At 38.5% G+C, this 55,772-nt stretch carries 74 protein-coding genes and 1 pseudogene; 73 read left to right on the plus strand and 2 right to left on the minus strand.

Annotated features, from left to right (window positions below; translation table 11 throughout):
* The first annotated feature begins 571 nt into the window (after positions 1–571).
* From AC4PM4_RS00005 to AC4PM4_RS00220, 44 genes and pseudogenes are all read left to right on the plus strand, one after another.
* Complete coding sequence (locus tag AC4PM4_RS00005; RefSeq protein ID WP_400344143.1) at positions 572–1,048, plus strand: GNAT family N-acetyltransferase; 477 nt, start codon at positions 572–574, stop codon at positions 1,046–1,048.
* A gap of 245 nt (positions 1,049–1,293) precedes the next feature.
* Positions 1,294–2,076 carry a nucleoside phosphorylase gene (locus AC4PM4_RS00010; RefSeq protein WP_491612364.1) on the plus strand — a complete coding sequence of 261 codons (783 nt, stop codon included), beginning with the start codon at positions 1,294–1,296 and terminating at the stop codon, positions 2,074–2,076.
* Positions 2,077–2,340: 264 nt separating this feature from the next.
* Positions 2,341–2,994, plus strand: coding sequence for a lysozyme inhibitor LprI family protein (locus AC4PM4_RS00015; RefSeq protein ID WP_274566454.1), 654 nt, complete (start codon positions 2,341–2,343; stop codon positions 2,992–2,994).
* Positions 2,995–3,234: 240 nt separating this feature from the next.
* Complete coding sequence (locus tag AC4PM4_RS00020; protein WP_491612366.1) at positions 3,235–3,663, plus strand: NUDIX hydrolase; 429 nt, start codon at positions 3,235–3,237, stop codon at positions 3,661–3,663.
* 222 nt (positions 3,664–3,885) lie between these two features.
* Entirely contained in the window at positions 3,886–4,479 is a 594-nt protein-coding gene (locus tag AC4PM4_RS00025) for a hypothetical protein (RefSeq protein WP_400344149.1), read from the plus strand.
* A gap of 947 nt (positions 4,480–5,426) precedes the next feature.
* Positions 5,427–6,362 carry an acetamidase/formamidase family protein gene (locus tag AC4PM4_RS00030; RefSeq protein WP_090949203.1) on the plus strand — a complete coding sequence of 312 codons (936 nt, stop codon included), beginning with the start codon at positions 5,427–5,429 and terminating at the stop codon, positions 6,360–6,362.
* A 167-nt stretch (positions 6,363–6,529) separates the two neighbouring features.
* A complete protein-coding gene (locus AC4PM4_RS00035) occupies positions 6,530–7,081 on the plus strand; it encodes a 2'-5' RNA ligase family protein (RefSeq protein ID WP_072732459.1) in 552 nt (183 codons plus the stop codon).
* 181 nt (positions 7,082–7,262) lie between these two features.
* Positions 7,263–7,829, plus strand: a complete 567-nt coding sequence (locus AC4PM4_RS00040; RefSeq protein ID WP_072732460.1) for a histidine phosphatase family protein — start codon at positions 7,263–7,265, stop codon at positions 7,827–7,829.
* Between the two features lie 295 nt (positions 7,830–8,124).
* Positions 8,125–8,454 (plus strand): hypothetical protein, encoded by a 330-nt coding sequence (locus tag AC4PM4_RS00045; protein WP_139295601.1) that lies wholly within the window; start codon positions 8,125–8,127, stop codon positions 8,452–8,454.
* A gap of 285 nt (positions 8,455–8,739) precedes the next feature.
* Positions 8,740–9,849 carry a DUF3626 domain-containing protein gene (locus AC4PM4_RS00050; RefSeq protein ID WP_491612367.1) on the plus strand — a complete coding sequence of 370 codons (1,110 nt, stop codon included), beginning with the start codon at positions 8,740–8,742 and terminating at the stop codon, positions 9,847–9,849.
* A gap of 5 nt (positions 9,850–9,854) precedes the next feature.
* Positions 9,855–10,121, plus strand: a complete 267-nt coding sequence (locus AC4PM4_RS00055; RefSeq protein ID WP_491612369.1) for a hypothetical protein — start codon at positions 9,855–9,857, stop codon at positions 10,119–10,121.
* Positions 10,122–10,185: 64 nt separating this feature from the next.
* Positions 10,186–10,701 carry a phosphotransferase-like protein gene (locus AC4PM4_RS00060; protein ID WP_072732462.1) on the plus strand — a complete coding sequence of 172 codons (516 nt, stop codon included), beginning with the start codon at positions 10,186–10,188 and terminating at the stop codon, positions 10,699–10,701.
* Between the two features lie 75 nt (positions 10,702–10,776).
* Positions 10,777–11,397, plus strand: a complete 621-nt coding sequence (locus AC4PM4_RS00065; RefSeq protein ID WP_072732463.1) for a zinc dependent phospholipase C family protein — start codon at positions 10,777–10,779, stop codon at positions 11,395–11,397.
* 240 nt (positions 11,398–11,637) lie between these two features.
* Positions 11,638–12,279: a DEAD/DEAH box helicase family protein gene (locus AC4PM4_RS00070; RefSeq protein ID WP_274566463.1), complete on the plus strand. Its 642-nt coding sequence runs from the start codon at positions 11,638–11,640 to the stop codon at positions 12,277–12,279.
* Between the two features lie 240 nt (positions 12,280–12,519).
* Positions 12,520–13,266, plus strand: coding sequence for a class I SAM-dependent methyltransferase (locus AC4PM4_RS00075; RefSeq protein ID WP_491612370.1), 747 nt, complete (start codon positions 12,520–12,522; stop codon positions 13,264–13,266).
* Positions 13,267–13,283: 17 nt separating this feature from the next.
* Complete coding sequence (locus AC4PM4_RS00080; protein WP_063563262.1) at positions 13,284–13,685, plus strand: GNAT family N-acetyltransferase; 402 nt, start codon at positions 13,284–13,286, stop codon at positions 13,683–13,685.
* Positions 13,686–13,738: 53 nt separating this feature from the next.
* The gene (locus AC4PM4_RS00085; RefSeq protein WP_491612372.1) at positions 13,739–14,284 is read left to right on the plus strand and encodes a GNAT family N-acetyltransferase; all 546 of its coding nucleotides are present in this window, start codon (positions 13,739–13,741) and stop codon (positions 14,282–14,284) included.
* A gap of 163 nt (positions 14,285–14,447) precedes the next feature.
* Positions 14,448–14,888, plus strand: a complete 441-nt coding sequence (locus AC4PM4_RS00090) for an HD domain-containing protein (RefSeq protein ID WP_491612373.1) — start codon at positions 14,448–14,450, stop codon at positions 14,886–14,888.
* Between the two features lie 113 nt (positions 14,889–15,001).
* The gene (locus AC4PM4_RS00095) at positions 15,002–15,475 is read left to right on the plus strand and encodes a hypothetical protein (protein ID WP_491612375.1); all 474 of its coding nucleotides are present in this window, start codon (positions 15,002–15,004) and stop codon (positions 15,473–15,475) included.
* An 81-nt stretch (positions 15,476–15,556) separates the two neighbouring features.
* Entirely contained in the window at positions 15,557–16,027 is a 471-nt protein-coding gene (locus AC4PM4_RS00100) for a DUF5662 family protein (RefSeq protein ID WP_143764715.1), read from the plus strand.
* Positions 16,028–16,053: 26 nt separating this feature from the next.
* Positions 16,054–17,049 carry a serine hydrolase domain-containing protein gene (locus AC4PM4_RS00105; protein WP_491612376.1) on the plus strand — a complete coding sequence of 332 codons (996 nt, stop codon included), beginning with the start codon at positions 16,054–16,056 and terminating at the stop codon, positions 17,047–17,049.
* Positions 17,050–17,205: 156 nt separating this feature from the next.
* Positions 17,206–17,730, plus strand: a complete 525-nt coding sequence (locus tag AC4PM4_RS00110; RefSeq protein ID WP_063563265.1) for a GNAT family N-acetyltransferase — start codon at positions 17,206–17,208, stop codon at positions 17,728–17,730.
* Positions 17,731–17,972: 242 nt separating this feature from the next.
* Positions 17,973–18,521, plus strand: coding sequence for a GNAT family N-acetyltransferase (locus tag AC4PM4_RS00115; RefSeq protein WP_491612377.1), 549 nt, complete (start codon positions 17,973–17,975; stop codon positions 18,519–18,521).
* A gap of 25 nt (positions 18,522–18,546) precedes the next feature.
* Complete coding sequence (locus AC4PM4_RS00120; RefSeq protein WP_491612379.1) at positions 18,547–19,065, plus strand: GNAT family N-acetyltransferase; 519 nt, start codon at positions 18,547–18,549, stop codon at positions 19,063–19,065.
* Complete coding sequence (locus AC4PM4_RS00125) at positions 19,066–19,590, plus strand: P-loop nucleotide/nucleoside kinase family protein (RefSeq protein ID WP_063563268.1); 525 nt, start codon at positions 19,066–19,068, stop codon at positions 19,588–19,590.
* Between the two features lie 104 nt (positions 19,591–19,694).
* Positions 19,695–20,534 carry an aminoglycoside phosphotransferase family protein gene (locus AC4PM4_RS00130; protein ID WP_063563269.1) on the plus strand — a complete coding sequence of 280 codons (840 nt, stop codon included), beginning with the start codon at positions 19,695–19,697 and terminating at the stop codon, positions 20,532–20,534.
* Between the two features lie 68 nt (positions 20,535–20,602).
* The gene (locus AC4PM4_RS00135; RefSeq protein ID WP_491612381.1) at positions 20,603–21,010 is read left to right on the plus strand and encodes an NUDIX hydrolase; all 408 of its coding nucleotides are present in this window, start codon (positions 20,603–20,605) and stop codon (positions 21,008–21,010) included.
* Positions 21,011–21,208: 198 nt separating this feature from the next.
* A complete protein-coding gene (locus AC4PM4_RS00140; protein ID WP_491612382.1) occupies positions 21,209–21,937 on the plus strand; it encodes an alpha/beta hydrolase family protein in 729 nt (242 codons plus the stop codon).
* Between the two features lie 237 nt (positions 21,938–22,174).
* Positions 22,175–22,684 (plus strand): DUF1572 family protein, encoded by a 510-nt coding sequence (locus tag AC4PM4_RS00145; protein WP_491612383.1) that lies wholly within the window; start codon positions 22,175–22,177, stop codon positions 22,682–22,684.
* 74 nt (positions 22,685–22,758) lie between these two features.
* Entirely contained in the window at positions 22,759–23,232 is a 474-nt protein-coding gene (locus AC4PM4_RS00150; RefSeq protein ID WP_063563273.1) for a GNAT family N-acetyltransferase, read from the plus strand.
* Positions 23,233–23,375: 143 nt separating this feature from the next.
* Positions 23,376–23,798: a GNAT family N-acetyltransferase gene (locus tag AC4PM4_RS00155; RefSeq protein ID WP_063563274.1), complete on the plus strand. Its 423-nt coding sequence runs from the start codon at positions 23,376–23,378 to the stop codon at positions 23,796–23,798.
* Between the two features lie 5 nt (positions 23,799–23,803).
* On the plus strand, positions 23,804–24,028 hold the full coding sequence (locus AC4PM4_RS00160; RefSeq protein ID WP_063563275.1) for a hypothetical protein: 225 nt from the start codon (positions 23,804–23,806) through the stop codon (positions 24,026–24,028).
* Between the two features lie 15 nt (positions 24,029–24,043).
* Complete coding sequence (locus AC4PM4_RS00165; RefSeq protein WP_491612384.1) at positions 24,044–24,466, plus strand: DUF1801 domain-containing protein; 423 nt, start codon at positions 24,044–24,046, stop codon at positions 24,464–24,466.
* Between the two features lie 33 nt (positions 24,467–24,499).
* Positions 24,500–24,988, plus strand: a complete 489-nt coding sequence (locus AC4PM4_RS00170) for a GNAT family N-acetyltransferase (RefSeq protein ID WP_491612385.1) — start codon at positions 24,500–24,502, stop codon at positions 24,986–24,988.
* Positions 24,883–25,785, plus strand: a complete 903-nt coding sequence (locus tag AC4PM4_RS00175; RefSeq protein WP_491613044.1) for a class I SAM-dependent methyltransferase — start codon at positions 24,883–24,885, stop codon at positions 25,783–25,785. Before AC4PM4_RS00170 ends, AC4PM4_RS00175 begins: the two co-directional genes overlap by 106 nt.
* 29 nt (positions 25,786–25,814) lie before the next feature.
* A complete protein-coding gene (locus AC4PM4_RS00180) occupies positions 25,815–26,252 on the plus strand; it encodes an NUDIX hydrolase (protein ID WP_491612387.1) in 438 nt (145 codons plus the stop codon).
* Between the two features lie 53 nt (positions 26,253–26,305).
* The gene (locus AC4PM4_RS00185; RefSeq protein ID WP_491612388.1) at positions 26,306–26,554 is read left to right on the plus strand and encodes a hypothetical protein; all 249 of its coding nucleotides are present in this window, start codon (positions 26,306–26,308) and stop codon (positions 26,552–26,554) included.
* A gap of 216 nt (positions 26,555–26,770) precedes the next feature.
* Positions 26,771–27,298: a GNAT family N-acetyltransferase gene (locus AC4PM4_RS00190; protein WP_491612390.1), complete on the plus strand. Its 528-nt coding sequence runs from the start codon at positions 26,771–26,773 to the stop codon at positions 27,296–27,298.
* A 29-nt stretch (positions 27,299–27,327) separates the two neighbouring features.
* A complete protein-coding gene (locus AC4PM4_RS00195; protein WP_491612391.1) occupies positions 27,328–28,212 on the plus strand; it encodes a hypothetical protein in 885 nt (294 codons plus the stop codon).
* 46 nt (positions 28,213–28,258) lie between these two features.
* A complete protein-coding gene (locus AC4PM4_RS00200; protein WP_090805568.1) occupies positions 28,259–29,065 on the plus strand; it encodes an N-acetyltransferase in 807 nt (268 codons plus the stop codon).
* A gap of 27 nt (positions 29,066–29,092) precedes the next feature.
* Entirely contained in the window at positions 29,093–29,371 is a 279-nt protein-coding gene (locus AC4PM4_RS00205; protein ID WP_063563283.1) for a hypothetical protein, read from the plus strand.
* Positions 29,372–29,383: 12 nt separating this feature from the next.
* Positions 29,384–30,181, plus strand: coding sequence for an aminoglycoside phosphotransferase family protein (locus AC4PM4_RS00210; RefSeq protein ID WP_400344187.1), 798 nt, complete (start codon positions 29,384–29,386; stop codon positions 30,179–30,181).
* An 82-nt stretch (positions 30,182–30,263) separates the two neighbouring features.
* Positions 30,264–30,731 (plus strand): hypothetical protein, encoded by a 468-nt coding sequence (locus AC4PM4_RS00215; RefSeq protein WP_090949245.1) that lies wholly within the window; start codon positions 30,264–30,266, stop codon positions 30,729–30,731.
* Positions 30,688–31,197, plus strand: a pseudogene (locus AC4PM4_RS00220) (GNAT family N-acetyltransferase). The gene AC4PM4_RS00215 and the pseudogene AC4PM4_RS00220 overlap by 44 nt, the downstream one beginning before the upstream one ends.
* 19 nt (positions 31,198–31,216) lie before the next feature.
* Here the strand turns inward: AC4PM4_RS00220 and AC4PM4_RS00225 are convergent.
* On the minus strand, positions 31,217–31,564 hold the full coding sequence (locus tag AC4PM4_RS00225) for a hypothetical protein (RefSeq protein ID WP_063563286.1): 348 nt from the start codon (positions 31,562–31,564) through the stop codon (positions 31,217–31,219).
* Between the two features lie 316 nt (positions 31,565–31,880).
* Between AC4PM4_RS00225 and AC4PM4_RS00230 the strand changes: the two genes are divergently transcribed.
* The 24 genes from AC4PM4_RS00230 (at position 31,881) to AC4PM4_RS00345 (ending at position 50,856) form a co-directional block, all read left to right on the plus strand.
* Positions 31,881–32,417 (plus strand): GNAT family N-acetyltransferase, encoded by a 537-nt coding sequence (locus AC4PM4_RS00230; RefSeq protein WP_072732476.1) that lies wholly within the window; start codon positions 31,881–31,883, stop codon positions 32,415–32,417.
* A 219-nt stretch (positions 32,418–32,636) separates the two neighbouring features.
* The gene (locus tag AC4PM4_RS00235) at positions 32,637–33,200 is read left to right on the plus strand and encodes a GNAT family N-acetyltransferase (protein ID WP_072732477.1); all 564 of its coding nucleotides are present in this window, start codon (positions 32,637–32,639) and stop codon (positions 33,198–33,200) included.
* Between the two features lie 53 nt (positions 33,201–33,253).
* A complete protein-coding gene (locus tag AC4PM4_RS00240) occupies positions 33,254–33,730 on the plus strand; it encodes a GNAT family N-acetyltransferase (RefSeq protein WP_064638954.1) in 477 nt (158 codons plus the stop codon).
* 169 nt (positions 33,731–33,899) lie between these two features.
* A complete protein-coding gene (cysK, locus tag AC4PM4_RS00245) occupies positions 33,900–34,835 on the plus strand; it encodes a cysteine synthase A (protein WP_400344194.1) in 936 nt (311 codons plus the stop codon).
* 190 nt (positions 34,836–35,025) lie between these two features.
* Positions 35,026–36,084: an alpha/beta hydrolase gene (locus AC4PM4_RS00250; protein ID WP_491612392.1), complete on the plus strand. Its 1,059-nt coding sequence runs from the start codon at positions 35,026–35,028 to the stop codon at positions 36,082–36,084.
* 79 nt (positions 36,085–36,163) lie between these two features.
* Positions 36,164–37,105 carry a GNAT family N-acetyltransferase gene (locus tag AC4PM4_RS00255; RefSeq protein WP_491612393.1) on the plus strand — a complete coding sequence of 314 codons (942 nt, stop codon included), beginning with the start codon at positions 36,164–36,166 and terminating at the stop codon, positions 37,103–37,105.
* A gap of 132 nt (positions 37,106–37,237) precedes the next feature.
* Entirely contained in the window at positions 37,238–37,363 is a 126-nt protein-coding gene (locus AC4PM4_RS00260; RefSeq protein WP_256337832.1) for a hypothetical protein, read from the plus strand.
* Between the two features lie 24 nt (positions 37,364–37,387).
* Positions 37,388–37,909 carry a DinB family protein gene (locus AC4PM4_RS00265; RefSeq protein WP_491612394.1) on the plus strand — a complete coding sequence of 174 codons (522 nt, stop codon included), beginning with the start codon at positions 37,388–37,390 and terminating at the stop codon, positions 37,907–37,909.
* Between the two features lie 140 nt (positions 37,910–38,049).
* Positions 38,050–38,496 carry a hypothetical protein gene (locus AC4PM4_RS00270; protein ID WP_269055572.1) on the plus strand — a complete coding sequence of 149 codons (447 nt, stop codon included), beginning with the start codon at positions 38,050–38,052 and terminating at the stop codon, positions 38,494–38,496.
* 157 nt (positions 38,497–38,653) lie between these two features.
* Positions 38,654–39,511, plus strand: coding sequence for an MBL fold metallo-hydrolase (locus AC4PM4_RS00275; protein ID WP_491612395.1), 858 nt, complete (start codon positions 38,654–38,656; stop codon positions 39,509–39,511).
* Positions 39,512–39,777: 266 nt separating this feature from the next.
* Positions 39,778–40,419, plus strand: coding sequence for a FusB/FusC family EF-G-binding protein (locus AC4PM4_RS00280; RefSeq protein ID WP_063563295.1), 642 nt, complete (start codon positions 39,778–39,780; stop codon positions 40,417–40,419).
* A gap of 147 nt (positions 40,420–40,566) precedes the next feature.
* On the plus strand, positions 40,567–41,070 hold the full coding sequence (locus AC4PM4_RS00285; RefSeq protein WP_491612396.1) for a DUF1648 domain-containing protein: 504 nt from the start codon (positions 40,567–40,569) through the stop codon (positions 41,068–41,070).
* A gap of 56 nt (positions 41,071–41,126) precedes the next feature.
* Positions 41,127–41,579, plus strand: coding sequence for a GNAT family N-acetyltransferase (locus AC4PM4_RS00290; protein WP_491612397.1), 453 nt, complete (start codon positions 41,127–41,129; stop codon positions 41,577–41,579).
* 53 nt (positions 41,580–41,632) lie between these two features.
* The gene (locus tag AC4PM4_RS00295) at positions 41,633–42,268 is read left to right on the plus strand and encodes a hypothetical protein (RefSeq protein ID WP_491612398.1); all 636 of its coding nucleotides are present in this window, start codon (positions 41,633–41,635) and stop codon (positions 42,266–42,268) included.
* 38 nt (positions 42,269–42,306) lie between these two features.
* Positions 42,307–42,801 carry a GNAT family N-acetyltransferase gene (locus tag AC4PM4_RS00300; RefSeq protein ID WP_063563299.1) on the plus strand — a complete coding sequence of 165 codons (495 nt, stop codon included), beginning with the start codon at positions 42,307–42,309 and terminating at the stop codon, positions 42,799–42,801.
* 56 nt (positions 42,802–42,857) lie between these two features.
* A complete protein-coding gene (locus AC4PM4_RS00305; RefSeq protein WP_465116161.1) occupies positions 42,858–43,370 on the plus strand; it encodes a DUF6886 family protein in 513 nt (170 codons plus the stop codon).
* A gap of 45 nt (positions 43,371–43,415) precedes the next feature.
* Positions 43,416–44,183, plus strand: a complete 768-nt coding sequence (locus tag AC4PM4_RS00310; protein WP_491613045.1) for an HAD family hydrolase — start codon at positions 43,416–43,418, stop codon at positions 44,181–44,183.
* A 171-nt stretch (positions 44,184–44,354) separates the two neighbouring features.
* Entirely contained in the window at positions 44,355–44,903 is a 549-nt protein-coding gene (locus AC4PM4_RS00315; RefSeq protein WP_491612400.1) for a glutathione peroxidase, read from the plus strand.
* 159 nt (positions 44,904–45,062) lie between these two features.
* Positions 45,063–45,923, plus strand: a complete 861-nt coding sequence (locus tag AC4PM4_RS00320; RefSeq protein ID WP_082935132.1) for an AraC family transcriptional regulator — start codon at positions 45,063–45,065, stop codon at positions 45,921–45,923.
* A gap of 55 nt (positions 45,924–45,978) precedes the next feature.
* Positions 45,979–46,749, plus strand: coding sequence for an acyl-[acyl-carrier-protein] thioesterase (locus tag AC4PM4_RS00325; protein WP_491612401.1), 771 nt, complete (start codon positions 45,979–45,981; stop codon positions 46,747–46,749).
* A gap of 180 nt (positions 46,750–46,929) precedes the next feature.
* On the plus strand, positions 46,930–47,175 hold the full coding sequence (locus AC4PM4_RS00330; RefSeq protein ID WP_063563304.1) for a YczO family protein: 246 nt from the start codon (positions 46,930–46,932) through the stop codon (positions 47,173–47,175).
* A gap of 171 nt (positions 47,176–47,346) precedes the next feature.
* On the plus strand, positions 47,347–47,949 hold the full coding sequence (locus AC4PM4_RS00335; protein ID WP_063563305.1) for a nitroreductase family protein: 603 nt from the start codon (positions 47,347–47,349) through the stop codon (positions 47,947–47,949).
* 148 nt (positions 47,950–48,097) lie between these two features.
* Complete coding sequence (locus AC4PM4_RS00340; RefSeq protein WP_491612402.1) at positions 48,098–49,729, plus strand: S-layer homology domain-containing protein; 1,632 nt, start codon at positions 48,098–48,100, stop codon at positions 49,727–49,729.
* A gap of 197 nt (positions 49,730–49,926) precedes the next feature.
* Entirely contained in the window at positions 49,927–50,856 is a 930-nt protein-coding gene (locus AC4PM4_RS00345) for an NAD(P)/FAD-dependent oxidoreductase (protein WP_274566502.1), read from the plus strand.
* Positions 50,857–50,990: 134 nt separating this feature from the next.
* Here AC4PM4_RS00345 and AC4PM4_RS00350 read toward each other — a convergent pair whose 3' ends face one another.
* Entirely contained in the window at positions 50,991–51,179 is a 189-nt protein-coding gene (locus tag AC4PM4_RS00350; protein ID WP_063563307.1) for a hypothetical protein, read from the minus strand.
* A 147-nt stretch (positions 51,180–51,326) separates the two neighbouring features.
* On the opposite strand from AC4PM4_RS00350, the gene AC4PM4_RS00355 reads away from it, so the two are divergent.
* From AC4PM4_RS00355 to cyoE, 5 genes are all read left to right on the plus strand, one after another.
* Complete coding sequence (locus tag AC4PM4_RS00355; RefSeq protein ID WP_491612403.1) at positions 51,327–52,754, plus strand: FAD-binding oxidoreductase; 1,428 nt, start codon at positions 51,327–51,329, stop codon at positions 52,752–52,754.
* Positions 52,751–53,305, plus strand: a complete 555-nt coding sequence (locus AC4PM4_RS00360; protein ID WP_491612404.1) for an MFS transporter — start codon at positions 52,751–52,753, stop codon at positions 53,303–53,305. The genes AC4PM4_RS00355 and AC4PM4_RS00360 overlap by 4 nt, the downstream gene beginning before the upstream one ends.
* A 116-nt stretch (positions 53,306–53,421) precedes the next feature.
* On the plus strand, positions 53,422–53,775 hold the full coding sequence (locus AC4PM4_RS00365) for a DUF3243 domain-containing protein (protein ID WP_072732493.1): 354 nt from the start codon (positions 53,422–53,424) through the stop codon (positions 53,773–53,775).
* A 234-nt stretch (positions 53,776–54,009) separates the two neighbouring features.
* The gene (locus AC4PM4_RS00370; protein ID WP_063563311.1) at positions 54,010–54,573 is read left to right on the plus strand and encodes a hypothetical protein; all 564 of its coding nucleotides are present in this window, start codon (positions 54,010–54,012) and stop codon (positions 54,571–54,573) included.
* 158 nt (positions 54,574–54,731) lie between these two features.
* Complete coding sequence (cyoE, locus tag AC4PM4_RS00375) at positions 54,732–55,589, plus strand: heme o synthase (protein WP_063563312.1); 858 nt, start codon at positions 54,732–54,734, stop codon at positions 55,587–55,589.
* Positions 55,590–55,772 lie beyond the last annotated feature (183 nt).

Raw genomic sequence — 55,772 nt, forward strand, 5'->3', positions numbered from 1 at the left:
AAGAGGGATTTCAGCCGACAACCCCTTCGGGGTTCATGAATACAGGAACGTTATAGGAAATAAGCAAACACATAAAGAAAATTTATTTTATCTAACATATTTTTTTGTGAGGAAGTGATTGAGTGAATAAAGACATTCTACTTGAATGGGATAGTAAGCATAGTGCAATGAAACGCACGAAAGAACATTACTGGAAGACCTATAGGAAGTGGCGTGGCTCGATTTTGGAAGCGTATTATTTAAAGATCGGATTATTAAAGTAAAGCATAATTTGAAGACTGCAAGAAGCGCTCTAAAACTAGGACTTGAACTATCAGACATTTTGAAAATCACAGAAATCCCACTCAAATATATAGAATTATTAAAAGAAAAATATAGTTGATATAAAGGGAATGGTACAAGAGGGATTGGTCATTCGAAGAAGCCGCTGACATCCAATAACATAATATTCACACTGCGGACATTTGTCCTTGGTCCGGCATGCGCCGGACACTCAGCATACGCTAAGTCGTGAATATAGGAACGTTATCAGAAATAACATGAATATATAAATTAGAGCGGAGAACATCAAATGAAATTTGAAATAATTCAAGCAAACAAAGAATGTAAGGAAGTTTTGGCGAATTTGATGCAGTTTTATATTTATGACTTTTCAGAATTTATAAAATGCGATGTAGAAGAAGATGGGCTATACGGAGCTTATCCATTAGAAGATTACTGGATAGAAAAGAATCATAGATTTCCGTATTTAATTAAACAAAATAATAAGTATGTGGGTTTTGTATTGGTAAGATTAATTGAAACGGCTGAACGTAATTACTATTCAATTGCTGAATTTTTTATATTAAAGAAATATAGACGAGAAGGGATTGGCAAAGCTGTAGCTGCTCGTATTTTTGATTTATATAAAGGACAATGGGAAGTCTATCAGATCGAAGGAAACAAATCGGCTCAGATATTCTGGAATAAAACCATTGATGAATATACAAAAGGGCAATTTAAAGAGCGGATAGAGAATGGAAGAAGAATACAGAATTTTATTAGTTGATTCAAGGGATCATGTTACATCTGATAACATTGCATCACACATCGGTCGCTACGCTCCCTTGGTCACCAAGAAGAGTTTCGTAGAAGCTGAATCAGGTTACACAGACACATCCAATCGGCTAAGTGGCAGAGCCACCCGGACCTACGGCCCTTAAGCCGATTGAACGTCCGTAATACGCGAAGGTTATATGTAATAGCCGCAAAGAAATAATAAAAAAATTTAAATTACTTTGGAGGTAAGTCGAGATGGAAAACAAAAAAAATGATAGTAAAGAATTCCCGATATTGGAATTTGATGAATCGCGAGTTGCAATAATAGAGGCAACTAATTTTATTAAGCCAAAAGAAGAATTTGAATACTGTGTCATAACATTTTTTCGAGATGTAATTGAAAAAATGAAAACGGAGGGAAAGTTGAAAGAAGTTGCATCTCTACATTGCGAGACTGTAGATTTGCCAATATATGAAACATATTATCAAGGAAAAAAAGTACATATTACTTTGGGGTATTTAGGAGCTGCAGGTTCAGCAGGATTCTTAGAAGAACTGATAGCCTATGGTTTTCAGAAATTTATAGTTTGTGGTGGTGCAGGTGTATTACAAAAAGACATTGCTGTTGGACATGTAATAGTACCAGTTTCGGCAGTGAGAGATGAAGGAGTATCATACCATTACATTAAGCCATCAAGAGAAGTTGAATGTAATCTAGAGGTGTTGAAATTCATAGAGGACGATTTTAATATACATAATATAAGGTATATTAAGGCCAAAACTTGGACGACAGATTCATTTTATAGAGAGACTAAAGAAAAGGTTGAGTTGCGGAAAGCAGAAGGGTGTATAACTGTAGAAATGGAAGCAGCAGCATTTATGGCTGTTTCACAATTTAGAAATGTAAAATTAGGTGTTATCTTGTATGGCGGTGATGATTTAAGTGGTGTCGAATGGGATAGTCGAAGTTGGAATAGCAGATCAGAAATAAGAGAAAACCTTGTTCAAATATCAATGCGGATATGCAGTTCTTTATAACTGAAATAGCTATAATCCATTTATTAATGCATTTATTAAAAGGGAAATGCTAAATAGACAACACCGTATTCACGCTGCGGCCCCTGATGGGTCTTTGGTCTGCAAGGCGCATTTCGGAGAAGTGGATTCAGCAGACAACCCTGCGAGGCTAAGTGGCTGAGCCACCCGGTCTTAGCGGACCTTAAGCCTCTCGGGTTCGTGAATACAACAACGTTATTCGCCATTACCGGTAAATATTAAAGATAATCTTTAAGGAGATAATTTATGAAAGGTAAGATACTCTTCTTATTTTTTATTACGATAATGTTTTCATCTTGTCAAAATATTAGTCAATCGACTACTTTGAATAGCGAAACTAAATCAATAATGAATTCTGAACTGCCTCCTGATGTAGAGAGTAAAGGTAATGGAACAGAATCGAAAGAAATAACTGAAGGTCGATCAGAGCCTTCTAACAATGAAGTGTTATCCATGAGAATTGGGAACTACGATTTGAAAGGAGAATTTTATGATGAAATGCTTCGAAATCCTATAGATCATGATTATGAAGTAGAATTTAATGAATTTCAAAATTCCAAAGAGATTATTACAACAATGGGATGGGGATCGTTGGAAAGCAAATATACAGAAATTTGGGATAAAGAGTTGAATCAAATATATAAAAAGCTTCTTTCTAAGTTGGATAGAGAACCAAGAGAAGCACTAATCGAATCGCAGAAAGAATGGTTACAGTATCACTTAAGGGAAACAACATTTGTAGAGAAGACATTTATTAATAATGGTTACCTTGGATCAAAAGGATCGGTAAGCCTAGGCACGGTTATACGGGAGAGAATTAGGGAAAGAACAATGCAATTATTTGAATATCGATATTTGCTAGATAGTGAAGTTGAGTTTTTATACCAAAGTAAAAAATAGAGTGGGAATCTTGATCAAAGGTTTCTAGGTGATGCTTAGGAGACAGTAACGGCGCATAACAATATATTCATGTTGCGGGGATATCACTCCTTGGCTGCCAGATGTATAATCATGGAAGAACACTCAGACAACAAACGAGCCAGCTTAAGAGAAGAGCTATCTAAGGCTGGGTCGTTTCGTGAATACAAGAGCGTTATGTGAAAGATATTCAGATCTAAATCAGAAGGGAAGTCAAACATAATGATCAGAGTCGATGTAGCTTATTCCTTAATTACTGACCCAACCAATTCCAAAATATTAATGGTAAGGAATGTAGATGATTCTAGTGACCGATGGTCACTTCCAGGCGGCGCTGTTGAAAGAGAAGAATCATTAGACCAAGCAGCAATAAGGGAAGCTAAAGAAGAAACTGGACTAGATATTAAAGTTCATGGAATAGTGGCAGTAAATGAATGTAAATTTCCGGAAAAAGAAGAACATGTAATATTTATAACATTTAAAGGTGAGGTAATCGGTGGGAATGAAGAAATAGTTAGACCTAATGAAATTTCTGAAATAGCTTGGATTGATATAGAGAGGGCTGAACAATTGATGCCTCACTATAAAGATGGAATAAGAAGATTAATAGATGGATATGAAATAACATATTTTAACGAAGGCAATAAGTAATTTTGTTAGTTGTTCGAAACGGCATATTCTCCATATAACAAAATATTCATCTGCGGGCCATTCGTCCCTTGATCTGTTCCAGGAGTGTTTTCGAGGAAGAAGAATCGGGCAGATACATCCATTCCCTTAAGATAAGAGCTATCTAAGGGGAATGGACGTCATTAATACAGAAACATTAGCTAGAATTCCAGCAATTATTTATTTAGAGGTGTAAATTCAGAGATGTCTTATACAAAACCTGTTATTAGAGAACCATATTATGATTGTCCAAAATGGTTTGACAATGATGTGCATCGTTCAGAGTTACTAACGCTTTCGGGCAAGTGCACATCTTCTGAAGTTGAACTCTTTTTAATACATTTATTTGGATATTGCAATATAAATATAGATCAATCAATGGAAGACACTTTCAATGAACTATTTGCAAATGACTCTGTAGCTATTTTGGGTGGTGTTGCTTTTTATGAAAGTGAAGAAAAATTTATTATGCCAAGTTGTTGCTGTGGTCTAGAACAATTTAGGGAGATTTATAATTCTATTCTTAATAGAGAGAGTCCTTGGCTTGGACATGATCCCTCACCGGGAATAACTTATAAGGGTAACATGGCCATCGTCTGGTCTGATGATCCAGATTCTAGTGATAGATCGGACGTTTTCCATATTGATTTTGAGTTTGAAGAAATTTTATCTTGTCTTGAGAAATCCAAATATGATTTGAAAGATTTCATTGATAAGCCACTTTTTGAATGGATTTATCGAAGAGATCGAGATACAGCTAAAAAAATGAAAGATAGAATGTATGAGTGGTTTCTTTAGGAAATGTGATTATTAGTATTTCTAAGAAGGCAGGAACATCAGCTAACATTATATTCATGCTGCGGCTCGGCTGTAGCCGAACCTTGATCCGTCAGAATGTTTTAACAGAGAAGCAGAATCAGGCGGATAACCCTGCGAACCTTAAGGCAGCTGAAGCTGCCTTAAGGTTCGCAGGGTTCATGAATACAGAAACGTTATCGGAAAATACGCAAATATATAATTTAATATCAAAGAAGGCTAAACCATCTGATAACACCATATTCAAGCTTCGGGGCATTTGCCCCTCGGTCCGGCAGAAGTTAGAGGAATATTCGGGGCTAGATTTTCAGTAGCAAGGAAGTGGAATCAGCCGGACACATCCAATCGATTAAGTGCGCTGATGTGTACCCGGCAGCTTTGCTGTCTAAAGTCGATAGGACGTCGTGAATACCCGAACCATATACGAAACACTTCGAAAGCGGGAATAACATAAAAACAAATAAGGCAATGAAGAATTTATTGGATGAGTTATCTCAATCAAATAAATTCATAAATTCGGATTTATTAAATCCCAATTTTATTGAATAGGATAATTGTATCTTGATTTTAAGTTCTACAATCGAAGGAGAAGATGTGGTAATTAGATTCTATCAATCTAGGGATAATGAACCTGAATGGATTAATCTAAACGATCTTGAAGGATATAAAGAAGAAGCAATTTTAGTAATTGAGATTCTGAATCTAATTCAATGATGAGAAGTGCTTCGTATAACAAAATATTAAAGCTTCGCGCCATTCGGCCTTTGGTCCGGCAGATGCTTTTCGGGGATATGAAAGCAGTCGGACAAATCTTCACCGACTAACTGCATCGCGGCCAGCTCCTGACGGAGACTTAAGTCGGTGACGTCGCGAATACGAAACGTTATACAAAATTGGCATAAAGATAATACCGCATTGGAGGCGATATTATGGTGGTACACAAAATTGAATTATCCCAAGAAATATTAATTGGTTCATTTACTAAAGAAGTAACTCCAATCATTTCAGTGTCATCTGGTGATTCCATATGTTTTGAAACATTAGACGCAGGTTGGGGTACTGGGAGAAGTAATAGTGAGAGAAGGAAACCATTTTCAAGAAAAGAAAAAATTGATGGAGGCCACGCCTTGGTGGGACCTATTTATATTGAAGGTGCTAAGAAAGGCATGACTTTAGAGATTGAGTTTAATGATATTATACCTGGGCAATATGGTTTTACTGCTGCAGGTCAATATCCTAATTGGCAAAACCAGAAGTTACATTTGACCGAATTTAAGGAAATTAGCCTTGATTGGAAACTCGATAATAAATCCATGGTGGGAGTATGTGAAATCAACGGCAACTCCTTCTCGGTTTCATTACGACCTTTCATGGGCGTTATTGGAATGCCTCCAGATGACATAGGAATTCACTCTACTTGGCCGCCACGATATTGTGGTGGAAATATTGATTGTAAAGAGCTTGTGAAAGGCAGCAAATTGTATCTTCCTATTTCTGTCGATGGGGGTTACCTTGCTATTGGAGATGGTCATGCTTTGCAAGGGGATGGAGAAATCAGTTGCCAGGCTATTGAATGTCCGATGGAAGTTGTTGATATAACTGTAAATTTGATTGAAGGCATAGATTTGTTAACCCCCCAAGCTAATACTCCCGCAGGGTGGATTACTTTTGGGTTTCATGAAGATCTTAATGAAGCAACCGTTCAAGCTTTAGATGGAATGCTTACCTTGATGGGTGAGTTGTATGGTTTAAATCGTGTTGAAGCTATTGCTTTAGGGAGTTCTGTTGTTGATCTACGTATAACGCAAATTGTAAATGGGGTTAAAGGGGTACATGCCTGTCTCCCACATGGAATTTTGAAGTGATTCGAATGTAGCTCAGTACCTGAAATAAAGAAAACACATATGAATATCTTTCATGATTTTAATGTTTAGTGGTCTCAACTCATCATTAAGGAGAACCAAGCAAAAATGTACGATTAGTCATACGATTTTCCAATGAATAAGAATACAAAAGAAAGGATGTGGTTCGTTTGTTTGCTGTAGAATTATTCTTCAACAAAGAATTCGATGAGTACGTCAGAAAAGTATGGATGCACTTTGACAAAAAGGGAATCAGTTATTTTATGAATAGATTCGAGAACTTAAGTCCTCATATAACACTTGCCGTATATACGGATATTTCCGATTTGAAAGGATTTAAAGAACAACTGGAAATCTATTTTGATAATGTTTCTCCTCTTCGTTTACGATTTGATATCGTAGCTACCTTTCCAACCTCGGGAACGATATTTTTAGCCCCAACCATGACGGACGAACTTCAACGTGTACACAAGGATTATTATAATAAGTTAGACAAATATAATAATCAAGCGAGTATATATTATAGTCCAAATCAATGGAATCCACATTGTACCCTGGGAACACAATTAAGTAGAGAAGCGATAGCTAAGGGAATTCATGATGTAGTAAAGGAATTTGAACCTATGGATGGGATCATAGAAAGAATGAGTTTAGTGAAGATTGAGCTGTCAGAAGTAGGGAACAGGAATATAACCATATTTGAACAATCTTTTGAAAGTTAATTCAAAGAGGTCAGTTACTGCGTATAATATTATATTCACGCTGCGGGTATTCGCCCTGGTTCCGAAAGGAGTCGGAGCATACGCTGGGTAGTAAAACACAAGGGAATGGACGTCGCGAATATATCAACTTTATGTGAAATCATAGTGTGATATTTAATGAAAGCATCTAAAGGAGGCTTGTATGAAGACAATTATCTATATGGTTAGGCATGGAGAATCACCATACAACGAAGGAAATGAAAGAACAAGAGGGCTTACCCCAAAAGGAAAGATCGATATTGAAAAAGTAACGAAGTTACTTATAGGTGAAGGAATAGACATGATTATATCAAGTCCTTACACTCGAGCAATTCTGAGTGTTGAAGGATTGGCCAAGCACTTAAAGTTAGAAATTAAAGCATTCGAAGATCTTAGAGAACGACATTTTGCATCTTATAATATTGAAAATGCAGAGTTAATGTCTAGTATCAGAGAGAGTTTTAATGATTTTGATTATACCTTGCCGGGTGGAGAGTCCAATGCTGATTGTCAGAAAAGAGCACTCTCAGTTCTAAAACCCTTACTAAAAGAGAACAGAGGGAAGAAAATAGCAATCGGGACTCATGGTCTTGTGATGACTTTGATGATGAATCATTTTGATTCAGCTTTTGGTTTGGAGTTTTTGAATCAATTAAAGAAACCAGATATTTATAAAATGCAATTCGAGGACTTAGAATTAAAGAAAGTAACAAGAATGTGGAATGATTAAATTTCCTAAGGTATAGAAAGAAAACTGTGATCTTACTTGAAAGAGTATTCACGCTGCCTTGGTCTTGCTGGAAGCAATTCGGTGAAGTGTGAGCAGGAAGACAACACTGAGAGGCAAACTGAGCAAGCGCAGCCGGATTTTTTGGTTCTTAGACTTCTCGGCGTCGTGAGTACAGGAACGTTAGATGAAAGCATCCAAATAAAATAAAAACATCTAAGAAGAGTAAAAAGAAAAAATGATAAAATCTATTAGTATTGATGCATGGAATGGGACCACATTTAAGGAAGAAGTCATTGTGAATCCTACATGGATGGACACTTTAAGTTTTTTAAGAAAACTCGATGGAGATAAATTTACATTAGTATTTTTTGAGGTATCAGACACCGATTCAGCATTAGTTGGGGGCGGACCTGAATATTTCATTGTGTCTATTACAATTGATGATACTATATATACTCTTATGAACGATAAACAGGATAACTGTGAAATTCCCCTGGTTGTTGGTGGTCAGTTAGGCAATTATTGTGATAACATTTGTATAGAATTAATTCCCATGCTTGAAGTAATACGGTATTTTTATGAAACCGGAAAACTACTCGAATTACATAAATGGAAACAAGAATAAAATTACTCTGAATGTAACTCGAAGAAATGAGTGACATCATCTAATGGGCAGCAGGGTTCGTGGTCCGGAAGAGCAGATTCACCGGACACTTTCAACCTGCTAATTGGCAAAGCCACCTGTCACTAATTGCCTAAAGCCACTTAAACATTGCGACTTAAAAAAACTGCGAACGCTTACATAAAGGCTATGAAATTATGCGTTACTGCAGGGAATGATGATGCTCCTAATAGCCTTGTTTTTAAAAGTAGGTTGAGGTCTCAATTTTAGAAAAGGATGGTGTTTCTTGTGTCGAACAACAGACAACTTACAAGATCTCAGAACGCAGCGATTGAATATATAAGTAATGACGCAAGATCCCAAAAAAGAGAAGCTCAAGCATCACTCAAAGAAATTTTTCATTTTTCGAATATTCCTTGGAATACCTATGAAGAAGCAGTTCATAAGATTAAATCCCATGCAAGGGTGGCTTTGCATTTTCATCCGGATCGTCCGGTTTTAGATATGAAAAGTGTAGCTCAATCTTTATTAGAGCAGGGGAACTATAAAAGTCAGTTCGAGACATTCATATCCAATGGGAGCGTATCTGCATACGTAGGTGGTGCAAGAGATCTTTGGGAGGAAAAACTATTTGGCGGAGCATATCAGTTAGAAGGTGCAACCAACTTTGAACGGCCAAAGTATGGTGCTCTTCATTTGTTGTTACATCCGGATGGACCGTCTCCACGATTCGGCTCTTGTTATTTTCTTTTAAAATCGAATGCTTCATATCGCTGTACGTTCACTTACGGTGGCTCTCAAGATGCTCCAAAGGAAAAGGGGACATATGAGGAATTAGACGATATTTTATCAGCGCTCTTTAGGGATGCTTTCTTTCGAGATTATGCTATTGGAGAAAAAGATCTTACTCCTAAAAAATTGATAGATCAGCTATTGTACAATCTGGAACGTCCGTTAGAGGATCCGTCAAAGCTGGCCCTACATCGGAATCTTAACCATTTTATCGAAACTCAAATTCATGGAGATATATATCTTGAAGATGATGTGGAAATTTTAGTGGCTGACCCATCGTTCAAAGGAACGGAAATAGGGAATTATTTAGAGCAAATCTGCATCAAATATTCCATTGAACTATTTTGGCATATGGGATTTGCGATGCGTGCAGAGGAAGTGCCCTCTGATTTTAGGGGTCCAACCATGCCATCATTAGCGAAGCGAATTGCAAGCAACGGTAATATTGACGCAAGTGTGATCGGGAATGCTGTCAACGATTTGAAGCACAATCCTGATCTCTGGTCTGACAGAGGTAATTACGAAGAAGTGCTTCAGGAATTAAAATACATGTGGCATATACTCGTTCGATATGGTAAATCGATTGATAAGCTGTATAAAGGATGATTCTAATGAAGAAATCATTATTTATAAAACTAACAAGTGCTGTATTATCAACGATTATTATGTCTTTTATGTGCGCAACGATATTCTTTCCAGATGAGTTAGGAAGTACATTTTTATTGGGGATAATAATGTTCATGCTGTTATATGGTATTGGAGGCATTCCATTTTCAGTAATTGCATCAGCGATAATAAAAACCTCAAGAGTTTCTTATAAATTCAACTTAATTGAACAGTTCATAAAAAAAATGAAATTAAAAGAGGTACAGTTTTAGAAATTTAGCAATTCGAAGAATCATAGATACTTTAAATATAACTCGCGCAAAGGAAGATGAGAAAATGGATAAAGGGAAAATTATATTTCTGAATGGGGTAACCAGTTCTGGTAAAACTTCAATCGTAGAAGCGATGCAAAATTACGATGAACCCTTTTTTTATGTTGTGGCCAATGATCTTTTTGAAAATACGATTGGTGATAAACATTTGCAAACAGACTACTGGAAGTATTTAAGTGAAGCCATCATTCTAATGTATCATACAGCAAAATTATTTTCCGATCATGGAAAGAATGTTTTAATCGATGGGGTACTTGTTGAAAGACCGGAATTAAAGCCACATTATGATAAAGTCCAAGATATATTTGATGGATATCCTTTGGATATCGTTGAGGTGTACTGCCCGTTAGATCTTTGTCGTAAGCGAAATATAGAACGTGGTGACAGAAGAGAGGATCAATCGGATGAGCAAAATAAAATAATGTCGCAACACATTCGCTATAGCTTTTCAGTCGATACGAGTTTGAATACGCCGGAAGAATGTGCAGAAATGATTATCACATCACTATTCAAGAAATAATGATTTGAAATATCAGTTTAAGGAATCAGAATCAGGTAAACAGACTTCAAACTTTCGTTAAGGGGAGGAAGAAGTATGGGTTCAAGAATAATGCATCTGATTGTGGCGAATAGAATTGCAGATTCCTTATCTATTGTAGATAAAACGCCTTTTTTACTTGGAAATATTGCACCGGACGCAGTTATAACAAAAGATTCATCACATTTTTTTGCTGGTGAAATTCAGGATTATTCAAGGAACGTAGACTATAAAGGATTCTTACATAAGTATCGATCACAGGTAGAAGACCTTTATGTTTTGGGTTATTTCACACATTTAATTGCGGATGATATATGGTTAAAAGGTTTTAATTTACCTTGGTTAAGGAACAGAATGGAAGCTAATGAGGAACTATATAATCAGTATCATAACGACTTTAGATTATTGAATGGGAAGTTGCTTGAACATTATGGATATAAAGAGGAATTAAGAAACAGGCTTAATCACATTCCAACAATACCGGATTTAGAGGAAGTTAAATCTACAGATGTCAAAAAGTTTGTGCCATATATATTTGACGATTTGGATTATGACAAAGAAATTTTGATAGAAGCCCTTAATGTTTTTACTTTTGAGCAGATCATTGGTTACTTAGAGACATCAGTCGATATGGGAATATTGAATATGAAGTATATAAAAGTAAAGTACAATTTGTAAATAATTCTATGAAGTCGCATGGTAGCTGCACGGTCTAAAGATAAGAGAGCAAGTCAATCCGCAATGTCATGTGGCTCTAACGGAGATTAATGGTAAATGAAGGAGTGAACTATAATTCGCCGAATACTATTTAGGTATAAATAAGAAATGGAGGATTATATTATGTGGTTTTGTTGTGTGTATAAAAAACCGATAAGAATCCGTAATCACCCTCAATATTAAAAATTGAGGAGGAATAAAATGAGAATAAATAACAATTATTTAAAAGAACAATTAAAGCATGTGTATTGGTTAAATGGTGGTTGTTGCGCGGGAAAGACAACGATGACAAAGAAATTTGTTGCAGAGTTAGGATTTCAAACATTGAGCGATAATGTCTTGAAGTATAGACCATTCACTAATTCGACTGAATATCCTGCTCTTCAATATCCCCATCCTGGTTTAAACTGGGAAGAGTGGTTTAATAGGCCTACTGATGTGTCTTTTCCATGGCTTTGTGAAATTGTTGTAGAAATGATGGAATTTTTCGTTATTGATTTATTAAAGATGCCAACGGATAAACCAATCATTATCGATTTAGGAATAATGCCTGAACACATTTTACCCTTTATTCCTAAAGAAAAAATGATGTGTCTTTATACATCTGATGATGAAATAGAAAAGCTATATTACTTTAGAGAAGACCATAAGATGATTTTGGATGTTATTAACCTTACATCAGATCCAGCGGAAACGATTAAACATGGCAACAAAACAATGGTGAAATTCTCCAATGAAATTAGAAATGCCTGCGTTAATAACAATATCAAAACACTTGAAAGAACACCTGACTTGGGTATAGAAGAACAATTCAGATTAGTTTGTGAGCATTTTGAATTATGATATGAGCATCCTTTGTTAATTTTATATGTAATACGGGTCAGGCTACCGATATAAGGTAGCCTGTTTAAATAACGGGACATGTTTGAATTATGAGATTAGAGAAGAACTTCGTAAATTAATTTATTGTCCCAACAATTAAAACATAATATTTGTTGGTCAAGGAATGCTGACTGCAAGATCGTGCTTACAAAGGGCATTAGTAAAACGAATGAGCAGCGAACAAAAGAGGGGGTTATCAGGATGAACAAACACCGTGTTTATGAAACAAACAGATCCTATTGGGATACAAAAGGAAATGACTTTTTAAGAGCAATCGTGCTTCCTTTTTATGGAGCATTTGTAACAGAGGAAAAATGCCAACTTTTTGGCGATGTCTGTGGAAAAAAGATGTTAGAAATAGGCTGTGGAGACGGCCAATCATTGCAATATCAGGGAGAGCGTAAGGCTGCTGAACTATGGGGGATGGATATATCAGAAAATCAAATTGAAAAGGCGAAGCAACATCTGACAACGTGTGGTCTTTCAGCAAAATTAATTTGTTCTCCTATGGAAGAAGAATCTAACATCCCTGTGGATTATTTTGATTTTGTTTATTCGATTTACGCCATAGGCTGGACAACAGACCTAGAAGGTACCTTTTGTCGGATCGCTTCATATTTAAAAAAAGATGGCATATTTATTTTTAGTTGGTCTCATTCAATTCACAAATGTGTTGTTGAAGAGAATAATAGATTGGTTTTTAAAAAGTCTTATTTTGATGAATCTTGGTATTCGGTCGCTCCTGATTTTGTTCAAGGCGAGCTAACTTTGTCTGATCGTAAACTATCAACCTATATAAATGCGTTAGCGAAAGCAGGGTTTGTTATTGAACAAATGATTGAAGAAACCGAACAGGAAATAATCCAATTGCATGATGAAAATAATGATCTCGTAAAAAGAGCGAAGATGTTTCCTGTAACCTTCGTTATCAAAGCAAGAAAACTTTGAGTCTATGGGGGTTACTCATGGTAACGTTAAAATTACATACAGAGAAACCGATTCTACAATCTGAACTAATGGGTCTTTATCAAGATGCTGGTTGGTGGCCTAACCGAGATGAGAATGGAATATTACAGCTACTTGTTAGTGGTGTTGCAGTAGGAGCTTGGAAAGATGATATATTAGTTGGTTTCTGTAGGTCTATTTCAGACGGAATATATCGGGCTTATGTAGAAGATGTTGTTGTATTAAGTATGTACAGAAATAAAGGAATAGGAGAACTAATGGTCAAAAGACTTTTAGATGAATTGAAAGATATTGACGTTATTAGTTTGTTTTGTACAGAGGATTTGGGTGGTTTCTACGAATTGTCAGGATTTAAACGGACAAAGCAAATTGTAATGCATTATAAGAATCAAGGAATTTAAAAAAATATTCAAAGAAGATGGGTACTTACTTAGGAATAAGGGAGAATGCGACAATGTTTAAATACGAAATTGATGATTCTTCTTATTTATCGCTATTGAAAATTAAAGATGCAGAACAATTATATAATTTGATTAACAGTAATAGGGAGCATATAGGTGAGTGGCTGAAGTTTCCTAGTATTACTGTAGAAGCAGATGATTCAAAAACCTTTATAGAAAGAACACGGATAAGATATGCCAAGGAAGAAGGTTACTGGTTAGGAATATGGAGTGAGGATAAACTTGTGGGTTCTGTTGGTTACTTATATTTAGATCAAGAGAACAAAAAAACTGAAATTGGATATTGGCTAGGTAAAGAATATGAGGGTAAGGGATTAATTACTAAATCTATTAAAGTATTAATAAATCATGCTTTTGACGAACTGAAATTAAATAAAATTGAGATAGGAGCAGCTACAAACAATATAAAGAGCCGTGCAATTCCTGAGAAATTAGGGTTTAAACGTGAAGGTGAACTAAGAGATTACGAGTATATCAATGGAAGGTTTCTAGATAGAATAATCTATGGATTGAAAGCTAATGAATGGATAACGGAATAGTATTTTTTATAGAAAGCATATGACATCATCTGAGATTAAATTTTTACGATTGGGCTTATGCCCTTGTCGTTCAATGAACAATCAGGGAAGTTGACTCTGACGACATGCGAGCGGACCTAAGATGGTGCTATCTAAATCTAATATAGTGACAGGAGGCGAAAGTTTGATTTCACATAAAAAGCTTAAACGGGTTGAACTTGTTCGTACTCTTGTTCTTGAAACGCTACATACTATAGAGAATACCTCCAAGAAAGAGGAAGCATTGGTTAATCTTTTCGGGGTTTCTAGCTTCGCTTCTTTACTTGCCATACGAAGAGAACAAAATTCGGAAATTGCTGCGATCGCAGGGTTGCTCCATGATTTTTATTTCTATAAAACCGGCATAAAATACTTCCCTGGACTTAACAGTGCGGATTCGGTAAGACCGATTTTGCGAAGCACCCAAATCTTTACCGACGAAGAGCTATCTGTCATTCTTCGATCGATCTTTTATCATAACGATAAACACCGGGTCCATGGACCGTATGAAGAAATTATTAAAGACGCCATACTTATACAGATGTATGTTCAGAATCCGGAGGAGTTTTTTCTGATATTGAGATAAATAGATTACAAAAAGGTCTTGTTGAATTAGGGATTCCAATAGAACACGTAGAGGCAAAGCACAAGATTAACAGAGAAACGATAAACAAAGGAACTGAAGATAGACGTCTTAATTTGGCTGAAATTGCGGAAGCGCTTGCAGTTCAAAGGGTTATGGGAATTCCAGAGGATGAAGGCTATCGGGAAATATGCAAGTACTGGCCTGACTCGGATATCTATAAAGTACTGGAATCAAATTGGTGTGCCGCATTCGTATATCATTGCTGTATGCAGGCTGGCATCATACTCCCTATTCTATACCCGAATCACAGTTATCGATTAGCTGGGGTTGGCGCCTGGTTAGATTGGGCTCAGCTACCTGAAACAAATTTTTTATATCAAGAGGATACCAGGGTTTTAAACCAAAGCGTGGTGATATTGTCATTTTTGAAAAGCTTCTATCCGATAATTCTCATGATCATATTGGAATTGTTTTGGCATGTGAGGGAAACCGATTATTGGTTGCAGAAGGTAACAAAGACAATAAAAACTTCTCCAGCGTTGTTTACAGGAATAGAGAACATTGTATTTACGGATATATACGTATAGACAACAGCTATCAATTTCATTTTGAAGGGGATATATACCAATTGTTTCTAAATTGAGTAAAAAACTTTAAAACCGAAGGAGATGGTCACTATACTCCTAGTATATTGGCGGTATTTTCTTTATGTTTTGGATCATAAATTAAACGTTCTTATCGAATGTTGGAAAGAAGGATTATATCTTCAAGGTATAATCCATGACATGTCTAAATTCTCTCCTCACGAATTTTTTCCTTATGCACGTAAATTCTATTCAAATCAGAAGGACGAGGATACCGAGCTGAGATGGAAGAATGCGTGGCTGCACCATCAAAATCATAATAAACACCACTGGGAGTATTGGATAGTAAATAAAAATACTAGAGAAGCCTTACCAATGCCAAAGAAATATTTGATAGAAATGGTATGTGACTGGCGGGCTTTCTCAAGAAAATGGGGGCGTAAAGTTAAAGAAACTAATTTACCAGAAAGAATGATGACATCTGAAAGTATAATATTACACCCAAAGACGAGGGAAGAACTTGAAAATTTCATGAAGAAAAAACAACAACAATAAACATAGTGAAGAAGGTGCACCTTTCATTGTTTAACCTAAAAATATCAAATAATAAAGCATTCATTGAACTGAATGATTATGTCTTACAGGTAAAGAATAAAATATCTGCTACCGCTGCTGCGACATATATTATTCATAATGATCGTATCGTGAATGAATGGTACTCAGGAGTACATGACAATTCTAAACCTAGTCGATTAGTTGATGAGGAATCACAATTTAATGTTGCTTCAGTTCGAAAAACATTTTTAGGATTTGCTATTAGTCTTGCATTACATGAAGGTAAGGTCAGAAGTATAGATGATCTTGTTGTGGACTACTTGAATGAGTTAGATAGGGAAGCACTAAGGCATATAACAATACGACATTTGTTAACCCACACTCATGGTTTAGGTGATCTGCATAATAGAATGTTTCTTCAAGGAACCGACTGGAAGTACAATAATACTGGTGTTAATCTGCTAATCGAGATTATTCGGAAATTATATAAAATCCCTGTATCACAATTACTCGAAGAGCGTTTATTCTCACCTATGGGCTTTAACCAAACAGGATGGAGGAAGGAAAATAATGAAAAATTAGTATGGCTCAATGAACAATATAAGGATGATCAAGGTAACCAGGCCAACTTATTTATGAGCACAAAGGAACTAGCATATTGGGGTTATCTGCATTTGAATAAGGGAGCTATAAACGGGAATCAGATACTTCCTAAAGAAATATTTGAGCAGACAACCACTATAATTAGTCCTCCTGATCTGGAACAACAATTGCCGAGAAACGGTTTTTTTTGGTTTGTGCAAGATCAACCACGGTCTTTTACAGAATTAGGTGATAAACTTCCACACGGTTCTTTCCAGTCTCTGGGCGCCACTGGATGTGCCTGTCTTGTCATTCCTAAGTGTAAAACTGTTGCGGTAAGAATGTATAATCAGACTGGACAAAATCCGTTAGGGTACGACTATCTTGAGGATATCAAAACATTTGGGGATTTGGTCTGTAAGTACATAGAAGATCTATAAACCGTGAACTTGGCTTAAAAGATATCAGGCATTCCATTTAAAAGATAATGATAAATTTTTACTGAATAAGAATATATGTTCTGATATAATTGAACTGAGAATAGTAAGTCTCTTCCTCTAAATTTGGTTACAAATAAAAACAGTGAGGTGAGTGAGATGGAACAAAGGAATGCGCCAGAGGTAAGAATTGAACTATGGGACGAAGGAGATTTAGATTTGCTTCGCCAATTAAATTCGCCTGAGATGACAGTACACTTCGGAGGACCAGAGACTGAGGAGAAAATCCTAGCTCGTCATAAGCGCTATTATGAAATCGCACAAAATGGAACAGGGAAAATGTTTAAGATCCTCTTGCTTCCGCATCTTGAAGTCGTGGGTAGTGTAGGGTATTGGGATCAGACCTGGAAAGAAGAATCTATTTACGAGATAGGCTGGAGTGTTTTATCGGAATATCAAGGTAGAGGAATAGCGACAGAAGCAACAGCGAAGGCCATAGCTTCTATCCGTTCTGAAAAGAAGAAACATAAATTCATTCACGCTTTTCCTAAAACCAAGAATCCCGCTTCAAATGCCATTTGTCACAAGCTGGGCTTTTCGTATATTGGCGAGTGTGATTTTGAATACCCTATTGGGACTACCATACGATGTAATGACTGGAGATTGGCAGTCGAGGAAAATTAAGATCAAGAGCATGGAGGGGGATTTTAAATCAGCTGCATGGCTTTCTCCATATTTCAGGGCAGATGAGAGACCATCTGCTTTTTTTTGCTTGATTTACTTCATATATGTAATAATATGGTTAGTACTTAGTGCATATAATTTGCTGATTAAAGGACATGTTGGTGCCTAGTTTCTATGGATTTATTTTTATTTGGATTCTAGAGACGCTGAGTGAAACTACTTAACTATTAAGGAGAACTAAAATGTCGCAGTTTCCCAAGTTAGAAACAAAAAGACTTGTATTAAGAGAGCTAACACAGAATGATTCCCCAGAACTATTTCATTTTTTTTCATTGGATGAAGTTACGAAGTTTTATGATGTGGAGAGTTTTACAACCATTAAACAAGCAGAAGAATTAATTCAAAGATGGAATGAAAGATTTGAATCAGGTCAAGCTATTCGTTGGGGAATCACTTTGAAGTCTGAAAACAAAGTCATCGGAACATGTGGCTTTCATGGATGGATGAAAAATCATTATAAAGCTGTCATTGGATATGAACTAACACCAGAATATTGGCATCAAGGTTTTATGACTGAGGTAGTTGAAAAGGTAATTGAATATGGATTTAATACGCTTGGCTTAAACCGAATTGAAGCATTTGTAGAACCAGCAAATGTGGGATCAAGAAAGGTTCTTGAGAAAATCGGCTTCAGAGAAGAAGGAATATTGAAGGAAAATTATTATTGGAAGAATCGATTTGTTGATAATGCCATTTATGCATTTCTCAAGAGTGACTATAAAGTTTATTAATAGCTAACGAAAGAAGGATAACCAGATGATTACAATCAGATTTGTGTCAAATGAGGATATCCCACACATTCAATCCATAGCTCAAGAAACATGGAATTATACTTATAAAGGCATATACTCCGAAGGCTACATACAAAATTTTCTAAGTAGAGCATATTCAGATGAGAATTTAAGTCGATCTGTCGAGAGAGAGGTTCAAAGTGTCAAACGGAGTTTTTTAATAGCTGAATATAATGGCGAAGTCGTTGGATATGCTCAAACAAGACAAGTGAATGAAGAAGAATACGAATTGCTAAGAATCTATATACGACCTGAATATCACAAAATGGGAATAGGTAAAGAGTTCATTAAGAGATTCATTCAAGTTTTAAACCCAATAAATAAACTGTTTGCCTGGGTAGGAAAAGAGAATCATAGAGGAAGGGCATTTTATGAGAAAAGTGGATTTAAAGAAATAGAAGAAATGATTGAAACCATAGAAGGGCACAGTAAAACGCAAGTTAAATATGAATTGGAAATCTCCAAGGGAAAGGTGGTTTCATAGATGTTTTTTCTTCAAATGTCGGGATTTCCTGGTTCTGGTAAGTCAACTCTTTCAAGACGGATAGCTAAAATAACAGGTGCCATAATTATTGATCATGATATCTCAAAGTCTTCCATATTAAAATCCATTGGGGATAGTAATTTAGAATTAAAAGTTTTAGGTATGACTTCATATAATATTGATTGGGCCCTGATAGAGTTTTATCTCTCCCAAGGCTATGACGTAATATTCGATAGTCCATGCTTTTATTCTGAGATGATTGAAAGAGGTTCGTCATTAAGTAAGAAGTATAATGCTAATTATAAGTACGTTGAATGTTACCTGAATGACTATCAGGAAATAAGTAAAAGATTACAACATCGAGAACGGATGATAAGTCAGATTTCGGGCACATCTGAAGAAGAGTTTAGAAAAAATATTAATGAAAGTAAGAGACCTAATGATATTCAATGTTTGCTTGTTGATTCGTCACAACCTATAGAGATGTATTTAAATAATGTTTTAAATTATATTGATGAAGAATAAGTGATGTGTCGTGAAATCGAAGATCTAATGAGAAAAAATGCAAACGCTTTAAAACATTTTCCGAAAGTCATGATTCTAAGAATAAAGAAAGAAGGCTGAATTTGGTGGTGCATGACATCTTATTACATAAATTTAAATATAGTACACTGACTGAGCTTACCGGAGGTTACACCAACAGCAGTATTTTACTTGAGGGATCAGATCCTCTGGTCGTAGCAAAGATTTTCAATGGTCTTAATCGTGATGCGATAACAGAAATTAACTGTTTAACCCTATTGAATAATTCAGGTGTGTCGCCAAAGATTCATGACTATTTTGAAGACAACGGTTCACAGTACATTATTATGGACTATGTGCACGGAATTAACAGCCAGAGATTTCTTGATGATGGAGACATTCATAGAGCTAAGGAAATCTACGAGTTGCTTGGAAATCATCTTGCAAAAGATATTCACTCATTAAAATGGAGAGATGGTGACCCTGACCTGCCAATCATAGAACTGATAAATATTGATATTGATGATCTTAACTATGTACCGAATAATCAAAAGGGAAAAGTAAAACAGATACTTAATGTATCAGTTATAGGGGAGAAAACCTTAATCCATGGAGATTATGGACCGCATAATGCAATTTTATCTAATAAATTAATATCTATTATTGATTGGGAGTGGGCAGGCTGGGGGAATCCACTGCAAGATGTCGCATGGGTAATATGGTTTGTACATTTACATTATCCAAACTTCTCTCGGGAGTTGTCTGAGATTTTTATTAATGCGTATAGTAAATTTTCAGATCTTAAGATTACCAATGAATTAGTGAAGGTATACTCAGTTTCAAGAGTAATTAATGTTTTAGATCGGATAAAGTACACAAATGAAGAAGTGAAAAATGAATGGCTACGAAGATTGGAATGGACATTGGAAACCAATTTTGTAGGATGATTTGTGGATGAGGCACCCCTTACATAACATTTTAAAACTAATACCCCCTGAGAGGACTAGATATATCTATGAATCCACCTAAGCATATCGTTTCAGCGGCTGCGATTGTAATGAATGAGAACAATGAAATTTTACTAGTCCGTGAACCTAGAAGAGGATGGGAAATGCCTGGAGGGCAAGTGGAAGAAGGAGAATCCTTACAGGATGCCGCAGTCAGGGAGACAAAAGAAGAATCAGGGATTGATATAGAGATTATTCGATTTTGTGGAATATTCCAGAATGTGAAGGGTTCAATCGTGAATACATTATTTTTAGCAAGACCGATTGGGGGAGAACCCATAGTAACTAGTGAAAGCCTAGAAACAGGATATTTTCCAATAGAAGAAGCATTAAATAAGGTGACTTGGAAGAACTTCAAACAGCGAATTGAATATTGTTTAAGGCCAGATTTACAACCATTTTATATTGAATTCTAAAGGGATTTAATTAATTCATACTGGGGGCGGCTAGAATTTTAGTTTATGGGATCGCCCGGAGAAAAAATGTGAGGTACTTGGTTCAGTCGCTTTATACTCTGCGATCATAAGTCACGACCGTGTGCTCTCACCTAACTTCTCGGATTCCTTATACAGAATTCTTCAATATATAATTACATAAAGAATAATGGAGAGCTAATGGATAATTATTATGAACAACTAATTGCGGGGATCCCTTGTATATGGATTAAGCCCAACTGTCAATCTAAAGGGATACTCATTTTATATCATGGATGGGTTTCAAACATTAAGGATTACATTTTCTTTGGTTCATTGATTTCTGATTGGGGATACACGGTTATCATACCTGAAATTCCATATCACGGTACCAGAGGGGAGCTTAACTATTTTGATCCTAAAGAAATACAAAAACATTTTTGGAAGGTCGTTATTCAGACGGTTGAAGAGGCTGGAGATCTTATTTCTGAATTAACCTTACATGACAAGATAGTGGGAGTGGTCGGTAATTCTACTGGCGGTTTTGCAGCTGCAGGTGTTTATGCAAATAACATAAGTATCAAATCTGCAATAATAATGAATGGTTCATGCGCTTGGGAAAGATTTGAAGAACTTATTTGTGAAAGAGATAGAAGAACACCTTGGACTTCAATAGATAAGGATACAATCTTAAAGCTAGATCCGGCTAAATTAAGGAATATGAAGAATAAAGAGATGCTTATTTTACATGGAACAGAAGATACAACTATTCCAATTGATAGTCAGAAGTATTTTATGAAAGTCATTGAACAGAACAATAATCTAAATAATTCAGTGCAATTTTTTGAGTACTCCAAAGTAAATCATCAAATTACTTTAGGCATGTTAGAAGAATCTAAGAGATGGTTAGATGAGCGGACACATAATTAAATCCTGAAGATAGTAGTAGCTACTTATAACAAATAGTCCCATATCAGGGCATTTGCACATCCAGGTCTGGCAGGAGTTCGAGGAGTATTAGAAGAACTAATTGGCAGAGGTTGCAATTGATCCGTTTGCTGAACAACAACATTATAGGAAATCAGCGCAAGGATGTAATGAATTAAAGGAAATACTTTTTCGGTTGTTTAGTAGATTAGCTGAAAAATTATAGACTGGAGTGTGCTCATGGAAATTGAATTAGAAGTAATTCAAAGTATGTTAGTGAAATTTATATCTGGAAGAAAATGGATTCTCCAAGCGATCTCACAATTATCAGAAGAAGATATCACTTGGTCACCAAATCAAGAAAGTAATAGTATTGCAAATCTCGTTGCACATATAAGAGGTTGTGTTCACTCAAGAATTGAAACGATATTTTATGATATTGCTGATTCAAGAGACAGGGATAAGGAATTTGAATTAGGACTTAAAATGTCGATAGAAGAAGCCTATAACATGACCAAGGAATCATTCGATATTATCATTCAATATCTCGAACACCTCAGTTTCAACCCAAATTTGTTGTTGTCTCAACCTTTCATTAATCGTCCCCCTCTCACATTCAGTCAAGTAAATAATGAAACAACGGTTTTGAATCTAATGATCGCAATGGTAAGAGAAATTCATTATCACACGGGTCAAATCATATATGCAGCCAAAACAAGGAAAGGAGAGCTAGTTTGGCAATACGATTGATATCAACACACATCTTTAACACGATAATTTCATAGAAGCAGAACACAAATTTTAATAACGGAGGATGATATGAAATGGAAATCTCATTATCCAAAGCAGGACTTAAAGAAGCTTCAATCATTCACGAAATGCAAATAAAAGCATTCATGCCTCTATTAAATAAATATAAAGACTATGAAACAAGCCCAGCAAATCAAACGGTAGAACAAATAGAAGATCGAATAAATCAAAGCTATACAGATTATTACCTAATAAGAGAAGCAAATATTCCTGTGGGGGCCATTAGAATAGTAAAAAAAGAGAATAAAATCTATCGAGTAAGCCCTATATTTATTTTACCCGACTATCAAGGGAGAGGGATTGCACAAAAAGTATTTTCAATAATTGAAGATAGGTATAGCGCTGCGAGAATATGGGAGTTGGCTACAATCTCAGAAGAGCAGAGGAATTGTTATCTTTATGAGAAATTAGGATATAGACAGAAGGGAGATACGAAACAAATTAACGACAAGATGACAATTGTGATTTATGAAAAACGCTTGACTTAGGTTATCAAAAAAAGGTCAAAACATTGAAACTGATGAGCAGTTGAGATTTATTTATGGAGAATCCATTAGATTTTTCCGATGTTGATCGTGCTGGAATTAAGTATTGCTTGAATCATCAAGGATTTTGAGAGGAGCTGGGATTGATGGATTTTATATATGGAGAATATCTTATCAGTGATAACAAAGAACTTATGGACATTCATGCGGTAAAGGGTTTCTTATCTAGAAGCTATTGGGCCAATAAGAGATCCGATGAAAAAATTGAAAAGTCCATCCATTCTTCAATATGTTTTGGAATTTATAAAGAAGAAGTTCAAGTTGGTTTTGCAAGGGTTGTCACAGACGATGCGACAATGTATTGGCTTTGTGATGTATTTATTCATGAGGAATTTAGGGGCCAAGGACTTGGTAAGAAACTAATTGAAGTGATTACACAATCGGATCGCTTTAAAGATTTAATGGGGTTACTCGGAACATTAGATGCACATGAATTATATGAACAATATCAATTTAATAGAAATAGTGAACGCTTCATGATAAGACTTCCTGATTATTTGAGGATGTGATGACTATGAAGAAAGCTATTTATTTTCTTTCTTTGATCATTGGAATCGTTTTTATAGCCCTTGGGGTCCTACCAGCTATTTTTGACCATCCATACAATGATGAACCAAACTCCGGGCCGGCAAGTTTTTGGGAACTGATTCTAATCATTAGTTACGAACAATGGATATTGTTTCTGATTGTTGGTCTGATATTAAGTCTGTTCCCTGCGTTAAAGCTACGGAAGACATGAAGGGAGATTTTATCAATGTACAAACTTAAAACAAAAGAAACAGACAACAGCGTCATTGAATTTATTGAAAGTGTTGATAGTCCCAAAAAACGTGAAGACGCGTATCAGCTATTAGATATTTTCTCTGAAACAACAGGGTATAAAGCAAAGATGTGGGGACCGAGTATTATTGGATTCGGCGCCTATCATTATAAATATGAATCTGGTCATGAAGGTGATGCACCACTGGTGGGCTTTTCTCCTCGAAAAGCAAAAATCAGTTTGTATTTTGCGACAGGTGATGCCGAGCGAGAGAATCTATTAAAAGACTTTGGAAAACATACGACAGGAAAAGCATGTGTATACGTCAATAAAGTTGCAGATATCAATCTAGATGTATTACAAGCATTGATCAACCAATCCATTAGGTTTTTGAAAGAAACCTATCCGGATCATTAATTTCTGTACACTGTTATTATTGGAGGTCACGTGATGAAAGAAGAGAACATTCACATACGATGGGCGAACGAAAATGATGCAGAGGACCTTCTTAAGCTCAATGATGCTTTTAATGGCGTTGGTACAAACATGGAGGAAGTAAAAGAGAGCCTTGCTTTATCTAATGAGTTGATTGCTCTAGCTGTAATTGACGGCCAGGCAGTTGGGTTCGCTTGTGCTCAATATTTTAAATCCTTTTGTTATCGTGGACTCCAGGGAGAGATCGCAGAAATGTATATTGCCGAAGTTGCCCGGAGAAGAGGATTGGCTACGTTGTTAATTGCTATTATAGAGGAGGAGCTCAAAGCACGAGGTGTTACCAGTGTAAAGATCCTGACAGGCCCAAGAAATGAAATGGCTATAAAGACATACGAAAAATCAAACTATGCCAGAACGGAAGAAGATATTATTGGGATAATAAAATTGAATACCTTAAAAATACGAGATGGCTTTACTATAATGACGATTACCTTCAATTTTTAGTGCATTTTGTTTGGAAGATAGATAAACCTGTAAGCGTTATCGATTATGGGTGTGGGTTTGGTTATTTGGGTCTTAAACTGCTGCCTTTGTTACCAAAAGGGTCAACCTACACTGGAGTAGATAAGGGTGAAACATTAATCAATGAAGCTAAGACGATCTTCTCCCAACTTCCCTATGAAACAGAGTTTATTACTTGGGATATAGAAGACGTTGTATTGAAGAGGAAGTATGACATTGCATTGAGTCATGCTTTTTTATTACATATGGATGACTCTGTGAAAATACTCCAAAAGATGATTGAAAGTGTACTGGAGGGTGGAAGAATCATCTGTTTTGAACCTCATTGGATTGGGAGTATGGCGAACTATCATGTGGAGGGCGTTGAACAAAGTGAAATCATTAAACTAGGCGTTTTACAGAGATTATTTGAACAAGATCATATACGTACAGGTAAAGATGGAAATATTGGAATGCGATTACCTATATTAATGAGTCAATTGGGATTAACGAATGTGGAATGTAGAATGAGTGATAAGGTCAACTTTCTAGATCAAAACATGGACTCTACCCAAAAAAACATTCTCTATCACTCAATTAAAGAAGATGGTATAGGACAGGATCCTGGCGATTCAGTAGAGGTAACCAAACGATTATCAACTCGGGGCTTAACCCAAAATGAAGCAAAGGCGCAGTATGAAGCGGAATTAACATTTTCCAAAGTATTTGATAATGAATCTTGGTTGACTTATGCAGCCAGCATGAAGATTTCATTTGGAACGGTCCAAAGAGAAGGGTGATAAAAACTGTGGGTTCACATGAAGGTATCTTGAAAAACAACATCGTTGTTGTGGTTAAGGGAGTCATTGAAAATAAAGGCAGGGTATTGATATTAAAACGTTCAGGTGCAGATGAAGTTGCCGCTGGGACCTGGGAAACCGTTGGTGGAAAGATCGATTTTGGAGAAGAATTAGAAGAATCTTTGGCTCGTGAAGTGAAAGAAGAAGCTGGGCTTAAAGTGAGTGTTGAGAAGTTACTATTTGCTACTACTTTTTTTACGGATCCGCATAGACAGATCGTATTACTGACATATTTGTGCAGAGCAATATATGACCGAGTGATACTTTCAGAAGAACATAGCGAGTATATGTGGGCAACCAGATCAGATTTATATGACTATTTACCACAAACTATTTTAAATGATTTTAAAAAATATAACGTAATCGATACAGTTGAAATCATAGCTAAACAATATGGATTCAAGTAAGTCAATAATCTACTCCAACGAAATATAATTCGGCAAACGAAAGGGATATTTGAATGAACCCAATTACTATAGAACCAATCGATAAAACGAATTGGGAAGAGGCGATCGCAATATCTTTACTTGAAACGCAAGTAAATCTTGTACCGACGGTCATCGAATCTTTAGCATATGCCTACGTGAAACCTTGGGATGCTTATTGGATTGGAGGGTTTCAAATAGATAAGAACTATCAAGGAAAAGGATTAGGAAGTAAATCACTTTATACGATACTTGAATGCATCAAGAACAAGCACCCACAATGACAAATCATCTCACTAACCGTAGAAAAAAATAATGCACATGCAAGAGCCTTATATGAGAAGATAGGATTTATTGATCAGGAATTGGAAAATCAGGATGGTGAAGTCGTATATAAAATGAAATTGAAATAAACAGAAATCGGTCATTTTGAAGGTGCAATGATCCATTTTCATGTAAAAGGCGGGGATAGTATGGTGTACAACGATCTCACTACAACGATGACCACAGAAAGGCTGCTGTTAAGATTATTTACGAAATCAGATGCTGAAACCGTTACCAGACTATGTAATGACTACAACATTTATAAGAGCACACTCACATTACCCTACCCATATACATTAGATTGTGCAGTGTCTTGGATAGAGCAACATAAAGAAAATTTTAATGCGGATAAATTATATGAATTTGCTATTTGTGATAGGGAAACAGGTGATTTATACGGGGCAATAGCATTATCTAATCAACAACGTTACGATAACGGGGAGTTATCTTATTGGGTAGGTCAGCCGTTTTGGGGAAAAGGTTATGCAACGGAAGCAGCTAAAGCCATGTTAGACTTCGCTTTTGATGTGAAAAAATATCATAAGGTATATGCGCGACACTTTGCTTCTAACCCGGCATCCGGACAAGTTATACAGAAGATTGGCATGATAAAAGAAGGAGTACTGGTGGATCATGTCAAGAAAGAAGACCGGTATGAGGATCTGATTTACTACGGAGTAGTGAGAAATAAAGTGGAAATATAAAATTCAAACCCAACGCGGAGGAATACATAATGATAATTAAACCGGGTAAAAAAGTTTTACTTTCATGGATGGATTGTTATGTACCGGAAAAAGATTTGTTTTTCCTATCAAAAGAACATCTTGATTATGAATTTGACTTTACCGATGTACTATTAATGCCAAAAGAGGAGTTCTATAACCACAGCACTTATAGGCAAGTGAATTATGTGAATGGTTATGAGTACTGGAATATTAAGAACGTTGATTATGTAATCATTGCGGATAAAGAATGGATAGAAACCATTCCTGAAGAACAGAAACGATTTTTATTAAATGCACAAGTGCAAAGTGGAAGAGGGCTTGTTTTCCCTGTTACATTTGTACATGATTTGGCGGAAATACCTGCAAGCTATGTGATTGATGGGGACGTTATCCTTCAGCGCTACATGTGGGAAAAGCTGAACAAATCATGCAAAGAACAGATACTTACGACATTGGTTTACGAATGGTGGGATAAAGGGGAATGTGAGAAGCCGCCTGAGTCGCTACCTGATTTTCTAAAACCATATGCCAATTCGTTTGCAAGTTCCCAAGGTGCAAATTGCCTCGCAGCAGTTTTGTTTGCAATCTCCAAAGGGAAACAGGAGTGGTTTATCTATGAATGGGTACATCAAAAAACGTTTCTAGAGAAATTAAAACAGTATGATCACGAGGAGTTATTAACTGACGAACTACATCATGGGGACGTTGTCCTATGGACAGATGAGGATGGGATCATTCAACATGCAGCATATCATCTGGGAGAAGAACTATACTTCAATAAAGATGGGCAAACGATATTCAACCCGTGGAAGATACTCTCTAAAGAGCAACTGTATAAGGAGTGGGAGCATCTTACCATTGTAAAGTATAGGCCATGTAATGAATTATTTTGATGGGAATTAAAATGGAGTTCCCGTACTTTTATTTGGAGGTAAAGACATGAATCGACTGATTCCATCCATAGATTTAATTAAAGAAATTGAACTCTCTGAAATCGATTATATGACAGATCGCATGCTTGCTATACAGAGTCGGGACAAAAATCCAGAAGGAATTGAGATTCAGCAGTTTGGAAATGCCGTCTGTTTCTACAGTAAGACCATGCCATGGCCCACGTTTAATACGGTGAAGGGCTTAACAAATAATGATCTGGGACACCTGGATGCTATCATTGATTTTTATAGACAGCTTGATCGGAAGGTTCAGTTCGAAGTTATTCCATCTGTGGTGGATCAGAACTTCTTGAAACGTTTAACCGACTTAGGCATGTATGCGTCGGGATTTCATTCATCTCTGATCATCAAACCAGAAGAAAAAAAGAATCACTCAGATCATATCCAAATTCAAGAACTTGAAGAGGATCAATTCGAGCTATACGCGACCATTCATTGCAGGGGGACCGGTTTGTCGGATGACGGTATCCCTTACGTCGCCCAGAATAATAAGGTTCTTTATCACCGTCCAGGTTGGAAATTTTACATCGCATATGTCAATGACATCCCTGCAGCGGTAAGTGTTCTGTTTATTAAAAATCAAAAGGCATCCTTAACCTTTGCAGCAACATTACCTGAGTTTAGAAATCAGGGTGTACATCAGCAACTTTTGAATAGAAGAATAACGGAAGCCTTGAATAAGGAATGTAATCTGGTGGTAGGGCAATGTTCATTTTTATCTCAAAGCCATCGAAATATGGAGCATGTTGGCATGAAATTGGGATATATCCGAACAGCATGGACTGAAAGATAAGAATCAATTTGAATTAGGAGGCAGCTCATGAACAATACCAATAAAATCCTGGGTGCGGTTCTCATGATTAGCAGTATTTTTATTTCAACCTTAGATAGAATTTCCGTGAGAATATCTACAGCCATAGTGGAAGCGGGATACGCTTCAGGTGGGAAAACACGCGAGATAATCCCAGCAAGTGATAATGGTTTCACGGGTTTCCTCGTATATTTCTTATTTTTCGTCGGATTTGTGTTATTGATTGCTGGATTCCCTGGGAATCCCAGAAAGGATAAAACAAATAGGTACACACAAAACAGATCTTAGGAGGGGTTCATTTTGCCTGAGTACGAAGAAACCCTAAACGGAGGCAATGTGAATAAGGTTGTAAAAGTAGGTAGCACAGTTCGGCGTGACGCTATACCGAATCCGTATGTATATGAATTGCTTAAGCACCTTGAAAAGGTGGGCTATGCGCATTCCCCTAGATATTTGGGAGTAGATGAGCAGGACAGAGAAATCCTTTCTTACCTGGATGGTGTGGTTTCGGGAAATGACTATCCTGAGATTGAAAGTTATATGTGGTCTGATGAGACCTTAGACAAAATAGCGAAACTTTTAAAAAGCTATCATGATGCTACAGTGGATTTTGTTACAATTACGGTTTCTTTAAATAATTGCCCATTGATTTCTTCAAAGGAAGAAGTAGTTTGCCATAACGATTTTGCATTGTATAACGTTGTATTTAAAGATCGGCTGCCTGTAGGAATCATTGATTTTGACATGGCAGGGCCTGGTCCGCGTCTATGGGATATCGTTTACAGCTTGTATACCTCTGTCCCATTAGCAGGTTTTTCACCGGGTAAAGATGAAAGAGAAGTCGTTCCATACAATAAACAGGATCATGCATCTGAGCGGAAAAGACGTATAGCGTTATTTTTTAACGCTTATGGTATGGATGTGCCGACAGATCTGAAGGAATGGGTGATTTCTCGAATTCATTTCATGTGTACCACACTATCTGATCGGGCGGTGTCTGGAGAAACAGCTTTTATCAAAATGATTGAAGAGGGTCATTTGGCTCATTATGAGAAGGAAGTAAGGTTCCTTGAGAAGCATTTCGGTGATTGGAGTTAATTGAACGTTTTATGCTATAGAAGTAATTATGGGAAAGATGATTCAGCTTGAATCAAGCTGTGGTCGTTAGAGGTGAAGTAGTATGAAAAAGCGTTATTTAATACTTGGTTTATGTATTGCTATTGTTGTTTTCATTGTTTCTTTAACTGAAGCAAGAGAGGAAATCACTATATCAATTAAGCCTGACGAAGTTGTTAATGCTGAAATATATAATTTTGTTTTACCTTCTAATGAAGGTGATCTCCAAATGATTAATGTAACTGAGACAAAAGATATCGCCCACGTATTAACCAACTTAAGTGAAATAAAGCCGAAGGACAAAGGATTATCTTTGGATGGAGATTATTCCATTATATTTAATAAGAATGATGGCTCCAAACTTGTATATATGTATGAGCAAGGAACACTCACAACTTCCACCGGATTTAAAGGTAGAATAACCAGTGACAACATCATTAACAGGCTGTGGGCCAGCCTTGATTATCCTGTTCAAAATGTAACTAAAAATGAACTTCCATCGGATCTTAAAAAAACGAAACGGAACGAGTGATATTATTGTGATCAGATTAATACCTACTACAAGAGAGAACTGGAAAGATGCATTAAACTTACAAGTTCAAGCCAATCAAAATCATTATGTTCCATCAGTAGCCGAGTCCCTAGCGAAGGTGCACATTCTTCCAGATGGGGATGAGTAAAAGTATATGCCATTTTGCATATATAACACGGAGGATAGCTTAGTTGGTTTTGTCATGATCACAGTCGATGAAACAACAGCTTGGTCCTATTGGTTGAATGGTTTTATGATCGATGTAAGCTATCAAGCTAAAGGATATGGAAGAGCAACGATAGATGCAGTAATTAGCTATATAAAAGAGAACTATGTCCATAGCAAGTGTTTGAATTTAACGGTATGTGCAGAGAATGAAGTTGCCAGAAAGCTTTATGATAAAATGGGTTTTTCAGAGACCGGAGAAGTATATGATGATGAAATTGTATATCAATTCGTTTTTTAAAAAGCATTTTAACTTACTCCTACTTCTGCTTAACCAGTACAACACCGATGATGATGACCACAAGCCCAATCCACGTTTTCCAAGAAGGAACTTCCTTCATGAACCAGTATCCCATCCATATGGAGATGAGCACTTCTATGCATTTGGCAATGACCAGGACATAGCCCAGTTGACTGACAGCTTTCATTCCAAACTTGACGCCGTATCCTACGCTCAGATTAGCGGCTAGAAATAAAGGCAGCATCCAAAGATGGAATTTAAATGTGGACCAGAACTGAGTGTCAATATGCTTGCTTTGATATGAAAAAATAATGTTGATACAGGCTAAGCCAGCAAACATGAGCACAAAGCTGATAAGGTACAGCATAACATCACTCCCAAGGATAAGTAGTATGATTAATGTTTCCTCGAACCAAAAATTTTATCCATGGGCATGAAATGATGTTAGCGAAGATGAGTGGACCAGCTAAACCGATGATAGTGAGGTTGTCTCGATGGGTCAATGATTCCAAAAATCACACAGTAAACAGGCGATATTCGTTACGTTCAGTCAAGTAATCTGGAAAACATTTCTATGATGAATTTTACATAAAAGCAATATAGAATTCATTAAATTCCACACGTCCTTTTATATACTTAGTTTGTTTGACTCAGCGAACTAAAAGGACTAGGTGGTCGTTTAAATGTTAAAAAAACGAGACTTGCACGAATGCCACTCACTGTATGATTTGATGGTGGACACCGCTGTTTTTCCATACGTTCGTCATAAGTGCCGATCTTATGAGGAATATTTATTTGCAACCAAACAGGTGATTGATGAAGAAGAGCAAAACACATGTATTTCCAGAACGATCCTTAATGAGCTGGGACATCCCATCGGAACCATTGATTTATATCACATGGAACATAAGACAGGTTTTCTTGCGACATGGATTGGAGCCCCTTATTTCGGAAAAGGTTACAATCAACGAGCAAAGGAAGCCTTTTTCGCTGAGTTGTTTCTTCAACGTGAAATTGAAACAGTCTTTCTTAAAATTCGAAAACAAAACATTCGATCCAAGAAAGCGGTTGGGAAATTGCCTTATGTCAAATTAGCCACTGATATATACCACGAAGTGTATAAGTTGATAAACAATACGGAACAAATTTATGATTTGTATTACGTGAATTGTTCTGACTTTATGGCAAGTGAAGAGATGAAGCATGTGGTTGCTACGTAATAACTAAAAACGTCTTTCGATATCTATTCAAACGAAATCCCGCCAGGTTTGTCCTGTCGGGATTATTATTATTTTCTTTGACAGTCCATAATTTTGTGGATAGGAAACAATAAGTAAGGATGCAGGAATATGGAAATTAAGGTCGAAAGAAGAGATATAAGCAAGAATTCAATAACCTTATAAACAAGTCGCAAAGTATATTATTTCTGGGGTGAAGTAATGGAGATCAAAAAAATACAGAATCTATCCAATGATGATTGGCTTCAACTTGGAAGCTTTGGATATAAATCAACTCAAAAATATGAGCTTACCAAACAGGAGACACAAGGTTCCTTTAGTATGCTTTTAACGTTAATAAATCTAGATGACATCTACGAAAAAGAAGAATTGAACAGTACAGATGATTTGGAACGATATGAAGAAATCATACAACTGGGATTTTCTTATGGAATATATATAGATGGGAAAATCATAGCGCTCGCAATTTGTGAACCACAAACTTGGAATAATACGCTGATGATATGGCATCTTCAGGTTAATGAAAAATACATAAGAAAAGGATATGGAAGATTGTTGATCAATAAAGTGAATGAGATTGCCCAGGAACAAGGCTTCAGAGCGATCACGTTAGAAACCCAGAATACGAACGTTCCAGCCATTCATTTTTACATGCAATGTGGTTATCAAATTGAAGGAATTGATGTATCACTATATTCAAATAATCATAGCCAAAACGAAGAAATAGCTTTGTATATGAGAAAGAAGATCAAACAGAGTATCTAGGTATTATCTTGAAACCGCTTAAATCTATGATGTTTGGTGAGGAGAGAGTCTGCATGATAACGCTCAGAAAAATAACACTGGATAACCGACGTTCTATATTTAACCTGGAAGTTTCAGAAGAGCAGCGACAATATGTTGCATCAAACCTTTCAAGTGTTGCATCGTGTTATATTCTTGCAACCAATGGCGGCTCACCGTTTCCACTTGCCATTTACGCAGATGAGCAGCCTGTAGGTTTTGTAATGATAACTTACGGAATCACGGGTTATGATCTTCCTGTGATTGCTGACAATAGCTATTGTATTTTGCGACTGATGATTGACAAGCAGCACCAAAGCATGGGCTATGGCCGGGAAGCATTAAAGAAAATATTGGAGTTTATTCGAACTTTCCCAGCTGGACCTGCACGTTATTGTTGGATTCCATATAGTCCTGATAACTTGGCTGCCAAAAAGGTATATGAGAGCTTTGGATTCCATGAAAATGGTGAAGTGTGCCATGACGAGCTCATAACAGTATTGGAACTTTGAATTCTATTTTTAGAGGGAGACTTTATAACAAAGATTCACGCTCAATCTAATAGCTTTTGCTTTCCTATGTCGTAAAATAGAAGTTCAATAGTTGTATTATTTTACCATACATGATAACGTGACATAAAACCAACTATTTTAGTTGGAAATGTATTTTGGAGGTATGATCATGACTAATATCGCAAAGAATCTCACAGATCTGATTGGAAATACACCGCTATTGGAGCTTTCTAATTTTGCGAGAAAGAATCAAGTTGAGGCGAAAATTATTGCTAAATTGGAATACTTTAATCCAACAGGTAGTGTAAAAGATAGAATCGGATATGGAATGATAAAAGACGCTGAACAGAAGGGGCTAATTAACCAAAATTCAGTGATAATAGAACCGACGAGCGGAAATACAGGTGTAGGACTTGCTTTTGCAGCTGCAGCATTAGGATACAGATTAATCATAACACTACCTGAGAGTTTCAGTGTAGAACGTAGGAAGCTGTTGATCGCTCTGGGAGCAGAACTAGTTCTTACACCTGCCACAGAAGGAATGTCTGGAGCCATCAAAAAGGCTGAAGAAATTGCGGCTACAATCCCTAATTCATTTATACCTCAACAGTTTAAAAATCCAGCAAATCCACAAGTACATAAGGTAACAACCGCAGAGGAGATTTGGAGAGATACCGAAGGCAAAGTGGATATTTTTATTGGTGGTGTTGGTACAGGCGGAACCATATCAGGAGTTGGCGAAGCACTTAAACAAAGAAAAGAAGATGTGAAGATTATAGCTGTAGAGCCTTCGGATTCCCCGGTACTTTCTGGAGGAACTAAAGGAGTGCATACCATTCAAGGAATTGGTGCCGGGTTTGTTCCCGAAAATTTTAATAGATCTGTAGTTGATGAGATCGTACAGGTGAGAAATGAAGATGCATTTGAAACAGCTCGTTTTTTAGCTAAATCCGAAGGATTATTAGTCGGTATTTCGTCTGGTGCTGCTGCATATGCAGCAGTGCAAATGGCAAAAAGGCCAGAGAATAAAAATAAAAGTATAGTTGTACTATTCCCGGATACAGGGGAACGATATTTATCAACAGACCTTTATCCAGAAGCATAAGGTGAAAATATTAAGCTGCCCTCACCGCTTAAAAGCATCGTTGCCGTTTCTTTGAAGAATAAACTGGTGAGGGCATGGATTCACAAACGTAATACGCAACCTCGAAAATCGATAAGTCTTGGAGGCAGCGTATATTCAATTCAATCTACATGCGTTGTAGTGACGAAAAAATAGTATAAGGGTGAAAGCGATGACTGTTGGAAGAAAGGTTTTTGTTTTAAAGGAAGAATCACGTATTGATCCGATAAGTAAGGAAACCAGAGAAGTGCTCATTAGTATATACTATCCTTCCAATCCAGTGGAGCATGAGTCGAAGTATATTTCGTTATTTGAACCTAATATCTCTTCCGCTGTTGGTATGCTCTCTAGTATGGGAGTGGATAAGGATTATATTTGTAATCTGGATACAAAAATACATAATGATGAGAGTGTTGATATTACGGCTAAAAACTGTCCCATTATTTTTGTAGCCCCGGCTTTTGGTGTAGTTAGAGATATGTATTCCTTTTGTGTAGAACATTTAGTGGGGTGCGGATTTGTTGTCATTACTATAGGAGCCACTCATGAATCTATATTTTCCATTTTTCCTGACAGACGTTTTGTCCAGCAATCCAATGTGATATCTGAAATAGACAGCTTAGATATTCATTCTTGGAAACAATTATTGAAGCTTAGAGTAGAAGATATGAGTTTGGTTATGAAAAACGTAGATAAGGTCTTGGATTCAGATAAGGATCTTAGGGCCATAGTCGATGTGAATGAAATGGGGATCATTGGTCATTCATTAGGTGGGGCTGCTGCTTATGAATTGCTTAAAAGAGAAAAGAGAATTAAGGCTAGCATTCTATTAGATCCTAGTTTCCATTTAATGACCACGAATAAGGAAGAGGGAGTATCTGTTCCGTTATTGGTAGCTCGGCAAGAGAAATGCTCGTTTGAAGAACTGGAAAATGAAATCTCTCCAGACCTATTGCCTTTGTTGCTGACTGGGTATGAGTCTTTGTTTAACTCGAGTGATCTGAATAGTCCATTTATTAAATTAAACGGTGCTCATCATATGACTTTTAGCGATATCCCGATACATTACAACGAAGATGGGATAGAACACAAGCATTCCACTATTAATAAGTATATCTCTGCTTTCCTTGAGAAACATTTAAAGAAGGAAGAAAGTAAATTTCATGAGCTGCTGAAAAATAAGATTAATGATGGAATCGATCAAGTAAATAGTAAAGGACATGTTATTTAAGGAGGGGACTAGAAATGTTTAGATAACACACGCCTTAAATATTTTATAGGTAGTTAGCATTGATGAGGAGGAATGACGCATGGAATTAAATAATTGGTCTGAGGAACTTAATTTTTATGATTTATCAAATGAATATTCCATTCAAAAGGCTGAGCCCGAAGAATGGGGACTGTATTGTTCTGTCTATTATAATATGGCCTATACTGGATTTTTTAGAGAGGAAGGCTACTTCAATGTTTCGCGGAATAACTCTTTTTGGATTTATAAAGGAGAGTCAAAAATCGGTGGGGTAAGGATGGCACCCAATACGTTATATCATCTATTCTTTATGCCCCCATTCAATGATTCATTTGAGGTACTGAAACTTCTTAAAAGAATACTCATAAAATGGTCTGATGCAACGCAACGTATCAAGATATATGAAATTCTCCCCGATCAAGTACATTTATTTACGAGGGCTGGATTCTGGCCAGATGAGTTCAGATGTCGCTGGATGCAGCGCCCGACAGATCATTTCAATGTGCATTGGGATCATGATTTTATCGTTAAGAGCCCCGAAATTATCGAGAATGAAACAGGTGCTAAGCAATACATTAATGAAGATGAAATCGCTCAGTGTGACTTTGACAGCTTTGTAGGAGGTTTTGAAGCCTTACGCAGAAAGAAAACATCCCTTGAAGACTTTATCCCGAACGAAGAAATCTATTTTACCAATGAGAACCTAACTCAAGCTTCTACGCTTGTATATGATAAGGTTACTGGACAGCTCATAGCCAACTGTCGCCTATGTTTGCAGGATAATCAAGCAGCAGTATATAGCATCGGAGTCAACTCTGCTTACAGAGGAAAAGGACTTGCTACACGCATGCTGCAAAGAGCACTGACTTCTCTTAAAGACAAGTATCCAGTTCTAAGGTTATATGTCATGGAAGGCAATGATGCCGAATCAGTTTATTTTAATCTTGGATTTGTTCCTGGCGTTCAAGAGATACAAACGATGTATGTTCCAGTACATGAGTAGTCACAGTTAAATTAATCAACTATTAACCCGAGTGGATCTTTTGGAATGGGGCAGCATCGCTGTTTCTAATCTCTCGGGTTTCTGTTGCTTGAGGAAAGGATGGTTATTATTGGGACTATATTAATGTTGGTAGTGTCTTTGTTTTTTGGTATTTTTGTTGTGAAAATCGGAATGGATAATTCCAAGAGTAATCAGTACACCAAAGAAATATTGCAAGAATTAAGAGAAATCAAGGAGATTCTAAGGGAAGAACGATGAAGACAACCTCAAGGAGGCGTTAGGGTGCTTTATGATTTAAAAGGCCAAGCCAATATGTCACCTGTTGTTGGGTTGTTATTTGCTGCGGTTATAGAAAACAGCCAACGACTCCAACGAATCACGGAAGGTATGTCGCAAGAAGAAATAGATTATAAAGGACCTAATAACAACTTCAATAGTACCGCTCAATTAATAAAACATATCACCTACGTCGATCTGAATTGGGCTTATCGAATAAAGGGATTACCACTTCCTCAAAACTTAAAAGAGCAACATGGCCCTATGATTGATGAAAATGGCAGTCTTCCGATGGTTCAAGGAATATCTTTGAGTACACTTATGTCGACATATGAAGGTGTCATAACCATGTTGAAGGACGCGTGTACACAATTAACGGATGATGATCTAGCGAGGATTGTCACTTTTGGGCATGAAAATGAGAAGCAAGCAACCGTACGCTGGGGTATGTGGCATATCGCTGACCACAGTCGTTATCATCAAGCTCACATTAATCAACTTCGAAGATGGTATCAAGAAGCTTACTAAAGAATGATGAGAAAGCGGTATTCGTATTGCATTTGCCTTTGAACAGCTAACAGCTCATAGAAAAAGCCGAACTTATAACATTGGAAGAGCGTCTAATATATAGCATCGTTAAAATTTCGGTTATTAGGAGCTATTCAATAATGAAGAAAATAAGTACTTATATTATAGTTTTATTAACATTGAGTTTAATCATTCTTGGTTCTAAATTTGTTGAATCTCAAAATCAAAGAAAAGAGCTTCAGAATTCTATTGATAATTCATTCAGATATGAAATAAGTAATGTCCAGCACAGCTTTAGTATGGTTGTTAATGATTACACGTATAGATCAATGATATCAAGTGTGTCTAATGCAGCTGCGATATCGGAACTAACTTCTTTCGGGAAACTGAATGATGATTTAGATATTAGTTTGTACCAATTATATATCTCACTTAGAGAGGAAAGATCCAAAGACAAAGTCTTATCACGAATAGAAGAACTTAGAGAAATATTTAGTATGTTGGTCAGGGATCCGATAAACCATGAGGCAACAGACAGAATAATTCAGATCAACAATGATACATTTTTTAATACAAAAGAAGAATGAGCACCCGGTGAGATGAGGAACATTCAGTTCATGTGAAAAACAAAGGAGGTGATTCCATTGGTAAACAAATAAAATGAGAAAATCTAAATGTTGATTTAAATAAGCATGCAGATTTTCTCTCTTATGGATCAAGAATTTATCATAGAGGAGAATGAACATGCTAAATCAATTAAGTGAAACGATCTATTATCTATCTAACCAAAATGATAAAGAAAGACCAACATTGGGGTTAGTTTGCGGTGATAAATATAGCCTTGTCGTTGACGGTGGAAATTCGGTTCAACATGCCAGGGATTTCTTACATGAAATAGAGAAGTTAAACGTTCCGCCCGTTAAATATGTGGTCATTTCTCATGCCCATTGGGATCATTTTTTAGGAATGAATGAATACGGAGCTACAATTATTATGAATAGTCTAACTAGCCAAAAGATGAATGATTGGCGGAACTATTCTTATGATGATCGCTCTCTACAGGAGTATGTGGATTCCAAGAAGATGACTTCACATTGTATGGAGACGATACAAAATGAAATACCGGAGAGAGACACATTTCAGTTATGTCCTCCGGATATTATTTTTGAAAAGTCACTCCATCTGGACTTGGGCAATAAAGTTTGTGTGCTTGAAACCATTCGTAGCACCCATACCGATGATTCAACCATTGTATATATTCCGGATGAAAAGGTCATTTTTCTGGGCGATAGTGCTTACAATACAACTACCAATTCGTTATATCATATTAAGCAAGACAAGTTATTGCCTATGATTGAGGACATTCAGCAATATGATGCCGTTCATTTCTTGCTTGGTCATGAGTCGATCTGTGACGTGGAGGAGATGGATACGTTTTGGAGAGAGCTCATCTCAGCCAATGATGTTGTGAAATCCACATCATTAGAGGAAGCAATCGAGCGTTTTGAAGCAGCCAATAATCGAACAGCCAATGACAATGAGCTTTTCTTCTTACAAGGATTCGTGAATGATCAGATATTACAATCAAAAGCAACGGAATAAAAGAAGATCCATGAAAATCCATTTCAATTGATCCATGTGAAGTTCTCTGATATACTTTTCGCATGATATTTGATTGGGGGTTACTCAGATGGCAATGCTGAATTGCTCGTTAGCTAGAAATAACTCATGCAAAGCCTGATCGGGGGCGATACTTTGCGTGGGGCGCGATAGCTTAGATTCTTTCGCCCATACTTAATTTTATCGTTTCTAATAACAGGCTTTGCCCTTATTGATTTTTTTCTATGAAAAATAAGGAGCTGAAAGCTATGAGTACACCATTTATTAGAAACCACCAATATAATTTGATTAAAAAACAAGCGGAATTTGTTCGCAAAACCGTGCAATCCGCCGCGGATCGCAGGGTCCTGGAGACTGTTAGATACAGTGCTGCAACAAACATCGTTGAAGCATTTACGGATCTGACAGAGAACCAGCAGCAAATGCTGGAGCAAATCTCGTCGCTGGAGACAACAGACGATTTTCAACGGTATATGAAAGCATTGGAACCATATCTGGAGTTGTATCCATCGATTACGTTGAAACAAATTCAGAAGTTATTTCCGAAGAACAAAAAGATGAAAATGCCTGATCTACCATCCATTGATTTTCGATATGTAACGTACCTGAGCTGGGTAGATATTGCGACGAACAAATTATTCGTTGTATATCCGTTCGAAGGACAGTTTATCGGTATTGAGGGAAGAATAACGCCGACACACAAGAAGGGGTACTGCCTATTCTGTAATCGGCATCAAGAGCTTGCATTCTTCACGGTCAAGACCAAGAACGCTTTACCGGATAATTATTCTGCGATTGGTCAATACGTATGCATGGAGAACCAAGGATGTAATCACAGCATTACCAATACAGAATCGCTGGAGAAGTTCATTCTCTCCGTTCGTAAATAAGGTTATATTAAGTAAAGGCTGCCTGCAAAGGCGGCCTTTTTTGCTTATGCTTTCATTCCTCAAGGATACTCAGAAATCATTGGAAAAAGAGGTTGATAATTGTTAACATGTAATCATACGGTGTGTAAATGGAGAAGAGGTAGGAAATTGGAAATCAAAGATCGTCCGAAGATAACAATCCCAAAAACGTTACTGGAAAAAACTTTAGATATCACAACCATCATTTTATTTATTATTGGCATTATATACTGCTTGCAACAATGGATGACCTTACCGGATCAGATACCGATTCATTTTAATATGAAGGGGGAGCCTGATGGCTGGGGAGGAAAGTGGGGAGTATGGCTGCCCTTAGTCATTGGGCTTATTTTATGGATTGGGCTTTCGCAACTGGAGAAGTATCCTCATACGTATAATTACCTCAATTTGAATATGGAGAATGCGGAGAGACAATATAAAAATGCACGGCTCATGATTAATCTGATGAAGATGGAGATATCCATATTTTTTATTTATATCAGTTGGATGATTATTGAGTTTTCAAGTGCGGATAAAGTCACTCATCATAATTGGTTGCCCGTTGTCATATTCATTATCGTTTTATTTAGCTCCATAGGTTTCTTTATATACAGATCATTTAAACTCAAATAACGTTGGAGCTAGGCTCTTATTGAAGAGGTGAAGACAAATACTATGAAATCGTGAGGATGTTGAAAATGAATAACCCTGCTGTTAACGCTGAATTGAAAATTGTATTTGAAGATCATGAACAGGATTACCATGCTGTCTGTAGTAATCTGTATCAATACAATCTAAGAGAAACAAATGGTCTGTTAAAGAAACCTGGCAAAAGCATCAATTTGTTTCTAAGGGATAAGACAGGAAAAGCAGTAGGTGGGATCTTCTGTGCTACGTACTGCTATACTTTATATATTGATAACTTTTGGATTGATGAAGAATACAGAGAATATGGGTATGGGAAATCATTAATCATGCAAGCAGAGAGCATTGCTGTTAGTGAGGGCTGCAAACTTTCACATACAAGTACATTTTCTTATCAGTCTCCTGAATTTTACAAGAAGATGGGTTATGAAGTGTTTGGAATGATAGATGAATACCCGGAAGGAATTATTCAGTACTTCCTGAAGAAAAGATTATAGACTTACATAGGAATCTCAAAAATATCATATAACATATATAAAGGAGAAATGATATGACGGTCGTTGGAATATTGGGGACAATTCATAATCAAGAATTAAGAGAAAAATATAATAGTTCTCTTACCTTGTATGAGGATCTGATTACAGAATTCAACCCGGATATTATCTGCGGTGAAGTGCATCCCCAGAGTTGGATGAAGTATATCAAGGATAAACAGGATAAGGGATATTGGGGTGAGCCAGCCAGTGAGTATTGGGAGCTTATCTTTCCATTATGTGAAGAACGGAATATAGAGTTTGTGCCTATTGACTGGTTTGAGTTAGATGTCTGGAATGATTTTGATCCATTGAACAGCTTCTCAGAAGAGCAGCGTAAAGCGTTGGAGAAGATCGATGATGAATGGTTTGCTAAACAAATGAATACACATGACGTTGGAGCGATTCCCTTTAATTCGGTTGCGTTTGATACTATGACCAAACAAAAATATGAATGGTTGGATCAGATTAATCCCAAAGTAAATAACTTTAGATGGATCGTACGAAATCAGATCATGATTCAACGTGTGAAGAACACGTATCATTCGAATCCGGGTAAGAAAATTTTATGTGTTGTGGGAGCAGATCATAATTATATTTTCAAAGAGGAATTAATTAATGAACCTATTGAATTGGTATATCCATTACGATAGTTCAATTAATAGACTATAACCTTCAGGAGGTTTATTCCATGATCAGATTGTGCAACAGTATGGACGCAGATGCAATGGTTGAGATCATTAATGATGCAGCAAAGGCATACCAGGGTGTAATTCCTGAGGATCGCTATCATGAACCCTATATGCCATTGCAAGAATTGAATCAGGAAATCCGTGATGGCGTCGTATTCTGGGGCTTTGAAGAAAATAATAGATTATGGGGCGTTATGGGAATTCAGGATAAAGGTGATGTTGCTTTAATCAGGCACGCATATGTAAGAACTCACCAACGGGGGAGCGGAATAGGCACAAAGCTGTTGGCTCATCTGGTGGCATCAACCGACAAACCGATATTAATAGGAACCTGGGATTCCGCAGAATGGGCTATAAAATTCTATTTGAAAAATGGTTTCACCCTAGTTTCATCGGATGAGAAGAAGCAGTTATTAACTCGATACTGGAACGTTCCTGAAAGACAAATCGAGACCTCTGTCGTTTTATGTGACGGGAAGTGGAATGCTTTTTGAAATACAAAAGCATTTTTCGAGGACATAAGTGTAACTAAATGATGAGAGGTGCTTGTATGCTTTATCATTTTAGCGAGTTCTCAGATATCCAAATCTTTATTCCGAGGGAGAAACAAAACAGAGCTGAATTTCCTGCAGTGGTGTGGGCCATTGATGAAGAGCATGAATATTCATATTACTTTCCAAGAGATTGCCCGAGAATCATTTGCAAAAAGACAGACTCGATAAGTGCTGAGAATAACGAGAAGTTTTTTAAACATTCTAATGCGGATATCATCGTTACGGTTGAAAGTTCATGGTATCCGAGGATTATGAATCAGATCATGTACAGGTACCATTTCGATGACACCAATTTTGAACTCTTTGATCCAACGGCGGGCTACTATATTTCTTATCAGGTTACAAAGCCTCTACATATAGACCGCATGGAGGGTTTAATAGAGAGATTATTTGAAAAAGGAATCGAACTCAGATTTACTCCAAATCTGTATCCACTGAGAGAGGCGATACTGACATCGGATTTTAAAGAATTTGGAATACATAGATTCAATAACGCAACGAAAGTTTAGAGCGAACTTTAGTGGCATAGGGGGGGGATTTCTATACAGTATCCAATAGTAGTATTAGATTTGGATGGAACATTACTCAACACAGATAAACAAATTTCGAAACGGAATTATGAGGCAATGGTGACATGCTCTAAACAAGGGATCAGATTCATCTATGCTACAGCACGTCCACCAAGAGCAGTAAGGTTGCTTTTACCTGAGGAATTGCTCCATAGCGGTTCTTTTATATATTACAATGGAGCCTATATCCACTGCAATTACACTGGTATTCAACAATATGAGCACATAGACCCTGTGATCACTGCTGAATTAATAAATTATGGCATGGAGAATAACAAGGAACTGGGTTTAAGCCTTGAAGTGGAGGATCAATGGATTAGTTTCAAAGAATATGATTATACAACGCTTATGAGAGTTAAAGAAAACCCAACGATAAAATCATTAGAAGAGCTCAAAGGTATTGCTGCAACAAAAGTACTTTTTACGGGTTTCAAGGATATAGATTTTCTCAGAGAGAAGTTTGCATCTAGATTAAATGTTTTGGTTACAGACGGTGGTAATCTTGTTCAAATCTCATCAATCAAAGCCTCCAAAGAAAATGCATTGAAAATTTTGTGTAAGGCAATGAAAATAAAAGTTGAAGATGTAATGGTTTTTGGTGATGATTTTAATGATATCGGGCTTTTTGAAATATGTGGCTGGTCGGTAGCCATGGGTAATGCAATTGAAGAGTTGAAGATTCTCTCGAAAGAGATCACTGATACGAATGATTCTGACGGAGTTGCGAGAGTGTTGGAACGGATGTTGAGATGAATGATTTTAAAATTTGTGATGAACGATATCAATTCGAAAAGGAGATGGATGTACTTGTAGCGCTATGGTAGTTATAGGCTTTTTTTACGATACAGAATCTGCTATTTCGTATATAATAGAAATTCATATGAGTCTGTATAACTACATAACATCGCGAGGTGCACCAATCTTATGCCAACCATCTATGACTTTAGCGTAACCAAAACGAGTGGAGAACGTTTCCCGCTCTATCAATACGAAGGACAACCTGTACTGATCGTGAATACAGCGAGCAAGTGTAAGTACACGCATCAGTTCGACGACATGCAGAAGCTTTATGATCGATATAAAGAGCAAGGGCTTCAGATCATTGGTTTCCCTTGTAATCAGTTTGCGGAGCAAGAGCCGGGAAGCAGTGAAGAGGCGGAGTCCTTTTGTCAGATTAACTATGGCGTGAAATTCCCCATGTTCTCCAAAATGGATGTCAATGGAGAGGCGGCGCATCCGCTGTATGACTTTTTGAAAAAGTCGGGACCTTTTGCAGGCTTTGATGAGTCAGATGTGCAAGCGAAACTGCTAAAGCTGATGGTGGCGGACAAAGCACCGGAATGGTTGCATGGTGATGCGATCAAGTGGAACTTTACTAAGTTTCTGATTGATGCCGAAGGGCATGTGGTTAAACGTTTTGAACCTGTTGATTCGATTGACGAGATCCAGGCGAGTATTGAACAGCTACTGTAATTTATCTTTCACATTCCTAAAGGGCCATGCCACGTACCGTGCAAACAAACGGATATGTGCATGGCCTTCTATATTTCAAAAGTCTATCCAGTACTATCCGACATGATGTGAAACGGGTAAAATGGTAAGAAACCTCTCCAGAACAGGAGGTACTTGAACGTGCCAAGTGTAATGCAATTTAGTGGTCCATTGGAATATAGCTATCGCTCCACCAGTACGTACGACCCTGGAGCATCGGACGGATTTCATTCGCATCCACAATATGAGGTGTACTATTTTCATGATGGTGAATGCACCTATCTGATTGGAGATCGAGTCTACAACCTTGAACCGGGTGACCTGGTCCTGATGCATGGCATGACCCTTCATAGGCCACATCCAATGCCAGGCAAACCTTATGTGCGAACGACGCTGCACTTTGATCCCTCGGCCATCCGCAGCAGTCTGCACCCGGACCGGGTGAGCGAAGTGTTAAAGCCGTTCGAAGAACTGAGAAACTGCCGGATCAATCTGACAGGCAATATTCGCTCCGAATTCGAAGCCTTGCTGTTGAGTCTGCATCAGCTTACCGTGAATTCGGGGGATTTCAAAGAGGAACGCATGAACGTTCGTTTATGTGACCTACTGTATGTTATAGCTGGAATCTGCCGAGGCAGGGTCGAGGACCACCTTCCTTCTTCCGAGAAGGAGCGGCATGTACAGCATATCATTGCTTATGTCGAAACTCATTATATGGAGGACATTGGGCTGGATGATCTGGCAAGTGAGCTTCATCTGTCCAAGCCTTATCTGGCCGGATTGTTTAAAGAAATGACGGGTAGCACCATATTTAAATATGTGTATGACCGTCGCATTAATCAGGCCAAGCTGTTATTCCAGTTCCAGCCGGATATCAGTGTGACAGAGGCCAGCCGGTTGGCAGGGTTCAAACGTTTATCCCATTTCAGTCGAATGTTCAAACAAAGTGTAGGGTGTGCACCAGATCTGTACCGTAGTCGATTACATCGTTCGTTTGATTAATGTAGCGTTACGGATCAAAAATTTTACATGCTGCACAGCCTGAGGAGGTTACTGAATGCAATCAGAACAACCATTCAAGCTTGATTACCGAATTGGATCAGCCGATGCCGATTACAAATCACAATGTCGTGCATCTGCTTTACTGGAGCATATGCAGCTGGCAGCAGACCGTGATTTAGCAGGTATGGGAGTTACCGTATCGCAGATACTGAATCAGGGATTGGGCTGGATGCTATTAACGACAGATGTCACAATCATGCGCCCAGCCCGATTGGAAGAAGAAGTATCCTTGCAGACGTGGCATAAAGAAAATAAAGGTGTGACATGGTTAAGGGATTATATCCTTACAGATCGAGAGGGAACACATCTGGCTGAGGCTCGTACAGCTTGGGCGTTGGTCGATCTGAAGAGACGCAGAGTCGTCAGACCATCAGCTTTACCTTTTGAAGTGAAATCGCATCCTGATTTATCCTTAGGTGAAGCCCCTGCTAAAGTGACGGTCCCTTCTGAACTCAGCTTGCAGGAACAATATCGTTTAACTGTACAATACAGCAGCACAGACAGTAATGGGCATATGAACAACGCCCGGTATGCAGACGTCTGTTGTGATGCATTAACACTGGATGAACTGGCTGCAGGTATGATCCGTCTGCAAATTTCATATCATCGTGAGATTCGTATGCAGGAGTTAATGATTGTTGAGCGTTCAGAGGTTACAGAGGGAGCTGTGTGGGTTCGAGGAAGATTGGCTGAAGAGAATGAGAGCATTATTTTTGAAGCCAAATTAAGTCTCGGAGACTCAACTGACTCGCCCATTGATCAATGAAATGGAACTGAATACAAGTAGATGAAGTCAACCAGTCCGTTCTGGTTGGCTTTTTTCTATTTTTACCTCCTGATGCAGATATAGATGCACCTGTTACGTTCATCTCATAATTCGCTCGTGTTTAGAAGCCAGACAGAAAAGGTAAAAGAAGGGTAAATGAAAACTGAGGAGGAATCACGAATGAAACAGCACACACCGGATCAAAATAACAAGGATGCACATAAGGATCGTTCCCATGATAATCCGGAGCAGTATCCAACAGAGCAGGAAAGTTTGCTTGACCGGCATGAAGAAGAGCAGACGGTGGACCCCATTCCAATGGAAGATCTGAATATGGAGAAGCAGGAAGAGAAGAATAAGGATCAGACCAAGAGCAATTCGTCATCGGAAGAGAAGTATCGAGCAGATTATCGCGAATCGCAGTGATCATATTCATTCAATTGCTGTTAAAAATGATACTTAAATCCCCCTATTCAAAAGGAAATGACTAAATGTACATTTAGTGAAAATAAAATAGTTTGTTGACTAATGTATGTTACTATATTATAGTTACTATGTTGGCAATTTAGGAAATACCATTTTGGGAGGCGAATATTTATGTCTAAATCTTTCTTTGAAGCGTTGAAAAACAGAAGATCTTATTATGGAATCAGCAAGGAATCCACAATCTCGGATGCTAAAATCCAGGAAATCGTGGAAGAAGCGGTAAAATACACTCCGACTTCATTCAACTCACAAACATCTCGTGCCGTAGTATTGCTCGGTGAACAACACGATAAACTGTGGAATCACACGGAAGAAATTTTGCGTGAAGTGGTTGGCAATGCAGAAGCTTTCCAATCTACAGCTGAAAAAATGGCTGGATTCCGCAGCGGATATGGTACAGTACTCTTTTTCGAAGACAACAATGTGATTGCGCAGCTACAACAAAATTTTGCGGCTTATGCGGATAACTTCCCGATCTGGGCGAACCAATCTAACGGTATGTTGCAACTGGTGATCTGGACTGCTTTGGAACAAGAAGGTCTGGGCGCTTCCCTGCAGCACTATAACCCGCTGATTGATGAGAAAGTCAAACAGGAATGGAACATTCCGGAGAACTGGAGACTGATCGCTCAAATGCCATTCGGCAAACCAACAGCAACACCAGGCGAGAAAGAATTCCAACCGATTGAACAACGTGTAAAAGTACACAAGTAAGACTTTTACCTGGATCGAACGTCGACCTTAATTGAAAAGATTGAGGTGCCTCGTTTCAGCGAATTTCCCATTATTTAACCACATACGGCCTCGCTTCAATTTGATACGATGATGTAGATCGTACTCCAATGAAGCGAGGCTTTTTGATGTGAATAATAGAATATACAAACGTACCCGCCGAAAGCTATGGAATGCTATTTTGTGCGGCGTACTGGCGATAGGATCAATCACCATCGGTGAATCCACAGCTCAGGCAGCATCGGCTCAGCAGGTGTTCAAGGATACAACCTCCAGTTATGCCAAGGATGCCATTGCACATCTGGTAAAGGCGGGAATTGCTGCCGGAACCTCCGAGAATACGTTTGAACCCAAAAAGGCAGTCACTCGTGCTGAATTTGCAACATTTGCCGTGAGACTGCTAGGTTTGAAGCCCGTTAAAAACAATATTAATCCCTATAACGATGTCAGCATGAACGCTTGGTATTACGGCAACGTTGCAGCCATGACCAATCTTTCCATTCTTGAGGGCAAGAGTCAGGGCGTGTTCCAGCCAAACGCCTCCATTACTCGGGAAGAAGCGGCTGCACTGCTGGTGAGGATGCTGAAACAATCTTCCAAATCAACGAACCTTCTTTCATCCACATATGACGATGCAACTGAGATATCTGACTGGGCACGTCCTTATGTGCAGACCGTATATCAGCTTGGATTGATGCGCGGCAGTGATGGCAAGTTTCGCCCGCATGACCAAGTGACTAGAGAAGAGGCAGCAGTGATGCTGGATGCCATTTTGCAAAAGAAAACCTGGTCAGACCAGCTGAAAGGTGAGGATCAGCTCGGTATTCAGCTGGGATGGCAATATAACGCCTCTACAGCTGAGTTCAAGAAACAGATCGAACAATCGGAAGCCAACACACTGGTTCCCCGTTGGTTCTTCCTGAATAGCAGCATGAAAGTCACGGATCTCACGGACACATCGTTATTATCATGGGCATCTGCTACGGACAGACAGGTATGGCCGTTGCTTGGCAATCGTTCGAACCCGGACCTTACCCACCAGATGTTATCGAGTACAGCCAACCGGGCGTCGGTGATCTCACAGGTCACCTCTTTGGTGAAAACATATAAACTGGATGGTATTAACGTGGATTTTGAGAACGTACTGCCAGCTGATCGTGAAGGAATGACCGCATTTATTACTTCCCTGGCAACGGCTCTGCATGCGCTAGGCGCTGTTGTGTCTGTAGATGTATCACCCGATCTGGGGACAGATTGGACCGATGCATTTGATTATGCGCAATTAGGCGCTGTATCGGATTACATGGTACTGATGGGATATGAGGAACATTGGAACGGCGATCCGCAAGCAGGGTCTGTGGCATCTCTTCCTTGGGTTGAAAGGGCTTTGGATACGATGCTCGCTGAGGTAGTTCGCGCCAAAACAATTCTGGCTCTACCCTTATATACACGGGATTGGTCTTCCGCTAATCCGGCAGCCAGTTCATGGGATATCACCCTGGCAGAACAGGGAACTCGTGCACGAGCTTCGGGCTCCGTAAGACGATGGGATGCAGATCTGGTCCAATATGTCATCGGCTATAACAGTAACGGTACGCCGAGATATATATGGGCAGAGGACAGTCGTTCATTGTCCGCGAAAGTAATGATGAGCGGAGAGCGTAATATTGCCGGATTGGCCTACTGGTATATGGGCGGAGAGACGGCAGATGTATGGAATGCCATTTCGAACGCTTCACGATTTGAATCATACATTTTCTAAATTCCGAAATTATAATTCTTTCTTAAACCGACCCAAACACACCGTTATTCAGACGGATGGTTTGGGTTATTTTATTTTGGTAAAAGCTAAGTTGTAACGGATTACGTTTGATTTTGGTTGAACGGTGTAAATGGATAGAAGGATAGTGAACTGTCCAATAACATATAAGAGATAGAAGCATAGGAGGGAGATGGAGCATGCGAGAGTATGATTGCATTATAGTAGGTGGAGGACTCGCAGGACTTCAGGCAGCTATTCAGATGGGGCGTTACTCTTCTCATCGGGTGTTGGTAGTGGACGCAGGAGAAGGCAGATCAACGTTATGCCGAACCTATCATAATATTCTTGGTTTCCCCGATGGAGTATCCGGTGAAGAGCTGCGCTCCAAAGGCAGAATGCAGGCTGAGCAGACTGGAGTAAATTTTGAGAAAGACCGTATCATTAAGGCAGGACGCCGGGGAGAACAGATTCAATTGTTCGGTTCTTCCGGCTCTGAATATATGGCGAAAACAGTCTTACTGGCAACTGGACTAACGGACAGGATACCGGCGATTCCGGGATTAAGGCCTACGTTGGGAAGAACAGTATATGTGTGCCCGGATTGCGATGGATATGAGATTCAGGATCAGCGCACGATATTGCTGGGTGCAGGCGAAGCCGGTGCAAATATGGCTATGGTTTTGATTCAACGTACCAATGAGTTGTTGTATATCAACCATGAGCAGTCGCCAATCTCCGCTGAGCTTCATCGAAGTATGAAAGAGGCAGGAGTTCGTTACCTTGAGGCCGCCGTCCAAGAAGTGCAACAGATGGAAGATGGCCATATTACGGGTGTGCTGACGGAAGATGGACAGATTTTTGAGTCAGAGCGTGGATTTGTTGCGTTTGGAGGCAATCGTGTACATTATGAACTGGCAGAGCAGCTTGGAGCCGTCATCGCGGATAATAAACACGTGGAGGCCAACGCGCGAAACATGCAAGCTGCGCCTAATGTATGGATTGCCGGGGACCTGGGCCTGCACGCGGAACAAGCTACGGTTGCCATGGGCGAAGGTTCGATTGCCGCGATCTGGATTCACAAGGCATTGCAACAGATGAAAAAGGAAAACAAAGTGAAGCAGATCTAAACGCAAATTAAAATGCAGATGGTGAACAGCCCCATTCATAGAAAAAACAATTTTAAAGTCCCCCGACCGTTGTGACTAAGGTTGGAGGACTTTTTGCGTTGTACGCAAGCTGTTTACAAAAGTATGGTCTGAAATTATTTGCTGTTTGTATTGCGGGTCTCTGTTGTTTTGGCTTTGTGAGGGTGGGTGATGTTGTCTACGATTTCTCCTACGGCTTCTTCAATCATGTCCGTTGGGCCGGGGTTGTTCGGGTCGGGTTGAATAATTGTATTCACACCAGGTTGCAGATCTTTGTTTTTTCGTTCTTTTTTATGTTCATTCATGGAAAATTCCTCCTTATTCAGGTATGTTTAAGGTGTTCCTTAACATATCCAATCCTTGTGATGTATATGTAAACGATTAACCAATCAAATCAAATTGAAACGCTAGGTGTTAGGGGAGGAGGAGTTCATCTGTTCAAAAAAACGAGCATGCTCCTGTTACTTCTGATTTTATGTGTGTGGACATATTGGAGAACGGATAGCGATGATCAGAATCCGTATTTGATTACCGACTACAGCCGCCTTCATCCGGTTAAGGTTGAACGTGTGGTCGAAGGTCATGAAGAGCAGCAGCTCGTTGAACTGCTTCAAGATGCCCGAGAGCGGAACCTAACGATATCGATTGCCGGGCAGCGCCATAGTCAGGGAGGACACACCTATTATAAAGACGGCATTGTCATAGACATGACCTCGTATAACAAAGTGCTGGAAGTCAATACCGATGCCAAAAAGGTACGTGTGCAGGCTGGGGCGACCTGGGCTGACGTACAGCGAGCCATTAACCCATATGGACTGGCCGTCAAAAATATGCAGTCCCAGAATATTTTCACCGTAGGCGGATCTATCAGTGTAAATGCACATGGTCGGGAGCTTCATCAGGGTTCCTTGATTGAAAGTGTCGATTCCTTTCATCTCTTGACGGCAGATGGTCAGATTCGGCAAGTGAGTCGCACGGAGAATGCAGAGCTTTTCCCGCTTGTACTTGGGGGTTACGGACTGTTTGGCGTGATTTTGGACGTTACGTTGACGTTAACGGATGACGAAGTCTATCGTCTCACAACTGAGCAGGTGCAGGTTGAGGACTACCCGACTTATTTTCAAAAGAATGTCCTGGGAGGCGCGATGATGCGTATGCATCTGGCCCGAATTTCAGTTCAGCCCGGTGAAGGCTATTTTCGCGAGATGTACGCATTGAATTATGCCTCTGATCCAATGGCTTCACTGGATGATTATGATCATCTGGATGAACGTGAAAGAGGCGTGCTTACCAGCAAACTTCTGTTCAACCTGAACCGTGAATTCCAATGGGGGCGGGCCTGGTTTTGGCCGCTGCAACAGCGGTATTTCGAGACACAGGATGGCAAGAGGCTCAGCCGCAACAATGCGATGGCTTCTGCGTCTTCCTTCATGGAGTATCATCAGCCGGGTGAAAATGATCTGCTGCAGGAATATTTTATTCCGGTGGATGTCTTCCCCGCATTTGTACAGGAGATGGGAGAGATTGTATCCCAGGAGCAATTGGATTTGCTCAACATTACAGTCAGGTTTGTGAAACATGATGAAGAAGCTGTGCTTTCCTATGCGACGCAGGATATGTTCGGCCTTGTCTGTTTATTTCACGCTTCATTGTCTGAGGTAGAACAAGAGAAGTTCAAGGGCAGTATGCAGCAGCTGATAGATGCAGTCCTTCGATATAACGGAACATATTATCTGCCCTATGCAGGTTATGCAACTTCAGAGCAATTCGAACAGGCTTATCCTCGGAAGAATGAGTTTTTTGCAGCCAAAGAAAAGGTGGATCCGAATCATTTATTTATGAACTATTTTATGGAGCAGTATGGAGGAAATCATCCATGAATATCAAGTGGCTTGTTCGATCTCAAAGTATCGTTACGCTCGCTTCGGGCATGATTTATCCATATTATCTTTTGTTTCTCAAAAATCTGGGTAACAGCTTCTCCAAATATGGGCTTGCCTTTGCCGTATTTACAATCAGTTCGGCTGCTGCTTCGCAATGGCTCGCTCCCCGGATGGATCGACACGCCAAGCAGTGGCTCATTGTAAGTTCGGTGGGGATGGCCGCAGCCATGATTGCATTTCCGTGGGTCATTTCCTACATCTGGGTGCTGCTGCTGCAAATCATGATGGGGACATGCAATGCGATGCAGCGAATGAGTGAACGGGTGCTGCTCGCCGATTATACGGTGGCTGGGCAACGGGGCCCAGCTTTAGGTAACTATCATTTCTGGACATCTGCTGCTTCAGGATTTGCGGTTATTGTTGGCGGTGTGCTGATTGATTGGCTGACGATCGATGTATTATTTTATCTGAGTGCGATGCTGTATATGTGGGGAGCTCTGGCAGTATGGCGATTACGAAGCATTTCTGAGGAAGCAGCTGATGGCTAAAGGATAGAAATGGTCTGATTAATCTCCAGCGAGAAGTTTATATTATAGATAACCTGGTATGATTAAGCATTTTGCTTACATTCCACAAAGCGAGTATTCTCAAGGAGGTTTTTCAGATGAATGAACAAAATCATGTTATCCATAAAGATGGACAAGTTTCAACCGACAAGGTAGACAATGCGATTGATAAGATTGCGCCGGAGGAACGGGAACAGATTTTACAGAACTTTGATGCCTTTAAAGGATATCTGGGCAAACGAATTGCAATGGGAGAATCGATTGGACTGGGTGAGGAGCAGATGGCCAAAATCGCTGAGAAAGTAGCCGACTATTTGGCAGCCCGGGAAGAGCCGCGTAACCGTGAAGAGAAGTTGCTGCAAGAACTGTGGAATGTCGGGAAAGAGGAAGAGCGCCATATGCTGGCTCATATGCTAGTGCGTCTGGCACAAGGTTCAACCCCGAATCATTAAGATTGAGCTGAAATTAAAAGCTAAGCCAATAGAGACTCTGGATGCCATGGCATTCAGGGTATCTTTTTGATGACACCTATTGTAACTATTTTTCATCTGGCTGATACTTTTGCAGTGTGTACACCCGGTATGATAGGGAGAGTAAAAGAAAGATTAAATATTCATATGAGCGTTTGAAGAGAAAGCCTTCCGGTTAAGGAATAGTAACGTTCATAATAAGGAGAGATGCTGCCTATGAAGAACGCGGCGAAACAATGGAAATTACGAATGCTGGGTGCGGCTGTTGCATTGCTTGGCATGATTGTGCTTGCTACATATTTACTTACACCAGCGAACGCTGAGGAGAGCACGGACTCTGTACAGGCTTCTGCCAAAGCGCAGGCTGCAAACTCCGAGATGTTTACAGCGTATGTGGAAGACATACAGCATGAGAATGGTAAATTGTACTTGATTGTAGACAAGATTGGCTGGTACCAAGGTGCAGAGGCTGATAAAGTTTTTGAACAACGCAATCCGGGCTCTGGTATAGATGGTGCTCCTGATGGTTATTATATTGTCAATGACAGCAAAGAGCAGGAAAAGGTAGAAGTAAGTGCTAATGCTGAAGTGTTGATGCAGTTATATGATCGCGATGGTACAGTGTCGGGCACCACTATTCAATGGAATGAGTCAGTGGCGCTCAGCAAATTCGAATCTTTGTATGACAATACCAATATTCTTGATCTGTCCGTATTCCCGTATCACCTCACTGTACAGGACGGAAAAGTGATCAAAATTGTACAGCAATACATTCCATAAAATTAGATCAAAATGCAACGGTTAAGCATTCCTCCGGTTCCATTGAACCGGCAGGGATGCTTTTTGGTTATGACAAATTCATGAAGGAGATTGTAATTCATGGTATGTACATGTATCATTATAGGAATGGTGTTTTTACATAGTTCAGGAGGCTTCTCATGCTTAAAGACATGATTGCATTAACGAAACCCGGACTTTTGCGGCTGAATGTGTTTGCGGTAGCGGTAGGGTTCTGGGTCGCTTCAAAATGGGATATCTCGTGGATATCTCTGCTCATGGTGTTGATTGGATCAACCTTGGTCATCGCTTCGGCATGTGTTATTAACAACTACTGGGATCGTGAGTTGGATCAGAAGATGGAGCGCACCAAAAAACGGATTGATTACATCAATCATCTTAAACCCAAGTTTGTATTGGGGTATGGAATTGTTCTTGGTGTGGTTGGTTTTGTGCTGCTGTACTTCCTGGTCAATCCGTTATCCGGTTGGATGGCACTGCTCGGATGGTTTGCTTATATCGTGATCTACACGATGTGGCTCAAACGCAGCTCGACCTGGAGTACATCATTGGGTGGAATTGCGGGGGCGATGCCGCCTGTAATCGGTTATTGTGCGGTAACCAATCAGATTGATGCAGGTGCCTGGTTGCTGTTTGCGCTGTTATTTCTGTGGCAGCCACCTCACTTCTGGTCACTCGGGATTCGCAGAGTGGAAGAATATCGTGCAGCCGGTTTCCCACTGTTGCCGGTAGTCAAAGGTGTGAAGCGCACAAAGGTGCAGATGATTCCTTATGTATTTCTGTTGCTTCCTGCTGTATTTCTGTTGTATTACTACAACTACGTTGGGCTTGTGTTTCTACTTGTATCCGTCATTGGTGGTCTGATCTGGTTTGTCCATACACTAAGCGGATTGAAAACTCAGGATGATGAGAAATGGGCCAAGGTTAACTTTCTGATCTCCGTCAATTATCTCATGGTTGTATTCATTGTCATGGTAGCAAACACAACCTGGTCCTGAGCGAAACATCACTTTTGTAAAATATTCGAATATGAAGATGCCAAGTTAGCTGGCACCTTACGAAAAAGCACGCTGTAGAATAGACTTGGACAACCTGTGGTTGTTCCGGCATACTTCTCGGGGTGTTTTTTTGCTATAATTATACTTTGTAAAATGATTTTGGAAGAATGGGAAGTGGAGTAG

Source organism: Paenibacillus sp. MDV22-iso6 (assembly GCF_058408365.1).

What these genes read in the sequence shown, in the direction of transcription:
- AC4PM4_RS00005 (WP_400344143.1), top strand. Translation starts at nt 572, where the DNA reads ATGAAATTTGAAATAATTCAAGCAAACAAAGAATGTAAGGAAGTTTTG.
- AC4PM4_RS00010 (WP_491612364.1), top strand. Translation starts at nt 1,294, where the DNA reads ATGGAAAACAAAAAAAATGATAGTAAAGAATTCCCGATATTGGAATTT.
- AC4PM4_RS00015 (WP_274566454.1), top strand. Translation starts at nt 2,341, where the DNA reads ATGAAAGGTAAGATACTCTTCTTATTTTTTATTACGATAATGTTTTCA.
- AC4PM4_RS00020 (WP_491612366.1), top strand. Translation starts at nt 3,235, where the DNA reads ATGATCAGAGTCGATGTAGCTTATTCCTTAATTACTGACCCAACCAAT.
- AC4PM4_RS00025 (WP_400344149.1), top strand. Translation starts at nt 3,886, where the DNA reads ATGTCTTATACAAAACCTGTTATTAGAGAACCATATTATGATTGTCCA.
- AC4PM4_RS00030 (WP_090949203.1), top strand. Translation starts at nt 5,427, where the DNA reads ATGGTGGTACACAAAATTGAATTATCCCAAGAAATATTAATTGGTTCA.
- AC4PM4_RS00040 (WP_072732460.1), top strand. Translation starts at nt 7,263, where the DNA reads ATGAAGACAATTATCTATATGGTTAGGCATGGAGAATCACCATACAAC.
- AC4PM4_RS00055 (WP_491612369.1), top strand. Translation starts at nt 9,855, where the DNA reads ATGAAGAAATCATTATTTATAAAACTAACAAGTGCTGTATTATCAACG.
- AC4PM4_RS00060 (WP_072732462.1), top strand. Translation starts at nt 10,186, where the DNA reads ATGGATAAAGGGAAAATTATATTTCTGAATGGGGTAACCAGTTCTGGT.
- AC4PM4_RS00065 (WP_072732463.1), top strand. Translation starts at nt 10,777, where the DNA reads ATGGGTTCAAGAATAATGCATCTGATTGTGGCGAATAGAATTGCAGAT.
- AC4PM4_RS00070 (WP_274566463.1), top strand. Translation starts at nt 11,638, where the DNA reads ATGAGAATAAATAACAATTATTTAAAAGAACAATTAAAGCATGTGTAT.
- AC4PM4_RS00075 (WP_491612370.1), top strand. Translation starts at nt 12,520, where the DNA reads ATGAACAAACACCGTGTTTATGAAACAAACAGATCCTATTGGGATACA.
- AC4PM4_RS00080 (WP_063563262.1), top strand. Translation starts at nt 13,284, where the DNA reads ATGGTAACGTTAAAATTACATACAGAGAAACCGATTCTACAATCTGAA.
- AC4PM4_RS00085 (WP_491612372.1), top strand. Translation starts at nt 13,739, where the DNA reads ATGTTTAAATACGAAATTGATGATTCTTCTTATTTATCGCTATTGAAA.
- AC4PM4_RS00100 (WP_143764715.1), top strand. Translation starts at nt 15,557, where the DNA reads ATGGTCACTATACTCCTAGTATATTGGCGGTATTTTCTTTATGTTTTG.
- AC4PM4_RS00110 (WP_063563265.1), top strand. Translation starts at nt 17,206, where the DNA reads ATGGAACAAAGGAATGCGCCAGAGGTAAGAATTGAACTATGGGACGAA.
- AC4PM4_RS00115 (WP_491612377.1), top strand. Translation starts at nt 17,973, where the DNA reads ATGTCGCAGTTTCCCAAGTTAGAAACAAAAAGACTTGTATTAAGAGAG.
- AC4PM4_RS00120 (WP_491612379.1), top strand. Translation starts at nt 18,547, where the DNA reads ATGATTACAATCAGATTTGTGTCAAATGAGGATATCCCACACATTCAA.
- AC4PM4_RS00125 (WP_063563268.1), top strand. Translation starts at nt 19,066, where the DNA reads ATGTTTTTTCTTCAAATGTCGGGATTTCCTGGTTCTGGTAAGTCAACT.
- AC4PM4_RS00135 (WP_491612381.1), top strand. Translation starts at nt 20,603, where the DNA reads ATGAATCCACCTAAGCATATCGTTTCAGCGGCTGCGATTGTAATGAAT.
- AC4PM4_RS00140 (WP_491612382.1), top strand. Translation starts at nt 21,209, where the DNA reads ATGGATAATTATTATGAACAACTAATTGCGGGGATCCCTTGTATATGG.
- AC4PM4_RS00145 (WP_491612383.1), top strand. Translation starts at nt 22,175, where the DNA reads ATGGAAATTGAATTAGAAGTAATTCAAAGTATGTTAGTGAAATTTATA.
- AC4PM4_RS00150 (WP_063563273.1), top strand. Translation starts at nt 22,759, where the DNA reads ATGGAAATCTCATTATCCAAAGCAGGACTTAAAGAAGCTTCAATCATT.
- AC4PM4_RS00155 (WP_063563274.1), top strand. Translation starts at nt 23,376, where the DNA reads ATGGATTTTATATATGGAGAATATCTTATCAGTGATAACAAAGAACTT.
- AC4PM4_RS00160 (WP_063563275.1), top strand. Translation starts at nt 23,804, where the DNA reads ATGAAGAAAGCTATTTATTTTCTTTCTTTGATCATTGGAATCGTTTTT.
- AC4PM4_RS00165 (WP_491612384.1), top strand. Translation starts at nt 24,044, where the DNA reads ATGTACAAACTTAAAACAAAAGAAACAGACAACAGCGTCATTGAATTT.
- AC4PM4_RS00170 (WP_491612385.1), top strand. Translation starts at nt 24,500, where the DNA reads ATGAAAGAAGAGAACATTCACATACGATGGGCGAACGAAAATGATGCA.
- AC4PM4_RS00185 (WP_491612388.1), top strand. Translation starts at nt 26,306, where the DNA reads ATGAACCCAATTACTATAGAACCAATCGATAAAACGAATTGGGAAGAG.
- AC4PM4_RS00190 (WP_491612390.1), top strand. Translation starts at nt 26,771, where the DNA reads ATGACCACAGAAAGGCTGCTGTTAAGATTATTTACGAAATCAGATGCT.
- AC4PM4_RS00195 (WP_491612391.1), top strand. Translation starts at nt 27,328, where the DNA reads ATGATAATTAAACCGGGTAAAAAAGTTTTACTTTCATGGATGGATTGT.
- AC4PM4_RS00200 (WP_090805568.1), top strand. Translation starts at nt 28,259, where the DNA reads ATGAATCGACTGATTCCATCCATAGATTTAATTAAAGAAATTGAACTC.
- AC4PM4_RS00205 (WP_063563283.1), top strand. Translation starts at nt 29,093, where the DNA reads ATGAACAATACCAATAAAATCCTGGGTGCGGTTCTCATGATTAGCAGT.
- AC4PM4_RS00215 (WP_090949245.1), top strand. Translation starts at nt 30,264, where the DNA reads ATGAAAAAGCGTTATTTAATACTTGGTTTATGTATTGCTATTGTTGTT.
- AC4PM4_RS00225 (WP_063563286.1), bottom strand. Translation starts at nt 31,564, where the DNA reads ATGCTGTACCTTATCAGCTTTGTGCTCATGTTTGCTGGCTTAGCCTGT.
- AC4PM4_RS00230 (WP_072732476.1), top strand. Translation starts at nt 31,881, where the DNA reads ATGTTAAAAAAACGAGACTTGCACGAATGCCACTCACTGTATGATTTG.
- AC4PM4_RS00235 (WP_072732477.1), top strand. Translation starts at nt 32,637, where the DNA reads ATGGAGATCAAAAAAATACAGAATCTATCCAATGATGATTGGCTTCAA.
- AC4PM4_RS00240 (WP_064638954.1), top strand. Translation starts at nt 33,254, where the DNA reads ATGATAACGCTCAGAAAAATAACACTGGATAACCGACGTTCTATATTT.
- cysK (WP_400344194.1), top strand. Translation starts at nt 33,900, where the DNA reads ATGACTAATATCGCAAAGAATCTCACAGATCTGATTGGAAATACACCG.
- AC4PM4_RS00250 (WP_491612392.1), top strand. Translation starts at nt 35,026, where the DNA reads ATGACTGTTGGAAGAAAGGTTTTTGTTTTAAAGGAAGAATCACGTATT.
- AC4PM4_RS00255 (WP_491612393.1), top strand. Translation starts at nt 36,164, where the DNA reads ATGGAATTAAATAATTGGTCTGAGGAACTTAATTTTTATGATTTATCA.
- AC4PM4_RS00270 (WP_269055572.1), top strand. Translation starts at nt 38,050, where the DNA reads ATGAAGAAAATAAGTACTTATATTATAGTTTTATTAACATTGAGTTTA.
- AC4PM4_RS00275 (WP_491612395.1), top strand. Translation starts at nt 38,654, where the DNA reads ATGCTAAATCAATTAAGTGAAACGATCTATTATCTATCTAACCAAAAT.
- AC4PM4_RS00280 (WP_063563295.1), top strand. Translation starts at nt 39,778, where the DNA reads ATGAGTACACCATTTATTAGAAACCACCAATATAATTTGATTAAAAAA.
- AC4PM4_RS00290 (WP_491612397.1), top strand. Translation starts at nt 41,127, where the DNA reads ATGTTGAAAATGAATAACCCTGCTGTTAACGCTGAATTGAAAATTGTA.
- AC4PM4_RS00295 (WP_491612398.1), top strand. Translation starts at nt 41,633, where the DNA reads ATGACGGTCGTTGGAATATTGGGGACAATTCATAATCAAGAATTAAGA.
- AC4PM4_RS00300 (WP_063563299.1), top strand. Translation starts at nt 42,307, where the DNA reads ATGATCAGATTGTGCAACAGTATGGACGCAGATGCAATGGTTGAGATC.
- AC4PM4_RS00305 (WP_465116161.1), top strand. Translation starts at nt 42,858, where the DNA reads ATGCTTTATCATTTTAGCGAGTTCTCAGATATCCAAATCTTTATTCCG.
- AC4PM4_RS00315 (WP_491612400.1), top strand. Translation starts at nt 44,355, where the DNA reads ATGCCAACCATCTATGACTTTAGCGTAACCAAAACGAGTGGAGAACGT.
- AC4PM4_RS00325 (WP_491612401.1), top strand. Translation starts at nt 45,979, where the DNA reads ATGCAATCAGAACAACCATTCAAGCTTGATTACCGAATTGGATCAGCC.
- AC4PM4_RS00330 (WP_063563304.1), top strand. Translation starts at nt 46,930, where the DNA reads ATGAAACAGCACACACCGGATCAAAATAACAAGGATGCACATAAGGAT.
- AC4PM4_RS00335 (WP_063563305.1), top strand. Translation starts at nt 47,347, where the DNA reads ATGTCTAAATCTTTCTTTGAAGCGTTGAAAAACAGAAGATCTTATTAT.
- AC4PM4_RS00345 (WP_274566502.1), top strand. Translation starts at nt 49,927, where the DNA reads ATGCGAGAGTATGATTGCATTATAGTAGGTGGAGGACTCGCAGGACTT.
- AC4PM4_RS00350 (WP_063563307.1), bottom strand. Translation starts at nt 51,179, where the DNA reads ATGAATGAACATAAAAAAGAACGAAAAAACAAAGATCTGCAACCTGGT.
- AC4PM4_RS00355 (WP_491612403.1), top strand. Translation starts at nt 51,327, where the DNA reads ATGCTCCTGTTACTTCTGATTTTATGTGTGTGGACATATTGGAGAACG.
- AC4PM4_RS00360 (WP_491612404.1), top strand. Translation starts at nt 52,751, where the DNA reads ATGAATATCAAGTGGCTTGTTCGATCTCAAAGTATCGTTACGCTCGCT.
- AC4PM4_RS00365 (WP_072732493.1), top strand. Translation starts at nt 53,422, where the DNA reads ATGAATGAACAAAATCATGTTATCCATAAAGATGGACAAGTTTCAACC.
- AC4PM4_RS00370 (WP_063563311.1), top strand. Translation starts at nt 54,010, where the DNA reads ATGAAGAACGCGGCGAAACAATGGAAATTACGAATGCTGGGTGCGGCT.
- cyoE (WP_063563312.1), top strand. Translation starts at nt 54,732, where the DNA reads ATGCTTAAAGACATGATTGCATTAACGAAACCCGGACTTTTGCGGCTG.